56 protein-coding genes (2 of these 56 cut by a window edge) are annotated in these 55757 nt (G+C 66.7%); 27 read left to right on the top strand and 29 right to left on the bottom strand.

The window, feature by feature from the left end:
* Window positions 1-171: the 5' end (the start) of an ABC-F family ATP-binding cassette domain-containing protein gene (locus tag KO490_RS12950; RefSeq protein ID WP_216019832.1), read on the bottom strand. The gene continues 1662 nt to the left of window position 1, outside the view; only the first 171 of its 1833 coding nucleotides appear in the window; it begins with the start codon at window positions 169-171; the stop codon falls past the left edge of the window.
* A 117-nt stretch (window positions 172-288) separates the two neighbouring features.
* Between KO490_RS12950 and KO490_RS12945 the strand changes: the two genes are divergently transcribed.
* Window positions 289-1287 carry a Fe(3+) ABC transporter substrate-binding protein gene (locus tag KO490_RS12945; protein ID WP_216019831.1) on the top strand — a complete coding sequence of 333 codons (999 nt, stop codon included), beginning with the start codon at window positions 289-291 and terminating at the stop codon, window positions 1285-1287.
* Between the two features lie 100 nt (window positions 1288-1387).
* Entirely contained in the window at window positions 1388-2323 is a 936-nt protein-coding gene (locus KO490_RS12940) for a nucleoside hydrolase (RefSeq protein ID WP_216019830.1), read from the top strand.
* Here the strand turns inward: KO490_RS12940 and KO490_RS12935 are convergent.
* The 9 genes from KO490_RS12935 to pyrH form a co-directional block, all read right to left on the bottom strand.
* The gene (locus KO490_RS12935; RefSeq protein WP_216019829.1) at window positions 2282-2986 is read right to left on the bottom strand and encodes an OmpH family outer membrane protein; all 705 of its coding nucleotides are present in this window, start codon (window positions 2984-2986) and stop codon (window positions 2282-2284) included. The genes KO490_RS12940 and KO490_RS12935 overlap by 42 nt on opposite strands.
* Complete coding sequence (gene bamA, locus KO490_RS12930) at window positions 2986-5286, bottom strand: outer membrane protein assembly factor BamA (RefSeq protein WP_216019828.1); 2301 nt, start codon at window positions 5284-5286, stop codon at window positions 2986-2988. The genes KO490_RS12935 and bamA overlap by 1 nt, the downstream gene beginning before the upstream one ends.
* Window positions 5287-5389: 103 nt before the next feature.
* Window positions 5390-6712, bottom strand: coding sequence for an RIP metalloprotease RseP (rseP, locus tag KO490_RS12925; RefSeq protein ID WP_216019827.1), 1323 nt, complete (start codon window positions 6710-6712; stop codon window positions 5390-5392).
* Window positions 6709-7866, bottom strand: coding sequence for a 1-deoxy-D-xylulose-5-phosphate reductoisomerase (dxr, locus tag KO490_RS12920; protein WP_216019826.1), 1158 nt, complete (start codon window positions 7864-7866; stop codon window positions 6709-6711). Before dxr ends, rseP begins: the two co-directional genes overlap by 4 nt.
* Window positions 7867-7869: 3 nt before the next feature.
* Window positions 7870-8709, bottom strand: coding sequence for a phosphatidate cytidylyltransferase (locus tag KO490_RS12915; protein ID WP_216019825.1), 840 nt, complete (start codon window positions 8707-8709; stop codon window positions 7870-7872).
* Window positions 8706-9443, bottom strand: coding sequence for a polyprenyl diphosphate synthase (gene uppS / locus KO490_RS12910; protein WP_216019824.1), 738 nt, complete (start codon window positions 9441-9443; stop codon window positions 8706-8708). Before uppS ends, KO490_RS12915 begins: the two co-directional genes overlap by 4 nt.
* Window positions 9444-9450: 7 nt before the next feature.
* Complete coding sequence (gene frr, locus KO490_RS12905; RefSeq protein WP_216019823.1) at window positions 9451-10014, bottom strand: ribosome recycling factor; 564 nt, start codon at window positions 10012-10014, stop codon at window positions 9451-9453.
* A gap of 93 nt (window positions 10015-10107) precedes the next feature.
* A complete protein-coding gene (locus KO490_RS12900; RefSeq protein WP_216019822.1) occupies window positions 10108-10896 on the bottom strand; it encodes an ion transporter in 789 nt (262 codons plus the stop codon).
* Between the two features lie 10 nt (window positions 10897-10906).
* A complete protein-coding gene (pyrH, locus tag KO490_RS12895) occupies window positions 10907-11632 on the bottom strand; it encodes a UMP kinase (protein ID WP_216019821.1) in 726 nt (241 codons plus the stop codon).
* A gap of 93 nt (window positions 11633-11725) precedes the next feature.
* Here pyrH and miaA point away from each other — a divergent pair, with 93 nt between their 5' ends.
* Both miaA and KO490_RS12885 read left to right on the top strand, forming a co-directional pair.
* Window positions 11726-12622, top strand: a complete 897-nt coding sequence (gene miaA / locus KO490_RS12890; protein WP_216019820.1) for a tRNA (adenosine(37)-N6)-dimethylallyltransferase MiaA — start codon at window positions 11726-11728, stop codon at window positions 12620-12622.
* A 97-nt stretch (window positions 12623-12719) separates the two neighbouring features.
* Window positions 12720-13754: an AraC family transcriptional regulator gene (locus KO490_RS12885; RefSeq protein WP_216019819.1), complete on the top strand. Its 1035-nt coding sequence runs from the start codon at window positions 12720-12722 to the stop codon at window positions 13752-13754.
* Here the strand turns inward: KO490_RS12885 and KO490_RS12880 are convergent.
* On the bottom strand, window positions 13751-14500 hold the full coding sequence (locus KO490_RS12880) for an RlmE family RNA methyltransferase (RefSeq protein WP_216019818.1): 750 nt from the start codon (window positions 14498-14500) through the stop codon (window positions 13751-13753). The genes KO490_RS12885 and KO490_RS12880 overlap by 4 nt on opposite strands.
* On the bottom strand, window positions 14500-15621 hold the full coding sequence (locus KO490_RS12875) for a Ppx/GppA phosphatase family protein (RefSeq protein ID WP_216019817.1): 1122 nt from the start codon (window positions 15619-15621) through the stop codon (window positions 14500-14502). Before KO490_RS12875 ends, KO490_RS12880 begins: the two co-directional genes overlap by 1 nt.
* A 142-nt stretch (window positions 15622-15763) precedes the next feature.
* On the opposite strand from KO490_RS12875, the gene KO490_RS12870 reads away from it, so the two are divergent.
* Entirely contained in the window at window positions 15764-17218 is a 1455-nt protein-coding gene (locus KO490_RS12870; protein WP_216019816.1) for a TrkH family potassium uptake protein, read from the top strand.
* On the opposite strand, the gene KO490_RS12865 is transcribed toward KO490_RS12870, so the two are convergent.
* On the bottom strand, window positions 17219-18475 hold the full coding sequence (locus tag KO490_RS12865; RefSeq protein WP_252727167.1) for a peptidoglycan-binding domain-containing protein: 1257 nt from the start codon (window positions 18473-18475) through the stop codon (window positions 17219-17221). It lies immediately after the preceding gene.
* Window positions 18476-18591: 116 nt separating this feature from the next.
* Here KO490_RS12865 and KO490_RS12860 point away from each other — a divergent pair, with 116 nt between their 5' ends.
* Genes KO490_RS12860 through glyS form a run of 3 tightly spaced genes read left to right on the top strand, consistent with a single transcriptional unit; the run spans window position 18592 to window position 22201 of the window.
* On the top strand, window positions 18592-19512 hold the full coding sequence (locus KO490_RS12860) for a glycine--tRNA ligase subunit alpha (RefSeq protein WP_216019815.1): 921 nt from the start codon (window positions 18592-18594) through the stop codon (window positions 19510-19512).
* Window positions 19509-19976, top strand: a complete 468-nt coding sequence (locus KO490_RS12855) for a DUF6446 family protein (protein WP_216019814.1) — start codon at window positions 19509-19511, stop codon at window positions 19974-19976. Before KO490_RS12860 ends, KO490_RS12855 begins: the two co-directional genes overlap by 4 nt.
* Complete coding sequence (gene glyS, locus KO490_RS12850) at window positions 19976-22201, top strand: glycine--tRNA ligase subunit beta (RefSeq protein WP_216019813.1); 2226 nt, start codon at window positions 19976-19978, stop codon at window positions 22199-22201. Before KO490_RS12855 ends, glyS begins: the two co-directional genes overlap by 1 nt.
* Before the next feature lie 133 nt (window positions 22202-22334).
* Here the strand turns inward: glyS and KO490_RS12845 are convergent, their stop codons facing one another.
* The 12 genes from KO490_RS12845 to KO490_RS12790 all read right to left on the bottom strand — a co-directional run bounded on the left by KO490_RS12845 (window position 22335) and on the right by KO490_RS12790 (window position 30982).
* Window positions 22335-23114 (bottom strand): succinate dehydrogenase iron-sulfur subunit, encoded by a 780-nt coding sequence (locus tag KO490_RS12845; protein ID WP_216019812.1) that lies wholly within the window; start codon window positions 23112-23114, stop codon window positions 22335-22337.
* A gap of 12 nt (window positions 23115-23126) precedes the next feature.
* On the bottom strand, window positions 23127-23945 hold the full coding sequence (locus KO490_RS12840; RefSeq protein WP_216019811.1) for a hypothetical protein: 819 nt from the start codon (window positions 23943-23945) through the stop codon (window positions 23127-23129).
* A 3-nt stretch (window positions 23946-23948) separates the two neighbouring features.
* Window positions 23949-24260: a hypothetical protein gene (locus tag KO490_RS12835; protein WP_216019810.1), complete on the bottom strand. Its 312-nt coding sequence runs from the start codon at window positions 24258-24260 to the stop codon at window positions 23949-23951.
* Between the two features lie 7 nt (window positions 24261-24267).
* Window positions 24268-24639 carry a hypothetical protein gene (locus KO490_RS12830; RefSeq protein WP_252727166.1) on the bottom strand — a complete coding sequence of 124 codons (372 nt, stop codon included), beginning with the start codon at window positions 24637-24639 and terminating at the stop codon, window positions 24268-24270.
* On the bottom strand, window positions 24639-26441 hold the full coding sequence (sdhA, locus tag KO490_RS12825; protein WP_216019809.1) for a succinate dehydrogenase flavoprotein subunit: 1803 nt from the start codon (window positions 26439-26441) through the stop codon (window positions 24639-24641). The genes KO490_RS12830 and sdhA overlap by 1 nt, the downstream gene beginning before the upstream one ends.
* 7 nt (window positions 26442-26448) lie before the next feature.
* Window positions 26449-26835, bottom strand: a complete 387-nt coding sequence (locus KO490_RS12820; RefSeq protein ID WP_216019808.1) for a succinate dehydrogenase, hydrophobic membrane anchor protein — start codon at window positions 26833-26835, stop codon at window positions 26449-26451.
* Window positions 26836-26847: 12 nt separating this feature from the next.
* Window positions 26848-27240: a succinate dehydrogenase, cytochrome b556 subunit gene (gene sdhC, locus KO490_RS12815; protein WP_216019807.1), complete on the bottom strand. Its 393-nt coding sequence runs from the start codon at window positions 27238-27240 to the stop codon at window positions 26848-26850.
* 233 nt (window positions 27241-27473) lie between these two features.
* Entirely contained in the window at window positions 27474-28508 is a 1035-nt protein-coding gene (locus tag KO490_RS12810) for a MaoC family dehydratase (RefSeq protein ID WP_216019806.1), read from the bottom strand.
* Entirely contained in the window at window positions 28505-28711 is a 207-nt protein-coding gene (locus tag KO490_RS12805; protein WP_216019805.1) for a DUF1737 domain-containing protein, read from the bottom strand. The genes KO490_RS12810 and KO490_RS12805 overlap by 4 nt, the downstream gene beginning before the upstream one ends.
* Window position 28712: 1 nt before the next feature.
* Entirely contained in the window at window positions 28713-29264 is a 552-nt protein-coding gene (locus KO490_RS12800; protein WP_216019804.1) for an NnrU family protein, read from the bottom strand.
* 42 nt (window positions 29265-29306) lie between these two features.
* The gene (locus KO490_RS12795) at window positions 29307-30149 is read right to left on the bottom strand and encodes a CoA ester lyase (RefSeq protein ID WP_216019803.1); all 843 of its coding nucleotides are present in this window, start codon (window positions 30147-30149) and stop codon (window positions 29307-29309) included.
* An 83-nt stretch (window positions 30150-30232) separates the two neighbouring features.
* The gene (locus KO490_RS12790; RefSeq protein ID WP_371822353.1) at window positions 30233-30982 is read right to left on the bottom strand and encodes a sulfite exporter TauE/SafE family protein; all 750 of its coding nucleotides are present in this window, start codon (window positions 30980-30982) and stop codon (window positions 30233-30235) included.
* 136 nt (window positions 30983-31118) lie between these two features.
* Between KO490_RS12790 and mdh the strand changes: the two genes are divergently transcribed.
* From mdh to KO490_RS12740, 10 genes are all read left to right on the top strand, one after another.
* Window positions 31119-32081: a malate dehydrogenase gene (mdh, locus tag KO490_RS12785; protein WP_216019802.1), complete on the top strand. Its 963-nt coding sequence runs from the start codon at window positions 31119-31121 to the stop codon at window positions 32079-32081.
* A 243-nt stretch (window positions 32082-32324) separates the two neighbouring features.
* Window positions 32325-33518, top strand: a complete 1194-nt coding sequence (gene sucC / locus KO490_RS12780) for an ADP-forming succinate--CoA ligase subunit beta (protein WP_216019801.1) — start codon at window positions 32325-32327, stop codon at window positions 33516-33518.
* A gap of 80 nt (window positions 33519-33598) precedes the next feature.
* Entirely contained in the window at window positions 33599-34483 is an 885-nt protein-coding gene (gene sucD / locus KO490_RS12775; protein ID WP_216019800.1) for a succinate--CoA ligase subunit alpha, read from the top strand.
* 91 nt (window positions 34484-34574) lie between these two features.
* A complete protein-coding gene (locus KO490_RS12770) occupies window positions 34575-34943 on the top strand; it encodes a hypothetical protein (protein ID WP_216019799.1) in 369 nt (122 codons plus the stop codon).
* Between the two features lie 33 nt (window positions 34944-34976).
* Window positions 34977-37946, top strand: a complete 2970-nt coding sequence (locus KO490_RS12765; protein ID WP_216019798.1) for a 2-oxoglutarate dehydrogenase E1 component — start codon at window positions 34977-34979, stop codon at window positions 37944-37946.
* A 3-nt stretch (window positions 37947-37949) separates the two neighbouring features.
* On the top strand, window positions 37950-39461 hold the full coding sequence (gene odhB, locus KO490_RS12760; protein WP_216019797.1) for a 2-oxoglutarate dehydrogenase complex dihydrolipoyllysine-residue succinyltransferase: 1512 nt from the start codon (window positions 37950-37952) through the stop codon (window positions 39459-39461).
* A gap of 120 nt (window positions 39462-39581) precedes the next feature.
* The gene (locus KO490_RS12755) at window positions 39582-39836 is read left to right on the top strand and encodes a hypothetical protein (RefSeq protein WP_216019796.1); all 255 of its coding nucleotides are present in this window, start codon (window positions 39582-39584) and stop codon (window positions 39834-39836) included.
* A 1-nt stretch (window position 39837) separates the two neighbouring features.
* Window positions 39838-40233, top strand: a complete 396-nt coding sequence (locus KO490_RS12750) for an MAPEG family protein (RefSeq protein ID WP_216019795.1) — start codon at window positions 39838-39840, stop codon at window positions 40231-40233.
* Between the two features lie 53 nt (window positions 40234-40286).
* Window positions 40287-41681, top strand: coding sequence for a dihydrolipoyl dehydrogenase (lpdA, locus tag KO490_RS12745; RefSeq protein WP_216020150.1), 1395 nt, complete (start codon window positions 40287-40289; stop codon window positions 41679-41681).
* A complete protein-coding gene (locus tag KO490_RS12740) occupies window positions 41674-42189 on the top strand; it encodes a lytic transglycosylase domain-containing protein (RefSeq protein ID WP_216019794.1) in 516 nt (171 codons plus the stop codon). The genes lpdA and KO490_RS12740 overlap by 8 nt, the downstream gene beginning before the upstream one ends.
* Before the next feature lie 30 nt (window positions 42190-42219).
* On the opposite strand, the gene KO490_RS12735 is transcribed toward KO490_RS12740, so the two are convergent.
* On the bottom strand, window positions 42220-42837 hold the full coding sequence (locus KO490_RS12735) for a lytic transglycosylase domain-containing protein (protein ID WP_216020149.1): 618 nt from the start codon (window positions 42835-42837) through the stop codon (window positions 42220-42222).
* A gap of 168 nt (window positions 42838-43005) precedes the next feature.
* On the opposite strand from KO490_RS12735, the gene ssb reads away from it, so the two are divergent.
* Both ssb and KO490_RS12725 read left to right on the top strand, forming a co-directional pair.
* Window positions 43006-43515: a single-stranded DNA-binding protein gene (gene ssb / locus KO490_RS12730; protein WP_216019793.1), complete on the top strand. Its 510-nt coding sequence runs from the start codon at window positions 43006-43008 to the stop codon at window positions 43513-43515.
* Between the two features lie 213 nt (window positions 43516-43728).
* Complete coding sequence (locus tag KO490_RS12725) at window positions 43729-44763, top strand: Glu/Leu/Phe/Val dehydrogenase dimerization domain-containing protein (protein WP_216019792.1); 1035 nt, start codon at window positions 43729-43731, stop codon at window positions 44761-44763.
* Here KO490_RS12725 and aroB read toward each other — a convergent pair.
* The gene (aroB, locus tag KO490_RS12720) at window positions 44760-45866 is read right to left on the bottom strand and encodes a 3-dehydroquinate synthase (protein ID WP_216019791.1); all 1107 of its coding nucleotides are present in this window, start codon (window positions 45864-45866) and stop codon (window positions 44760-44762) included. The genes KO490_RS12725 and aroB overlap by 4 nt on opposite strands.
* 2 nt (window positions 45867-45868) lie before the next feature.
* Window positions 45869-46468 (bottom strand): shikimate kinase, encoded by a 600-nt coding sequence (locus KO490_RS12715; protein ID WP_216019790.1) that lies wholly within the window; start codon window positions 46466-46468, stop codon window positions 45869-45871.
* A 73-nt stretch (window positions 46469-46541) separates the two neighbouring features.
* Between KO490_RS12715 and KO490_RS12710 the strand changes: the two genes are divergently transcribed.
* The 7 genes from KO490_RS12710 (at window position 46542) to KO490_RS12680 (ending at window position 54425) form a co-directional block, all read left to right on the top strand.
* The gene (locus tag KO490_RS12710; RefSeq protein WP_216019789.1) at window positions 46542-46688 is read left to right on the top strand and encodes a hypothetical protein; all 147 of its coding nucleotides are present in this window, start codon (window positions 46542-46544) and stop codon (window positions 46686-46688) included.
* Window positions 46681-48174: a hypothetical protein gene (locus KO490_RS12705; protein ID WP_216019788.1), complete on the top strand. Its 1494-nt coding sequence runs from the start codon at window positions 46681-46683 to the stop codon at window positions 48172-48174. Before KO490_RS12710 ends, KO490_RS12705 begins: the two co-directional genes overlap by 8 nt.
* Window positions 48171-49130 carry a site-specific tyrosine recombinase XerD gene (locus KO490_RS12700; protein WP_216019787.1) on the top strand — a complete coding sequence of 320 codons (960 nt, stop codon included), beginning with the start codon at window positions 48171-48173 and terminating at the stop codon, window positions 49128-49130. The genes KO490_RS12705 and KO490_RS12700 overlap by 4 nt, the downstream gene beginning before the upstream one ends.
* Window positions 49131-49154: 24 nt before the next feature.
* Window positions 49155-50483, top strand: coding sequence for an HlyC/CorC family transporter (locus KO490_RS12695; RefSeq protein WP_216019786.1), 1329 nt, complete (start codon window positions 49155-49157; stop codon window positions 50481-50483).
* An 81-nt stretch (window positions 50484-50564) separates the two neighbouring features.
* Window positions 50565-52583, top strand: a complete 2019-nt coding sequence (tkt, locus tag KO490_RS12690) for a transketolase (protein WP_216019785.1) — start codon at window positions 50565-50567, stop codon at window positions 52581-52583.
* Between the two features lie 55 nt (window positions 52584-52638).
* On the top strand, window positions 52639-53556 hold the full coding sequence (locus KO490_RS12685; protein WP_216019784.1) for a DMT family transporter: 918 nt from the start codon (window positions 52639-52641) through the stop codon (window positions 53554-53556).
* Window positions 53556-54425: a lysophospholipid acyltransferase family protein gene (locus KO490_RS12680; RefSeq protein ID WP_216019783.1), complete on the top strand. Its 870-nt coding sequence runs from the start codon at window positions 53556-53558 to the stop codon at window positions 54423-54425. Before KO490_RS12685 ends, KO490_RS12680 begins: the two co-directional genes overlap by 1 nt.
* Before the next feature lie 66 nt (window positions 54426-54491).
* On the opposite strand, the gene KO490_RS12675 is transcribed toward KO490_RS12680, so the two are convergent.
* Window positions 54492-55757 carry the 3' portion of a class II 3-deoxy-7-phosphoheptulonate synthase gene (locus KO490_RS12675; protein WP_216019782.1) on the bottom strand. It continues 144 nt past the right edge of the window, so only the last 1266 of its 1410 coding nucleotides appear in the window; its start codon lies beyond the right edge, outside the window; its stop codon occupies window positions 54492-54494.

Here is a 55757-nt window from a genome sequence, read left to right as displayed (position 1 = left end):
TTCGACAAGGCCGCCCATGACCTTCATCAGCGTGGATTTCCCCGACCCGTTGCGGCCCACCAGGGCCACCCGGTCGCCGGGCTGGACCGTCAGCGACAACCGGTCGAAAACCGGGTCCCCACCGAAGGTCAGCGAGATTTCGTTCAATTGCAGAAGGGGTGCGCGTGCCATGATCGCGCCCTAGCCCCTGCAGGCGCCATGGTCAATCTGTCGCGTGCGCGCGCCGCCCAGATTGACAAGTTCGGTCAGGATTGCGATGGCTGCGTTCGACTGCATCAGGAGGAACCCATGCGCCTTACCGCACTTGCACTGATGGCCGGCAGCGCCGCCCTTCCCGCCATGGCCCAGGAGGTCAACGTCTACAGCCACCGTCAGCCCGAGCTGATCCAGCCGCTGATCGACGCCTTCACCGCCGAGACCGGGATCGACGTGAACCTGGCCTATGTGGACAAGGGCATGGTCGAACGCCTGCAGGCCGAGGGCGACCGTTCGCCCGCCGATCTGGTGATGACCGTGGATGTCGCCCGCCTGGGCGAGCTGAAGGAGGCGGGCGTCCTGCAGCCCGTCGAGGACGAGGCCCTGGCCCGCATTCCCGACAGCCTGCATGACAGCGACAATCGCTGGTTCGCGCTGACCACCCGCGCGCGCATCGTCTATGCCAGCAAGGATCGCGTGGCCGATGGCGATCTGACCACCTACGAGGATCTGGCCGATCCCAAATGGAAGGGCCGCATCTGCACGCGCAGCTTCACCCATGACTACAACGTCGCGCTGACGGCCGCCTATATCGCCCATCACGGCGAAGAGGAGACCCGCGAATGGTTGAACGGCGTCAAGGCGAACCTGGCACGTCCCCCCGAAGGCGGCGACCGCGATCAGGTCAAGGCGATCTGGGCCGGACAGTGCGACATCAGCCTGGGCAACACCTATTACATGGGTGCGATGCTGAAGGATGACGAACAGAAGGAATGGGCCGACAGCGTGCGCATCGTGTTCCCGACCTTCGAGGATGGCGGCACGCATGTGAACGTCTCGGGTGTGGCGATGACCAACGCCTCGCCCAACAGCGACGCCGCGAAGAAGCTGATGGACTTCCTCGTCAGCGATCAGGCCCAGTCGATCTATGCCGAGACCAACAACGAGTTCCCGGTCGTCGAAGGCGTCCCGGCCTCTGATCTGGTCGCAAGCTGGGGCGAGTTCACCGCCGACGACCTGCCCCTGACCGAGATCTCGGAACTGCGCCCCAGGGCGCTGGACCTGATCGAGGAAGTGAATTTCGACGGCTGATCGGGGCCGCATCGGCGAAATCGGGGGGCGCGGGCGGAAGGGCTTGCGCCCCCTTTTCATGCCGCGCAAGACTTTGCGCCGAAGAACAACGGGGGGCGGCATGCCACAGAAGATCATCATCGACACCGATCCGGGGCAGGACGACGCCGTGGCCATCCTGACGGCCCTCGCCTCGCCCGAACTGCAGGTGCTGGGCATCACCGCCGTCGCGGGCAACGTGCCCTTGGCGCTGACGCAGGTGAATGCCCGCAAGGTGGTCGAGCTGTCGGGCGCGGATGTCCCCGTCTTCGCGGGCTGCGACCGTCCGCTCGGGCGGCCCCTGGTCACGGCGGAACATGTCCACGGGTCCACGGGCCTCGACGGGACGGACCTGCCCGAGCCCGGCCTGCCGCTGCAGGACCGCCATGCCGTCGATTTCATCGTCGAGACCCTGCGCGAACATGATGCGGGCAGCGTCACGCTGGTCCCGATCGGCCCCCTGACCAATATCGCCGAGGCGTTCCGCCGCGCGCCCGACATCATCGCCCGCGTGCAGCAGATCGTGCTGATGGGCGGCGCCTATTTCGAAGTGGGCAACATCACCCCCGCGGCCGAGTTCAACATCTTCGTCGATCCCGAGGCCGCGGCCGAGGTCTTCGCCTCAGGCGTGCCGCTGGTCGTGCTGCCGCTGGACGTGACGCACAAGGCGCTGACCAGCGCCGACTGGATCGCGGATCTGCGCGCGCTGCCCAACCGCACCGGCCCCGCGGTGGCGGGCTGGACCGATTTCTTCGAACGCTTCGACACCGAGAAATACGGAAGCAGCGGCGCGCCCCTGCACGACCCCTGCACCATCGCGTGGCTGCTGCAGCCCCAGCTGTTCCAGGGCCGCCGCATCAATGTCGAGATCGAGACCGAGGGCCGCCTGACGACCGGCATGACCGTGGCCGACTGGTGGGGCGTCACCGACCGCGCGCCCAACGCGCTGTTCCTGAAGGATGTGGATCGCGATGGGCTATTCGCCCTGCTGATCGACCGGCTGTCCCGACTGCCCTGAACGGTCGATATCGGGCAGCGGGACCGCGCCTTCACCATCGCCGATCTGATCGTCCATCACGGCGATCAGATCCTCGGTCACGTCGATGGCGTCCAGCGACACGAAGACCGTCCGGCGATCCAGCACGGCCACCGCCCCGCGATCCTGCATGGCCTGCCCCATCGCGGGCAGCGCCGCGCGGAAGAAGGCGACGCGATCCTCCTCGGCCCAGTCGTTCAGGTCCTGGACGATCTGCGCCCGTTCGCGGCGGATCTCGGTCGCGCGCAGGTCGAAATTCTCGGCCAGGCGGCGGAATTCGGCGGGGGGCAGTTCGGCACGACGTTCGGTCAGGTCGGCCTCTTCGGCAGACAGCATCTCGGTCAGACGCTCGTTCTCGGCGGCGACCTTGTCGCCCTCGGCCTCGAGCACGCGCTGCGCGCGCAGACCCCAGGCGGATCCCAGATACAGCGCATCCTGGTCCAGCGTCAGGATCGGCGCCACCGGCAGGGTCGATCCGTCGCCCGTCGCGATGGTGCTGTTGGGCAGATCGGCGGCAGGCGCGGTCTGCCGTTCGGTATCCACCCCCGGCATCTGCGGCGCCAGGGGTTCGGCGTCCTGCGCCGACAGCGCGGCGGGCCACAGGCCCAGCCACGCGATCAGCCCCGCACGCGCCAGTCCCTTCATCAGAAGGTGGTCTGGATGGTCAGGTCGAAGTTCTGCACCTCGTCGTAATCCTCCTTGCGCACGGCGTGCGAGAAGTTGAAGCGCAGCGGCCCGATGGGCGTCGTCCAATAGATCGAGGCACCGATGGCGGCACGGACATACATGTCGTCGTCGATCTCGGTCCCGTCGGTGCCAACCGTGTTGTCCAGCCCCCAGAGCGAGCCGACATCCGCGAACAACCCGCCCTGGATGCCGTATTCCTCGGGCAGGCCGATCGGGAACTGCGCCTCGGCCCGTGCGGCCCAATAGTAGTTGCCGCCAAGCGTGTCCTGGTTGTCGGCGCTGATGTCGCGGGGGCCGTAGCCGCCGGATTCGAAACCGCGCACGCGGCTGCCGGTGCCGAAGCGGTCGATGATCCAGGTGTCGTAATCGTCATAGGCATAGACCGCACCCGCCTCGACCTCGGCGCGCAGGGTCACGTCGTCGCGCCATGCGGTCGACTCGACGCCCGCCAGGACCGAGGTCTCGATCGTCTTGGTATCGCCGCCCGCACCCGCGATGTCCTGCGAGAAGCGCAGGCGATAGGCGTTCAGCGGGTCCAGCCCCGTGCGCCGCGAATCCCAGCTGTAGGTATAGCCGAGCGCCGAGCTGAGACGGGTGCCGGCCTCGTCCTGCAGGATCTGCGAGCTGTCCTCGTCCACGTCGTCCAGCTTGTTCTCGGAGATGGTATAGCGGACTTCGAGGCGGCCATTGTCGGAAACCGGGAATTCCAGCGACGGTTTGAACGACAGGCTGCGGGTGTTGTAATCGCCGTCATCGTCATCCGACGCGGTATAGTTCAGGTTCAGCCCCGCCTTCAGGTCGCGGCCCAGGAAGAAGGGCTCGATGAAGGTGAAATCGCCTTCGCGATCGTCGGAATCGGTCGAGATGGTGACGCCGACCGTCTGCCCCCGCCCGAGGAAGTTCCGCTCGGACAGCGATGCGGTCAGGCCGACGCCGCTGCTGACGCCATAGGAGGCGCCGAAGGACAACGAGCCGGTCGGCTGTTCCTCGACATTGACGCCCACGACGACCTGGCTCGGGTCCGAACCTTCGCGCGTGTTGACCTGCGCATCCGCGAAATAGCCCAGGGCGCGCACGCGTTCGGCCGAATTGCGGATCTCTCGCGCGTTGAAGGGGTCGCCTTCGACGGTGGTGAACTGGCGGCGGATCACCTCGTCCAGGGTGGTGGTGTTGCCCTCGATGTCGATGCGTTCGACAAAGACGCGCTGGCCGCGGGTCAGGGCGAAGGTCAGGTCCAGCAGGCCGGTCTGCGCGTTGCGGGTCACGCGCGGCTCGATATTGACGAAGTTCAGCTGCTGCTGGATGGCGATGGTCTCCATCCGGCGGATCGACACGTCGATGACCGAGGGGTTGTAGACCTCGCCGCGCTTGATGCGGCTCTGGGCGGCGAAGGCCGCGGCATCGACGCCCGGAATCTCCGATACGGTCGTGACATTGCCGAAGCGGTAACGCGGACCTTCCTGGATGTTGAAGGTGATGAAGAACGCATCGCGTTCGCGCGCGATCTCGGATGCCACGCCCTGCACCTTGAAATCGGCATAACCGCGCGAGCGGTAGAAATCGGTCAGCAGCTGTTCATCCAGCGAGATGCGTTCCGGCGCGAAGGTATCGCGGCGGATGAAGGTCCGCAGCAGGCCCGCCTGCTTGGTCTGCAGCACGTTGCGCAGCCTGCGATCCGAGAATGCGCGGTTGCCGGTGAAGCTCAGGCGCTCGATCTCGGTGACATCGCCTTCCTTGATCTCGAAGACCAGGTCCACGTTGTTGTTGCCGCGACGGATGATCTTGGGATCGACGCGCGCCGCCAGGCGCCCCTCCGAGGCATAGACCTCTGCGATGGTGCGCGCATCGGCGATGGCCTGGCTGGGCTGATAGACCCGGCGCGACTGGCTCTTGACGATCTCGGCCAGACGCTCGTCGTTGATGCGGCGATTGCCCTCGAAGTTGATGCGGTTGACGATGGGATATTCGCTGACGCGCACGACCAGCGTGCCGCCCTGCGGGACCAGTTCGACCGTTTCGAACAGCCCGGAATTCTGCAGCCGCTGCAGGCCGGCATTGATGTCGCCCGCCCCCACGTCGCGTCCCTGCGGGATGTCCAGATAGGACAGGACGGCGCCGGTCTCGATCTGGTTGTTCCCCTCGACGCGGATGTCGTTGAAGACGACCGCCTGGGCCGGCGTGGGCATCAGCCCCGCAGGCACAGTCATCGCCAGGGACGCCATCAGCGCGACCGCGCCCTTGCCCAGTTTCCGTTCCATCCCAGCCCCTCTTCGATTCAGCCTGCATCGACCCCTGCGGGGCCTGTTCTTTTGCACAATTCTGTATCCCCAAGCGGGTGCGCCTGTCAAAAGCGCATCGCCGTCAGGGGCACAAAAGATCGTTCGTAAGTCCGAAAATCATCAGCGTCAGCACGATCGCCATGCCCATGGCCGTCAACGCGTTCAGCACCCGGTCCGAGGGCGGACGCCCCGCCACGGCCTCGTAGGCATAGAACATCAGGTGCCCGCCATCGAGGACCGGGATGGGCAGCAGGTTCAGGAAACCGATGGCCGCCGACAGGACCGCGATCCACCACAGGAAGTTCGCACCCCCCGCGCTGGCGGCCTGTCCCGTGCTCTCGGCGATGCTGATCGCGCCGCCCAGGTTGCAGGTGCCGATCTGTCCGGTGATCATCGCCCACATCCCCAGCAGGGACGATGTGATGATCCCCCAGGTCTGGACGACGCCGATGCGCAGCGCCTCGAGCGGGCCGGCGCGGCGGGTCTCGGCGGTGAAGAAGCTTTCGCCGCCGGTCACGCCGATCAGCCAGCGTTGCTCGAAGCCGCCGCCCTCGGCGGGCAGATCCGACAGGCGCGGGGTCAGCGTCAGATCCATGCGGCCCTGACCCTCGCGCCAGACGGTCAGGTCGATGGGTTGGCCGCCTGCGGCCTCGACCGCCTGACGCAGCTGGTCGAAGCGGCTGACGGGCGCGCCGTCGATCGCCACCACGACGTCGCCGCCGCGCAGCCCTGCATCCACGGCGGCGCTGCGCGGCGCCACGCCCGTGATGCGCGCGGGCATCGGATCGGGGCCGGCAACGGTCATGCGCTGCCCGTCGCGTTCCACGGTCCAGTCCTGCACGGGCGCCAGCGGCAGCGCGTTCGATGCGCGGCCCAGATCGCCCCAGGTCTCGACCGGGATGTCGCCCACGGCCAGGATGCGATCGCCCGGCTGCAGCTCGTTCGTGACCGAAGGGGGCGCGGCGGCGATGCTGCCCACACGGGGTTCGGCCTGCGGCAGGCCCTGCACGATGGCAAAGCCGCCGAAGATCAGGATCGACAGGATGAAATTGAAGACCGGCCCGGCCAGCAGCGTCGCGAACCGCGCCCAGAGCGGCGCGCCATGCAGCGTCCGCCGCCGCATCGCGGGATCGACCTGCTGCCCGGTTCCCGCACTGGCGGCGTTGGCATCGCCCAGGAACCTGACATAGCCGCCAAGCGGCAGCGCCGCGACCTGCCACAAGGTGCCGCGCCGGTCCCTGCGCGAGATCAGGCGCGGCCCGAACCCGACCGAGAAGACCTCGGCCCGGATGCCGGACCAGCGGCCGACGATGTAATGGCCGTATTCATGGACCGTGACGATGACTGCCAGGGCGGTCACGAATGCCGCAAGGGTCCAGATGGTGTCGAGAAACGGGGCGATCATGCGCGGGCCTCCTGCCTTGCGGCGCGGTCCCATTGCAGGACGGTATCAAGCGTGTCGGGCGCATGGCCGAAACCGGGCTGGGCGGACAGGGTCGCCAGCGTGGTCTCGACCCGCGGGCCCATGTCGGTGAATCCGATGCGACCGGCGATGAAATCGTCCAGCGCCTGTTCCTTGGCGGCATTGAACACCGCACCTGCCGCGCCGCCGGCCTGCATCACCTCGCGCGCAAGACGCAGGGCGGGCCAGCGAAGCTCGTCGGGTTCGCGGAAGGTCAGCTGCCCGAGCGCGGCCAGATCCAGTGCGGGCACAGGCAGCGGACGGCGTTCCGGCCAGTTCAGCGCGAAGCCGATGGCATGGCGCATGTCGGGCGCGCCCAGATGCGCGATGGAGCCCCCGTCGTGATGGGTGACCATCGCGTGGATGATGCTTTCGGGATGGACCAGGACGCGGATCCGGTCGGGCGACAGGCCGAACAGCTCATGCGCCTCGATCACCTCCATCGCCTTGTTGAACATCGACGCGCTGTCGATGGTGATGCGCTGACCCATCGCCCAGTTGGGATGGGTCGAGGCCTCGGCCACGGTGGCGGCTGCCAGCCGTTCCAGCGGCCAGTCGCGGAAGGCCCCGCCCGATGCGGTGATGACCACCTCCTTGACGGATTCGAGGTTGTCCGACCCAAGCGCCTGAAAAACAGCCGAATGTTCGCTGTCCACCGGAAGTATCTTGGCACCCGAGGCCGCCGCCGTGTCGCGCAGAAGACCGCCTGCGCAGACCAGCGATTCCTTGTTGGCAAGCGCCAACGTGCCGCCCTGAGCCAGCGCCGTCAGCCCCGGTGCCAGCCCTGCCGAACCGACGATCGAGGACAGGACCCAATCGGCAGGCATCGACGCGGCCTCGATCAGCGCATTGCTCCCCGCCGCCGCGCGAACGCCGCTGCCCGCCAGCGCGTCGCGCAGTTCGGGCAGGCAATCCTCATGCGCGGTGACGGCGATCTCGGCCTGCAATTCGCGCGCCATTTCCGCAAGCCGCGCGATATTCCGGCCGCCGGTCAGGGCCACGGTCCGATAGGCTTCGGGGCCGCCCGCATCGCGGATCAGATCCACGCCATTCGCGCCGACCGAGCCGGTCGCGCCGAAAATCGAGATACGTCGCATCGTTCAGTTCACCACGGGAAGACTGGTCACGAATCCGATCAGCATGGTCGCGATGACCGCCCCCGTCACTGCGTCGAAACGATCCATGAAACCGCCATGGCCCGGGATCAGGTTCGAGCTGTCCTTGACCCCCGCCCGCCGCTTCAGCCAGCTTTCGGCGATATCACCCATCTGGCCCGCGAAGCAGACAAGGGGCGACACCCAGATCAGCGCGGCATCGCCCTGCCCCGCCAGCCACAGCAGCGTCCCGAAGATGCAGGCACCGACCCAACCGGCAACGGTCCCCGACCAGGTCTTCTTGGGGCTGAGGCTGGGCCAGAATTTCGGCCCGCCCATGACACGGCCCACGAAATACCCCGCCGTGTCCGAGATGATGATGACCCCCATCAGCCACAGCACGAAGTTCAGACCGAAACTCTCGCGGAAACCCACAAGGCCGAAGGCCACCAGCAGGATGGCGGTGCCGAAGATGGCATAGGTGCCGCGGTCGCGGCTGGATGCACCCGGCAGGCCGATCAGGATCGGCACGGCCAGCGCCAGCCATGCCAGCGGGTGGAACGAGGTCAGCGCAATCGCCTGCGACACGCCCGCGATCGCGGCAAGCGCCACTGGGCGGCTGCGCCCGAACAGCGTCACGTGGCGCGCCGGATGCCGCCAGCCGGTCATCGCCGCCAGTTCCCAGAAGGTGATCGCCGAGATCACCGCCATGCCCAGTCGCAGCCAGATGCCCGTCGCCACGGCCAGCAGAACGCCGATGCCCAGAAGAACCAGGGTCGATGCGACACGGCGGGACAGGTCGCCCCACTTGCCGCCCTTCGACACCTTCCCCGCCGCCGGGGTCATGCGCCCCCGAAGCGACGGTCGCGCATGCCGAACCCGTCGAGGATCGCGGACAGATGCTGCGGCGTGAAATCGGGCCACAGCGTCGGCGTGAATTCATATTCGGAATAGGCCGCCTGCCAGGGCAGGAAATTCGACGTCCGGGTTTCACCCGAGGTGCGGATCACCAGGTCGGGATCGGGCTGACCGGCGGTATCCATGCAATCGGCCAGATCGGCCTCGGTCGGGGTCTCGATCTCTCCGGCGGCGATCTTGCGCGCAAGACGCGTCGAGGCGCGCGTCAGCTCGTCGCGGCCGCCGTAATTGATGGCCACCGTCAGGTTCAGCCGGGTGTTCCCCGCCGTCCGGGCCTCGATCGAGGCCATCAGGTCCTGCAGCTTGCGGTCCAGCCGCTCGCGTCCGCCGATAAAGCGCATCCGGACGCCTTCGCCCGCCATGCCCACGGCCTCGCGTTCGATATAGCGGCGGAAGATCTTCATCAGACCCAGCACCTCTTCGGTCGAACGCTTCCAGTTCTCGGTCGAGAAGGCATAGATGGTCAGCCAGTCCACGCCAAGCTCGGGGCAGGCGCGCACGATCTGCTTGACCCGTTCGGCACCCCGACGATGCCCGACAAGGCGCGGCCAGCCGCGTTCGGTGGCCCAACGGCCGTTGCCATCCATGATGATGGCGACATGGCGGGGGCGCCGGGCACCCCCATCCGTCATCGCCGTCGCTGCCGGGGAAGCCAAGGTCATGGTCGCGTCACACCTGCATGATTTCGGCTTGCTTGTTCTCAAGCGCCTGGTCGACCGCGGCGGTCATCTTGTCGGTCAGCTCCTGCACGGCGGCTTCCCAGAACTTCTGATCGTCCTCGGGCATGCCGTTGGCCTTGCCCTTCTTGATCTTGTCCATGCCGTCGCGGCGCACGTTGCGCATCGAGACGCGGGCATGTTCGGCATATTGGGCCGCGACCTTGGTCAGCTCGCGGCGGCGTTCCTCGTTCAGCTCGGGGATCGGCAGCATGATGATGGTGCCGTTGGTCTGCGGGTTGATGCCCAGACCGCTTTCGCGGATGGCCTTCTCGACCTTGCCGACCATGCCCTTGTCCCAGACGTTGATCGTGACCATGCGCGGTTCGGGCACGTTCACGGTGCCGACCTGGTTGATCGGCGTCATCTGACCGTAAGCCTCGACCTGGACGGGTTCGACCATGGATGCCGATGCCCGGCCCGTCCGCAGCGACGCGAACTCGGCCCGCAGGCTGTCCATGGCGCCCTTCATGCGCCGTTCCAGATCGTCGAGATCGATTTCGATGTCCTCAGCCATGTGGACTGCCTCTGCTTTAATTTCGCTTGCTTGTAACCGTATTGAGCAGGCTTGGCAAAGCCTTTGCCCTGATTTTGGGCGCGTCCGGCGGGTTCAGGCCGCGTCCTTGCCACGCCTTTCGGCCAGCTGCGCCTCGATTGCGCGAAGGCGCACCAGAACCTCGTCGCGATAGGCATCCGTGGCGGCGCTTTCCTCGGCCTGGTGGGCATCCTGCATCGAGTTCACGATGAGGCCCACGACCAGGTTCATCACCGCGAAGGTGGTGACCAGGATGAAGGGCAGGAAGAACAGCCATGCCAGCGGATAGACCTCCATCACGGGGCGCACGATGCCCATCGACCAGCTTTCCAGCGTCATCACCTGGAACAGCGAATAGGCCGATTTCCCGAGCGTGCCGAACCATTCGGGAAATCCCGCCCCGAACAGCTTGGTCGCCATGACCGAGAAGATGTAGAAGATCACGCCCATCAGCAGGAAGACCGAGGCCATGCCCGGCATCGCGGCGAACAGCCCCTCGACCACGCGGCGCAGGCGCGGGGTGACCGACACGAGGCGCAAAAGCCGCAGGATCCGCAGCGCGCGCAGCACCGACAGCCCCTGCCCCGCCGGCATCAGCGCGATCCCCACGACGGCAAAGTCGAAGATGTTCCACCCGTCCGCGAAGAAGCGGGGCCCGCGGGCGATCAGCTTGGCGCCGATTTCGGCCACGAAGATCGCAAGGCAGGCCGCATCCAGCGCAAGGATCAGCGGACCTGCCGCGGCCATGGCGCGGTCGGATGTCTCCAACCCCAGCAGGACCGCGTTGAACAGGATCACCGCCGTGATCACCCCTTGTGCCCGACGCCCATGGACCAGCGCGTCGAGCCGCATCCGCAGGCTCATGGCGTCGACCTTACACGTGAACGCGGGTATAGGTCCCGCGCCCTTCCAGGATCGACTGGAACCCGCCCGGTGCATCCAGCGAGAAGACGATGATCGGCAGCTTGTTGTCGCGGGCCAGCGCGATGGCCGAGGCGTCCATCACGCCCAGATGCTTCTGCAGCACCTCGTCATAGCTGACATCGCCGTAACGCTTGGCATCCGCGAACTTGACCGGATCCTTGTCATAGACGCCATCGACCTTGGTGCCCTTGAAGATCGCCTCGCAGTTCATTTCCGACGCGCGCAGCGTGGCGGCGGTATCGGTGGTGAAATAGGGATTGCCGGTGCCTGCCGCGAAGATCACGATCCGCTTCTTTTCCAGATGGCGGATGGCGCGGCGGCGGATATAGGGCTCGCAGACCTCGTCCATGCGGATCGCGCTGATGACGCGGCAGTGATGGCCAAGCGCCTCGAGCGCGGATTGCACGGCCAGCGCGTTCATCACGGTCGCCAGCATCCCCATGTAGTCGGCGGTCGTCCGTTCCATCCCCTGGGCGCTGCCCTGCAGGCCGCGGAAGATGTTGCCGCCGCCGATCACCATGCAGACCTCGACGCCCATCTTGGCGACGCAGTCGACCTCGTTCGCGATTCGCGCGACGGTGGGCGGATTGAGGCCGAAGCCCTGGTCGCCCATCAGCGCCTCGCCAGAAATCTTGAGCATCACGCGGCCATATTGCTTGGGGGTCTCGCTGGTCATCTGGGGCTCCTTGAGGCCGGCCTGATGCCGGTCGCTTTCATCGCGGCGTTAAATGTCGCAAAAGGCCCGCAGGATCAACTGTCCGGAAGGCCCATGCGCATCCCTGACCTGACATATATCGACGCTTCGCGCCACCTGCTGATTGCAGGACCCACCGCAAGCGGCAAATCCGCACTGGCACTGGCGGTCGCCCGCGCACAGGGCGGGCTGGTGGTCAATGCCGATGCATTGCAGGTCTGGTCGAACTGGCGCGTGCTGACCGCACGGCCATCCCCGGACGACGAGGCGGCGGCGCCGCACGCGCTCTATGGTCATGTGGCGCCGGGGCGGGCCTATTCGGTGGGCGACTGGCTGCGAGAGGTCTCGGGCCTGCTGGACCGGCGGCTGATCGTGGTGGGGGGCACGGGGCTGTATCTGACGGCGCTGACGCGCGGCCTGGCCGAAATCCCCGCGACGCCGCCGCATGTGCGGCAGCTGGCCGATGCGCGGATCGCGGCGGGCGACCTGCCCGCCATGATCGAGGAACTGGACGCCGCCACCCGCGCCGCGATCGACCTGCGAAACCCGGTTCGCGTGCAGCGCGCATGGGAGGTACTGACCGCCACCGGGCGCGGGATCCGCGACTGGCAGGATGCGACGCCGCCGCCGCTGATCGCCCCGCAGGACTGCCAGCGCATCCAGATCGTGTCGGATCGCGACTGGCTGGCCGACCGGATCGCGCGCCGGTTCCACCTGATGCTGGATCAGGGCGCCCTGGACGAGGTTCGGGCCAACCTGCCGATCTGGGACCCCGCGCAGCAATGGGCCAAGGCCATCGGCGCGCCGGAACTGGTGCGCCATCTGCAGGGCGACACCACCCTGCCCGAGGCCGTGCAGCAGGCGATCATCGCCTCGCGGCAATATGCCAAGGGTCAGCGGGCGTGGTTCCGGGGGCGCATGCGCGACTGGGACATGTGGCAAGCCGGCAACGAAGGACTGCATCCGGTCTGATTCGCAGGAAACCAAAGCTTGTTTGTTGTGTTCTGTCAGGGATGGGCGATAATCCGCCTATGTTCCTTCGTAACTCTGGCTTTGGTGGGTATGTTCAATGTCGGTCTGGGATCGCACGGAATGGCAAGGAGGTTTCCCGTTCTCGCCCTCGCGGCTGAGGGTCAAGGGCGGCGCGATGCCGCGGGTCACGCAGCCGGGCATCCCCGATGACGGCATGGCTCCCGAAACGCCCGCCAGGACCGAACGCCCCTGGGCCCTGACGCGTCGTCCGACGGCGCAGATCAACCTGCCCGATGCGCTTGCCATCCGCGCGACGCCTGCGATGCGCCGTTTCGCCCCCCGCCGCGCCAGCCTGCGGCTCGTCCCGCTCGGCGCATTCTCCTGGGGCAGCCGAGAGGTCCCGACCCGCCCGCGCACCCGTCCGGAACATGTTCTGCTGCATGTCACCCATGGTGCGATGCGCGTCGATTTCCCGCGGGATCACCTGATCCTGCAGCCGGGCGGCCTGTGCTTCATCCCGGCTGGAACCGCCTTTGCCGCGCGTCCGCGCAGCGATGCCGAGGGCCAGGTGCTGCTCGTCTCTCCGGAACTCTGCACGGGAATGGACCCGGCCTTTCCTGATCACACCGTATCGGGCTGGCTGGATCACGGTTCGGACGCCCTGCAGATCACGTTGCAGGACATGGCCGAGGATGCGCAGGCCGATCCCGACCCCAAGGCGCTGAACTGCCACCTGAACCTGCTGGCGATGCGGTTGTCGCGGCTGGATCCCGCGCGTGATGCGGGCGAGGATCAGCACCCGGCCCCTGCGGACCGTCCGCTGGTGGACCGCTTCATCGGAATGGCCTCGGCCGATCTGGGGGCATGCCTGACGCTGGCCGACATGGCGCAGGATCTGGGCACGACGCTGACGCAGCTGGACCGCGCCTGCATCGAGGCCCGGGGCCGTCGCGCGATCGAACTGATCAACGAATTGCGACTGGAGCGCGCGGCCGAAATGCTGCGCCATACGGATCGTGCGCCCGCCTGGATCGCGAAGGATCTGGGCTATGCCACCCAGACCCACATGACCCGCGCCTTCGTGGCGGCCACGGGGCGCACCCCCGAGACCTATCGCGCCCAGATGCGTTAATCCTCGGGCGCGTCCTCGTCCGGGCGGCCCTTGAAGCCGAGCGCCACGACGAATTTCTCGGAGGAATCGCTGCGGCTTGCGGGGGGCTTCACGTTCGCGACCTTCTCGAAGTTGCGCTTCAGCAGCGCCTGCATCTCGGTCTCGGCCCCGCCTGCCAGCACCTTGGCGACGAAGGTCCCGCCGGGTTCCAGCACGTCGAATGCCAGCTGGGCCGCGGCCTCGACCAACGCCACGATGCGCAGGTGGTCGGTGTTCTTGTGCCCGGACGACGACGCGGCCATGTCCGACATCACGACATCTGCGGGCCCGCCCAGCCATTCCTTGACCTGATCGTCCGCACCGTCCGACAGGAAGTCCAGCTGATGGATCTCGGCACCGGCGATGGGATCGACCTCTTGCAGGTCCAGCCCCAGCACGCGCCCGATCTTCTTGCCGGATTTTTCGCCCAGGGCATTCACGCGGGCCACGGCGACCTGGCACCAGCCGCCCGGCGCACAGCCCAGATCGACCACGCGCGCACCCGGCACAAGGAAGCGATACTTGTCGTCCAGTTCCAGGATCTTGTAGGCGGCGCGTCCGCGATAACCCTCGCGCTTGGCGCGCACCACGTAAGGGTCGTTCAGCTGGCGTTCCAGCCACAGCTTGCTGGACAGCTTGCGTCCCTTGGCGGTCTTCACCCGCACGCGCAGATCGCGCTGCCCGCGTCCGCTGGTCTTGCCTTCCCGGCTGCCAGGTGCCTTCGTCATCATGCCACTCCGTTCAGTCCTTCGGGCCTCAGCACCCCATCGCGCACCATCTGGGCATAAAGCAACCCCTCTCGCAGTCCGCGATCCGCGACCGAGAGGCGATTCGTCGGCCAGACCCGCATCAGCGTCTGCAGGATCGCGGCCCCCGACATGATCAGCGCATGACGTTCGCGGCCGATCCGCGGGTCGGTGCGACGCCCGTCCGGCCCCAGTGCCAGATAGCTGTGGATCACCTTGTCGATCTGGTCGCTGTTCATCTGCAACCCGTCCACCTTGGTCCGGTCGTAACGCCGAAGCCCAAGGAAGCTGGCCGCCACGGTGGTCACCGTCCCCGAGGTGCCGATGATCTGGAACCCCTCGTCCGGGGCGCCGTCGGCATAGGGGCCGAAATTCGCCAACGCCTCCTCGAAGAACCAGCTCATCAGGGCAAAGCGGCCCTGGTCGTCCTCGACATCCGCGAACTGGTCGCGCAGGGTCGCGACCCCCAGGGGAACGCTGATCCAGTCGACCACGCGCGCGCCGCCCGGCTGCGGATTCCCGAAGCCGTCCGACAGGCGCATGATCGCACGGGGCCGTTCCTTGGGTTCGACATCCTCCAGGTCGATCCAGACCAGCTCGGTCGAGCCGCCGCCGATATCGACGACCATCAGCGTTTCCGTCTTGTGGCTGACCAGCGGCGCACAGGAGATGACGGCAAGCCGTGCCTCTTCCTCGGCCCCGATGACCTCGATCGGCAGGCCGGTCTCACGGCGGATGGTGCGCAGGAAATCGCGGCTGTTCTTGGCACGACGACAGGCCTCGGTCGCGACCAGGCGCATGCTGCGCACGCGGTGCTGGTCCAGCTTGCGCCGGCAGACCTGCAATGCGTGAACGGTACGCGCCATCGAGCTGCGGGACAAACGCCCCGAAGCTTCCAGCCCCTGCCCAAGCTGAACCGGCTTGGAGAAGCTGTCGACGACCTGGAACTGACTGCCCGTCGGACGGGCGATCAGCATCCGGCACGAATTTGTTCCCAGATCCAGGGCAGCATAAAGCCCCCCAGACTCGGGTTGTCGGGTGCCCGACGGCTCGACCGATTTTCTCGGGATCGCGTCCGCACCCGCAGGACGCTTGGGCGCCATGACACACGCCCTCCGATGACAAGTTATCCCCAGAGTAATCGCGCTTAACGCGACGTTCAAGGGGCGGCAGCGATGCCGCAGGTCGCGGCGGTCGTGTCCGGGCGCGCTTGACGCCCGCCAGAGCGCGCGGCAATCAGGGTGGATGATCGACATGCGCCCGGTTGCCCACCCGATTGGAAAGATCGTTTTTGCCTTGGGCGCCTTCATGCTGGCCCCGATGACGGTCGATCTGTGGCATGGCGATCCGCATTGGATGGTCTTCCTCGAATGCGCGTCGATCACGATCGTGACAGGGCTGCTGCTGGTCATCGCCAATCGCGACGAACGCAAGCGCGCGCTGACGATCCAGCAGGCGTTCCTGCTGACCTCCGGGCTGTGGATCGCGCTGCCCATCTTCGGGGCGCTGCCCTTCATCCTGGGCGCGCCGCATGTCTCCGTGACCGATGCCTTCTTCGAGGCGATGTCGGGCGTGACGACCACGGGCACCACGGCATTCCCCGCGCTGGACGACCTGCCCAAGGGCACGCATCTGTGGCGGGCGCTGCTGCAATGGATGGGGGGCCTCGGGATCGTCGTGGTCGCGATGGTCTTTTTGCCCGTCATGAAGGTCGGCGGCATGCAGTTCTTCCGGTCCGAGGGTTTCGACACCCTGGGCAAGATCCTGCCCCGCGCCGGAGAGATCGCGGCCGAGATGACCATCATCTATGTCGTGATGACCGTCGCCTGCACGATCACCTACATGGTGCTGGGCATGTCGGGCTTCGATGCGGTGGTCCATGCGCTGACGACATGTTCGACGGGGGGCTTCTCGAATTACGATGCCAGCTTCGGGGCCTATCTGGGGGCGCCGGAATGGGCGGCCTCGGTCTTCATGGTGCTTGCATCGGTGCCCTTCATCCGGCTTGTGCAGGCGATGCGCGGGAATGGCGGGCCGCTGATCCACGACCGGCAGGTGCATACCTATCTGAAGCTGATCTTCTCGGTCTGCGGGATCATCCTGATTTACCGGCTGATCTGGCTGGAACAGGATGTCGTCTTTTCCGAGGCCGTCCGGGAAACGGTGTTCAACACCATCTCGACCTTCTCGGGGACGGGCTTCGCATCGACCGACATGACGACCTGGGGGCATCTGCCCTTCGCGCTGCTGATCATCGTGGGGCTGATCGGGGGCTGCACGGGATCGACGGGCTGTTCGGTCAAGGTCTTCCGCTACGAGGTGCTGTTCCAGGCCGTGCGCGCCCAGATCCGCCGGATGCATTCGCCGCACAGGCTCTATCCGCTGCGCTATGCGGGGCATCCGCTGGACAAGGGCGTCGTCGATTCGGTGATGGCCTTCTTCACGCTGTTCATGCTGACCTTCGGCCTGCTGATCGTGGGGCTGGCGCTGACGGGGCTGCACCCTCGCACCGCGCTGACCGCCGCATGGACGGCCATCGCGAATGTCGGCCCCGCCTGGGGCCCGGAGATCACGCCCAACGGATCCATCGTCGAATTTCCGACGGCGGCGAAATGGCTGATGATCACCGGCATGTATCTGGGCCGGCTCGAGCTGGTCTCGGTCCTCGTGCTGCTGCTGCCGCGCTTCTGGCGGCCCTGATCAGGGCAGCGTCGCGCCGGGCGCGTCGTTCCGGGCGGGCGCATGACGCGTCAGGCTGCCGGACATCTCGGCCTCGATCCGCGCCTGGCCCTGGGCGTCCGATGCGGGCCAGATCAGCACCCAGCCCTCTGCACGGCCATCCTGCACGCGGCCCTCGGCCACGCCGATATGGGCATCGTTCGCGCCCTTCAGGCGGACCGAGCCGCTGGCCACCTCGCGTTCGGGGTTCGGCACCCAGCCAAGCGCGGTCACGAGGCCCGCGAGGTCCAGAAGCTCCTGCTGGCCGCCCTTCTGACTGAACAGGATCAGCGCCGCGCCCGACCCGTCCTTCGGCCCCCAGATCGACAGCGCGCGTTCCGCCCGGTCGAATTGCAGCGCGGATTGCGGCGCGATCACCGACAGGCCCGTCACCTCGTCGCGCAGTTCCGACAGGCCCAGTTCGTCGCGCCATGCCTGACGCCGTTCGGCCAGCGCGCCGATCGCGGTGCCGGGATCGGTCGAGGCGCGGTTGCCGGCGATCTCGGCCCGGATGGCGGCCTGCGTGCGCGGGCCGTCCTGCCCGTCGATCGCGCCGTCGTAATGGCCCGCCCATGCCAAAAGCTGCTGCACCTCGGCCAGGGGCGGCAACGGCCTGGGGGTGCCCGGCGCGGGCAGATCGGGCGCGTCGCCCGCCTCGACCGCCTCGGCCAGTGCATCCTGCGGGATGATCGCGGCGGATGCGGGCCAGATCTCGGCGCGGGTCAGGACCGACAGCCAAGCCTCGGCCGCGGCGGGCGCCACCGGCCCGAGCGTCACGGCAAAGCCGCCCTCGGCCAGCGCATGAATGCCCGCGCCGGGGAATTCGTCGCGAAACTGCGCCAGCGCTTCACGCGCGGCGGCTTCGTCATCGCTGCGGGCAAGGGTCACGAAGACATCGGGCGGCGGCGCGATCCGGGTGGGTTCGGCATCGCCCACCGGCACCAGGACCATCCCCGGCGAAGGCACGCTGACGAAGCTGTCGCCCGGGATTGCGCCCGCGGCCTTCAGTTCGGCCAGCCGCGCATCGGCATCCGCGCGATCCAGCGGGCCGATGCCGATGCCTGTCCAGCCATTGCCCAGATCCAGCGTGACGACGTCCTCCAGCGTCTCGGCCCATGCACCGGCGGCGATGCCTGCCTCCTCGGCGCCGCGCTTGGCCTCGATGCGGATCACGGCCTCTTCGGCCGCCGCCGCAAGGGGCATCAGGGTCGCCAGTAGGATCGTTGCCATTTGCCGCATGTGCCGCCTCCTTCGTCGCCGCGTCTGCGCGGTCGTTGCCGGGCCTTTATTGACCCTGTTCCGTCACGCGCCTAGAAGGCGCCAAGCACTGCCGATCTATGCAAAAGGATGGCCCGATGACCAGCCCCAACCGACCCCGCAGTTTTCAGGAGATCATCCTGCGCTTGCAGAATTACTGGGCGGGCCAGGGCTGCGCCGTCCTGCAGCCCTATGACATGGAGGTGGGCGCGGGCACCTTCCACCCGGCGACCACGCTTCGTGCCTTGGGCAGCCGGTCCTGGGCCGCGGCCTATGTCCAGCCGTCGCGCCGTCCGACCGACGGGCGCTACGGGGAAAACCCGAACCGCCTGCAGCATTACTATCAGTATCAGGTCATCATCAAACCCAGCCCCCCGAACCTGCAAGAGCTGTATCTGGGCAGCCTGCGCGCGATCGGCCTGGACCCGATGGTCCACGATGTCCGCTTCGTGGAAGACGACTGGGAATCCCCCACCCTGGGTGCCTGGGGCCTTGGATGGGAAGTCTGGTGCGACGGCATGGAGGTCAGCCAGTTCACCTATTTCCAGCAGGTCGGCGGGCATGACTGCAAGCCCGTCTCGGGCGAGCTGACCTATGGGCTGGAGCGTCTGGCCATGTATGTGCTGGGCGTCGAACATGTCATGGACATGCCCTTTAACGACCCGGACAGCCCCACGCCCCTGTCCTATGGCGACATCTTCCGCCAGACCGAGCAGGAATATTCGCGCTGGAACTTCGACCAGGCCGATACCGAGATGCTGTTCCAGCACTTCAAGGATGCCGAGGCCGAATGCGCCCGCATCCTGGCCGCCGCCGAAACGGACGGCGCGGGTCGTCGCATCCCGATGGCGCATCCCGCCTATGACCAGGCGATCAAGGCCAGCCACCTGTTCAACCTGCTGGATGCGCGCGGCGTGATCTCGGTCACGGAACGCCAGGCCTATATCGGTCGGGTGCGCGCGCTGTCCAAGGGCTGTGCCGACCTGTTCCTGACCACCGAGGCCGCGGGGGCCGCATGAACGGCAAGCCCGTCGTCCTGACCCTGGTGCTGGCCACGGCGATTGCCGGTGGCGGCATGTGGTATGCGCAGGAATACGGATATTACGACCGCATCGACCCCTCTGCCGGGTCGATCGCGGTGGACACGCCGCAGGGCAGTGTCGATCTGGACCTGATCGGGTTCGAGGGGATCGACGCCGACAGTTCCCCCCTGCGCTGGCGTGCCTGCGCCCGGGCCGAGAACCTGCCCGCCGATGCTGCCCCTTATCCCGACGCGACGCCCCTGATCGGGCCGCGCTGGTTCGACTGCTTCGACGCCCGGGAAATCGGGCGCGACCTTGAACGCGGCGCCGCGCGCGCCATCCTTGCCAAGGCCGAGATCCACAGCGACGTGGACCGCGTGCTGGCCGTCTATCCCGACGGGCGCGTGTTCGGCTGGCACCAATACAACGACAAGACCCCGGAACGCGGAGTGATGGACTGATGCCCGACCTGCTGATCGAGCTTTTCTCGGAAGAAATCCCCGCACGGATGCAGACCCGCGCGCGCGAGGACCTCAAGCGTCTCGTGACCGACGGGCTGGTCGAGGCGGGCCTGACCTATGCCAGCGCGGGTGCCTTCAGCACGCCGCGCCGCCTGGTCCTGACCATCGAGGGCCTGACCGCCCACAGCCCCACCACGCGCGAGGAACGCAAGGGCCCCCGCACCGACGCCCCCGAAAAGGCGCTGGAAGGCTTCCTACGTTCGACCGGCCTGACCCGCGACCAGCTGGAGGCCCGCGACGACAAGAAGGGCCAGGTCTGGTTCGCGACCATCACCCATGAGGGCCGCCCCGCCGCCGATATCGTGGCCGAGGTGCTCGATGCCGCGATCCGCAACTTCCCCTGGCCGAAATCCATGCGTTGGGGCGCGGGATCGCTGCGTTGGGTGCGCCCGCTGCATTCGATCCTGTGCATCCTGTCCGACGAATCCGGCGCGTCCGTCGTGGATCTGGACGTGGACGGCATCAAGGCCGGCGACACGACACGCGGCCACCGCTTCATGGCCCCCGACGCATTCACCGTTACCGGCTTCGAGGATTACGCCGCCAAGCTGCGCCGCGCCTTCGTCATGCTGGACACCGATGAACGCGCATCCGAGATCCGCCAGCAGGCCGACAACCTGGCCTTCGCGCGCGGCTGGGAAATCGTCGCCGACGAGGGGCTTCTGGCCGAGGTCGCGGGCCTTGTCGAATGGCCCGTGCCGCTGATGGGCGTAATCGAGGATCGCTTCCTCGACCTGCCGCCCGAAGTGCTGCAGACCTCGATGAAGGAACACCAGAAGTTCTTCTCGGCCCGCAACCCCAAGACCGGCCGGATCGAGGGCTTCGTGACCGTGGCCAACATCGTGACGCCCGATGACGGGGCAACGATCCTTGCGGGCAACCAGCGCGTTCTGGCCGCCCGCCTGTCTGATGCCGCCTTCTTCTGGGAAAACGACCTGCGAGAGGCGAAATCCGGCATGGAGACCTGGGCCGAGGGCCTGAAATCCGTGACCTTCCAGAGCAAGCTGGGCAGCCAGGCCGACCGCATCGCCCGCATCGCCGCCCTGTCGCGCGAAATCGCGCCGCTGGTCGGTGCCGACCCCGATCAGGCGGAACTTGCCGCCCGTCTGGCCAAGCTGGACCTGCGTTCGGCCATGGTGGGCGAATTCCCCGAGCTTCAGGGCACGATGGGCCGCTACTATGCGCTGCAGGCGGGCCATGACGCCGCCGTCGCGGATGCGGCGCGCGACCACTACTCGCCCCTCGGGCCATCCGACGCGGTGCCGACCGCGCCCGTCTCGGTCGCCGTCGCGCTGGCCGACAAGCTGGACACGCTGACCGGCTTCTGGGCCATCGACGAGAAGCCGACGGGTTCCAAGGACCCCTTCGCGCTCCGCCGTGCGGCCTTGGGGGTGATCCGGTTGGCAACTTCAACAACCGTGAGAATGTCGCTCGCGACAATCACTCCGAAGCATTTTTCTAGACTGTTTTCGCAACTCCAAGAGCTTGGCTTCGCTCAAATAGTAAAGGGCACCGAGGATCTACCCGAGGATATTGCCGCCGAGGCCAAAACACGCCTTGAGGCAAGAATGGTGCCTGAAGACCCCGATACCGGAGCCCAAGGGCTAGGGAAGCATGAGGCTCGGGCGGCCCAAATTACCTCCGACCTGATCTCCTTCCTCCACGACCGCCTGAAGGTCTACCTGCGCGACCAGGGCATCCGCCACGACATCATCGACGCCGTTCTCGCGCAGGACGGCAATGACGACCTGGTGCAGGTCGTGAACCGTGCCACCGCGCTGAACGACATGATGGCGACCGAGAACGGCCAGAACCTGACCCAGGGCCTCAAACGTGCGGGCAACATCCTGGCCCAGGCCGAGGAGAAGGACGGCGTCGAATACAGCTTCGGCGCCGACCCGAAATTCGCGGATACCGACGCCGAACGCTCGCTGTTCGCAGCACTGGACACTGCCGATCCCGCGATCCGCAAGGCGATGGCCTCCGAGGATTTCCCTGCCGCCATGCAGGCCATCGCGGGCCTTCGCGCCCCGATCGACGCCTTCTTCGAGGCCGTGCAGGTCAATACCGACAACCAGATCCTGCGGCGCAACCGCCTGAACCTGCTGTCACGCATCCGCGACGCCGGGCGGCAAATCGCCGACTTCACGCGGATCGAGGGCTGAGAAACAGCCGCCTGCACCCAAGCGAAAGGGGCCGGAGAAATCTCCGGCCCCTTCTTCATTTTCGCAATCGCAGCCTTCCCGCACCGGTCAGGGGGGTCCGGGGGGCCAGCCCCCCGGCCGCCGCGGGACGCAATCAGACCGAGCGTTCGACCATCATGTGCTTGATCGAGGCGATCGCCTTCGCGGGGTTCAGACCCTTCGGGCAGGTATTCGTGCAGTTCATGATCGTGTGGCAGCGATACAGCTTGAAGGGATCCTCCAGCTCGTCCAGACGCTCGCCCGTGGCCTCGTCGCGGCTGTCGATGATCCAGCGATACGCGTGCAGCAGCGCAGCCGGCCCCAGATAGCGATCGCCGTTCCACCAGTAGGACGGGCACGCGGTCGAACAGGACGCGCACATGATGCATTCATACAGGCCGTCCAGCTTCTTGCGATCCTCGATGGACTGCTTCCATTCTTTCGCGGGCGTCGGCGATTTCGTCTGCAGATACGGGTTCACCGAGGCGTGCTGGGCATAGAAATGCGTCAGGTCGGGGATCAGGTCCTTGACCACCGGCATGTGCGGCAGCGGATAGATGTTGATGTCGCCCTTCACCTCGTCGATGCCGAAGATGCAGGCCAGCTTGTTGCCGCCATCGATGGTCATGGCGCAGGACCCGCAGATCCCCTCGCGGCAGGACCGGCGGAAGGACAGGGTCGGGTCGATCTCGTTCTTGATCTTGATCAGGGCGTCCAGCATCATCGGACCGCATTTGTCGACATCGACGAAATAGGTGTCCAGACGCGGGTTCTCGCCCGTATTCGGGTCCCAACGATAAATCTTGAACTTGCGGATATTGGTCGCGCCCTCGGGCTTGGGCCAGGTCTTGCCGACCGTGATTTTGCTGTTCTTTGGCAGGGTGAACTGGACCATTGGGTGCTCCTTTCAGAGAGTGCCTTCGGACGGCGCATCGGCCGTGAATAGATGTTGCTTGCGCGCGACGAGTTCTGCGACACGGTCGCGGGCATGGGGGTTCAGATCCAGCCGGTTCAGCTGGCGCAGGAATTCCGTGGCATTGGGGTTCAGCCGCTCCATCGCGCGAACCTCCAGGTCGGGAAGGGCATCGACGACATGCTGCGGCAGCCCCGCGATCGTCAGCAGGCGCCGTGCGATGTCGGGGCATTCCTCGACCTGCAGTCGGGTCACGCGATCCTCGCCCACGGCATTGGCGATCCGGCGCTGCAGGTTGGGCCAATCCGGCAGATCGGCGGTCGCGGCGCGGAAATCGTCCCAGCTGCCGTCGTAACCGTCGGTCCGAACCGCCTGCGCCCAGACCGAGGGCAGCCAGTCGTCCATCGCCCGCGATGAAAAGACGTAGCAAGGCCGAAAGCCCCTGCCCTGCGCGACCTTGTCCAACTGTTTCAGAAGGCGCGGCAGCACCGGATAGAGCCCGGTCTCACCGCCATTGCCGGGCATTGCACCGGCAAGGTTCTCGTGGCTGATCAGCACCGGCTGATGGCCTTCGGGGATCGTGTCCAGAACGTCGTCCAGCGCCGCGACCAGCGCCTCGCGCAGGTCCTTGCCGGGGGCCAGGCTGTATGCCACGGCCGCACGGCCCAAAGGGCGCATCGGCGTGCCCTCTTCGGGGGTGCGGATGATCACGCGATCCGCAATCCGCGGCGCAGCCTGTTCCAGGAAGCGCTGCACCGAAGTGGTGCCCGTCTTCTGGACGCCGATATGGAATATGAGGGGGCGGTCGGTCATGCCCTAGCCCCGCCAACCCGGCTGATCCTGCAGCGCGCGTTCGGGCATCTGCCCGGAACGGCGGCGGACGCAGCGGTCGAAGACCGCGGACGGGTCGCGCCCCATCAGGTAATCGCTGCCGATCTCCAGCTCGACCCGGCCGAAGCCGTGGGTCCCGCCGGAACCGGACGCCGCACCGACGGCCACGCTGCCACGCGGCCGTTGGGCAAGTTCTGCATCACGCAGGCACACCCGTTCGGCCTGATCCACCGGGATCGGACCGCAAGAGGCCAGCACCGCGAAGGGTGCCAGCCACAGGGCGTTGCGCTGCGCCATGACCATGTCAGGCCGAGCGCGCCACGGAGGCGATGCACTGCGTCGTCGCCGGACGCGACACGATCGCGGCCACGCTGTCGGCGGTGCTGCTGCCCGCGCTCGACATCTGGGCGATGTCGATCAGTTCGGCGGTGGTGGCGTTCTGCATCACGCAATTGGTGTAGGGCGTGGTGTCCGAACCGGCCAGGCGCGACTGCATTTCCGTGTTCACGGCATTGCGGGCCAGCTGGCGCGAAGCCTCGTCCAGCTGCGTGGGCGTGGTCGGCGCAGTCGTGGTGGGTGCCGACGGCACCGTGGGCCCGGCAGTCGGCACGGGGGCCACACAACCGGCCAGCGCGACCGCGGAAACTGCCAAGGCGGCGTAAATCTTCATGCGCATCAGTAAACCCTTTTCTTCGGAGCGATCTTTTGCAGGTCGATCCCGCCCTCTTGCTGAGTGGTCAGCGGATCCATGTGGACAGGCCGATAGTCGAGTTTAACCTTGTTCCCCTCGACCCATGCAAGCGAGTGCTTGCGCCAGGTGGCGTCATCCCGCTCGGGCCAATCCTCGTGCGCATGGGCGCCGCGGCTTTCCTTGCGGGCCTCGGCGGCGACGATGGTGGCCATCGCGTTCGGCATGAGGTTGGTCAGCTCCAGCGTTTCCATCAGGTCGGTGTTCCAGATCAGACCGCGATCGGTGACCTTGATGTCGTCCATCGCCCCGGCGATCTCGGTCATCTTCTCGACGCCCTCGGCCAGGGTCTTGTCGGTGCGGAACACGGCCGCGTCGGCCTGCATGGTGCGCTGCATCTTGTCGCGCAGCTCGGCGGTCGAGGTGCCGCCCGTGGCGTTGCGCAGCGTGTCGAAGCGGTCCAGCGCCCGGTCCACCTCGGCCTGGTTAGTCGAGGGGATGGCCCCTTCGCGGTCGATGACCTGACCGGCGCGGATGGCGGCCGCACGGCCGAAGACCACAAGGTCGATCAGGCTGTTCGAACCCAGGCGGTTCGCGCCATGGACCGATGCGCAACCGGCCTCGCCCACGGCCATCAGGCCCGGGAAGACGGCGTCCGGCGTATCGGCGGTCGGTGCCAGCACCTCGCCCCAGTAGTTCGTCGGAATGCCGCCCATGTTGTAGTGAACGGTCGGCAGGACCGGGATCGGTTCGCGCGTGACATCCACGCCCGCAAAGATCTTGGCCGATTCCGAGATGCCCGGCAGACGCTCGTGCAGGGTTTCCGGCGGCAGGTGCATCAGGTTGAGGAAGATGTGATCCTTGTCGTCGCCGACGCCGCGACCCTCGCGGATCTCCATGGTCATGCAGCGGCTGACGACGTCGCGGCTGGCCAGGTCCTTGTAGGTCGGTGCGTAACGCTCCATGAAGCGCTCGCCTTCGGAGTTGGTCAGGTATCCACCCTCGCCGCGCGCGCCTTCGGTGATCAGGCAGCCCGAGCCGTAGATGCCGGTCGGGTGGAACTGCACGAATTCCATGTCCTGCAGCGGCAGGCCCGCACGCGCCACCATCCCGCCGCCGTCGCCGGTGCAGGTATGGGCGCTGGTCGCGCTGAAATAGGCACGGCCGTAACCGCCGGTCGCCAGAACCACCATCTTCGCGTTGAAGACGTGCATGGTGCCGTCATCCAGCTTCCAGCACACCACGCCGGTGCAGCGACCGTCGGTGATGATCAGGTCCAGCGCGAAATACTCGATGAAGAATTCGGCGTTGTTCTTCAGCGACTGACCATACAGCGTGTGCAGGATGGCGTGGCCGGTGCGGTCGGCGGCGGCGCAGGTGCGCTGCACCGGGGGGCCTTCGCCGAATTCGGTGGTATGGCCGCCGAAGGGGCGCTGATAGATGCGGCCGTCCTCGGTCCGGCTGAAGGGCACGCCGTAATGTTCCAGCTCGTAGACGGCCTTGGGCGCCTCGCGCGCAAGGTATTCCATCGCGTCGGTATCGCCCAGCCAGTCCGACCCCTTGACGGTGTCGTACATGTGCCACTGCCAGTGGTCGGGGCCCATGTTCGACAGCGATGCGGCGATGCCGCCCTGGGCTGCCACGGTATGCGAGCGGGTCGGGAAGACCTTGCTCACGCAGGCCGTGCGCAGGCCCTGTTCGGCCATGCCGAGCGTGGCGCGAAGACCCGCGCCGCCCGCGCCCACCACGACGACATCGTAATCATGCGTATGCGTTTCGTAGGAAGCCATGTCGTCCTCAGATCGCGGGGGTGGTGAAGGCCATCTTCGCCAGCGCGAAGACGGCGGCGGCGATGACGCCCCACCCGAAGATGTTCGCGGCAACGATCGCAAGCTTGTTCACGTTGCCATAGAGATAGTCGTCCAGCATGATCCGGGTGCCCTTGATGAAGTGCACCATGCCGACGATGATGAAGAGCGCGGTGATGACGCCCGGGAACGGACGGCCGAAATGGACCATCAGTTCCTCGCGCGGCAGGCCGATGCCCGCGCCCACGGCGATCAGGAACAGCGGCGTCAGGATGATCAGCGCATAGCTGCTGACCGTCATCTGCCAGTGGTGATGCGTGCCGGACCGTGCCGAGCCCAGGCCCTGGGCCGCCTTGCGGGGGGTGATGTAGCGCATGAAACCCTCGCCTCAGCTGATGAAGAAGATGATGAGGCTCAGCAGCGTCAGCGCGACCGAACCGATGATGATGGCCCAGGACGCCTTCTCGGCCTCGTGGATCTCGAGGCCCATGCCGGCGTCGTAGAACAGGTGCCGGATGCCCGCCAGCGCGTGGAACCACAGCGCCCAGGTCGAGGCCGTCAGGATCAGGAAGCCCAGCCAGGACCGCACGACCCAGTCCGCGGCGGCGAAGGCGCCCGGCCCGCTGACGGCGGCGACCAGCCACCATGCCAGCAGCACGACGCCCGCGACAAGCGCATGGCCGGTGATCCGCGTCAGGATCGAGGTGACGGCCGCGATGGGCAGCCTGTAGACCTGAAGATGGGGGGAAAGCGGCCGGTTACCCCGGTTCACGTCGGCCATGGCGGCCCTCCTTTGTCGGTTCAGCATGTCCCGCAAGGTCGTCCCGGTAAGGCAGGGGCTGGCCGGGCGGGCTGGCATTTGCCGTATCTCTATGGGGAACTTATTCCACCTGTCACCGGAAGTTTCCAGCCCGCGCGCCGAAATGCCGCGGAAAAGTTGGTTTGTGATCACGCGAAACCACCGCGTGATCACAGATTTCCCGGCCATTGCCGGAGGTTAGCGCAAACCCCGCATCATTCGGGCATCAGCGCCCAGTAATCGAGGTCCAGAAGGATCTCGGGCAGGTACCTGCCCGCCTGGTCCCGCATCCGGAACCCGTCCACGGCCCCCTTGGTCGCCACCAGCCGCAGCCGGATCGCGCCGACGCCCGGCACATCCGTCTGCGCCTTGTCCAGCACCTCGGACCAGGCGCGGATGGTGTCGCCCGCAAAGCAGGGGTTCGCATGGGCACCCGCATTCAGCGCCACGATCATCTGCGCATTGGCCAGCCCGTTGAAGGACAGCGCGCGCGCCATGCTGATGACATGGCCGCCATAGACCAGCCGCTTGCCGTCCTCGCGATGGGTCGCGTCGAAATGCACCTTGGCGGTGTTCTGCCACAGACGCGTCGCCAGCATGTGCTCGGCCTCATCGACGGTGACGCCATCGACATGTTCGATCAGCTCACCCACCGAATAATCGGCCAGGCGGTGCGTTTCGCCGGACAGATCGGTGTTGTAGGCGTCGAAGCTCAGACCCTCCGGGACCACCAGATCCTGCGGGGCGACCGTTCCCGACAGGGTCGGCAGCATGGTCTCGGGGGCGGGGCTGTCCTCGTCGCGTTTGCGGACCATGACCCACCGGACATATTCCAGCACCGTCTGATCCTGCTGGTTCAACCCGCGCGTCCTGACCCAGACCACGCCGGATTTCCCGTTCGAGTTCTGCTTGAGGCCGATCACCTCGGATTCGGCGCGCAGCGTGTCGCCGGGCCAGACCGGCAGCAGCCAGCGCCCCTCGGCATAGCCCAGATTGGCGACCGCGTTCAGGCTGACATCCGGCACCGTCTTGCCAAAGACCGTGTGAAAGGCCAGCAGATCGTCCATCGGGCTGCCGTCCAACCCGCAAGAGATCGCGAATTCATCCGAGGAATAGATCGCATGCCGCGCCGGATAGAGCGCGTGGTAAAGCGCCCGCTCTCCCTCGGCCAGCGTGCGCGGCACGGTATGGCGGATCAGCTGGCCGATGGTGTAATCCTCGAAGAAGCGGCCGGGATTGGTCTTGGTCATTGCCGGCCCAGCTTCATGTCGGGGTGATATTCGTCCTCGATCTGCTTGGTGACGGCCTGTGCGCAGCGCATCACGCCACGGGCGCTGTCGAAGGCCATGCTGGGGCTGCCTTCCAGCACCCACCCCTTGGACAGCGCCTCGCTGACCTTGTGGCAGAAGGCCGAGGTGTCGTCATCGGTCAGCAGGCGATAGATCTTGGGCATGTCAGGACACTCCGAATGGCGAGGGGCCGACCAGCGCGTGGATCGTGCCGACGACCAGCATGACGATCACGGCACCGGCGGCGGCCATGATCTCTTTCTTGACGGGGAAGGGTCCGGTCGGCGGAACGTGATCGGACACGCGGTTGATCACCTGCATCTCGACCAGGGCCCAGATCAGCAGGCCGCCGAACAGGATGAACGAGGGGGTGTCGCCATTCACCAGCAGATGCGCGAGGGCCCACAGCACGAAGCCCCACAGCATCGGATGGCGCGTGTATTTCGTCACCCGCGTCTTCATCCCCGAAGCCGCGAACATGTAGAAGGCCAGCAGGACAAGCAGGTTGTTGATGCCCACGGTCGCCGGGGCCGGTCCCCAGAAGAACGCGCCGACCGCCATCTTGTAGCCGATCGTCATCAGCACGATCGACAGGACCAGCGCGATCGCGACGCCCCCCTTGCCGGGATCGCCCAGTTTCGCACGGGTCTCGGGTGCCGCCCGCTTGAACAGATGCGCGGCCCACCACAGGGCCACGCCGAGGATCAGGATCAGCATCTGGCTTCCTTTCGCTGAATGCGTTCGCGCTGCAGACTGCCCCTATTCCGCCATCGCCGCAATCGCCTGCGCCCGATCCAGCGTCCTGCGCGCGGTCTCGACATGCAGGTTCTCAACAATGCGGCCATCGACGACCGCGACCCCCTGCCCGGCGGCCTGCGCCTGGTCGAATGCCTCGATCTGGCGGCGGGCCAGGTCGATCTCGGGCTGGGTCGGGGCAAAGACCTCGTTCGCGACGGCCAGCTGGGCGGGGTGGATCAACGTCTTGCCGTCAAAGCCCATGTCGCGGCCCTGCTCGCATTCGACGCGCAGGCCGTCCTCGTCCCTGAAGGCGTTGAACACCCCGTCCACGATCACCCGGTCATGCGCGCGGGCCGCCAGCAGGCACAGGCCCAGCCCCGCCATCATCGGCAGGCGGTCGGGCCGGAACCGGCTGCCGATATCCTTGGCCAGATCGTTGGTGCCCATCACCATTCCCTGCAACCGGGGATGGGCGGCGATGGCCTGCGCGTTCAGCATCCCCGCCGGGGTTTCCATCATCGCCCAGAGAGGCGTTTCGGGCAGCAGTTCGGCCACGGCGTCCAGATCGGCAGGCCCGTCCACCTTGGGGATCAGCACCGCATCCACGACCATCCCCGCACAGGCCATCGCATCCGCCCTGCCCCATTCGGTCGTCAACGCATTGATGCGCAGGATCCGGGCGCGCGGGCCGTAATCCTGGCTCAGCGCCTGTGCCAGCCCGTCGCGCGCGGGCTGCTTCTGATCGGGGGCGACCGCATCCTCGAGGTCGAAGATGATCGCATCGGCGGCAAGCCCCCGCGCCTTTTCCATCGCCCGTGCATTGGCCGCGGGAATATAAAGAACCGACCGATAGGGACGCGCCATGAATTCCTCCTCGCAACAATATTGCCGAAATCTGCATGCTTAGGTCATGTTTGGCAAGCGTGGAATTGCCGCAACGCAGAAATTCAGGCCAGCCCCTGCCAGATCAGCCGCAGCGATATCAGCAGCAGCCCCCATGTGATCAGCTTGTAGAACAGCGCCTGCGGGATGATGCGAACGATGCGCAGCCCGACCCAGACCGCGACTAGCGAGGCGGGCATGAGCACCGCCGCGGTCCCCAGATTCGGCGCCGAAAGCTGGCCCAGCATCGCGTAGGGCAAGAGCTTGATCCAGTTGCCGATGGCGAAGAACCAGGTCGAGGTGCCGGCGAAGATCAGCGGCGGCATCCGCAGCGGCTGCGCATAGACCTGCCACAGCGGCGCGCCCGAATGGCTGAGGAAACTGGTATAGCCCGCAAGCCCGCCCCAGAACGTCCCCTTGGACAGGCGCGGCCGCTGCGGCTGTGCGTCCAGCTGCGGACGCAGCAGCGCGTTCAGCGCGAAGCACAGCCCGATCAGCCCGACGATCAGCGTGACGCCCCAGACCGGCACGATGCTCGAGGTGGCCCAGCCGAACGCGATCCCCCCGATCGCGCCGGGCAGCGCCTTCTTCAGCACCTCGGTATCGAAACTGCCGCGAAAGGCGATCAGCCCGCCGATATCCGACACGACATAGACCGGCAGCATGACCCCCGCCGCCTGGATGGGCGACATGACCAGCGACAGCAGCGGGACCGAGATGATTCCCACCATCGACAGCCCGCCCTTGGCCAATCCGACCGCCGATGCGGCGATCACCGCCAGGATCCAGCCCCCCGTTCCCAGATCCAGAAGCATGCAATTCCCCCTTGCAGATGCTGCAATGGATGGCGCGGACGCCCCCCGAAGGCAAGCCGGACGAGCCGAGACTTGCGATTTCCCCTGCAACGGCTTAACCCGACTGCGACCAAGACCCATGTATCGGAGGTTACACATGGCCCGACCCAAGATCGCACTCATCGGTGCAGGGCAGATCGGCGGCACGCTCGCGCATCTGGCCGCGATGAAGGAACTGGGCGACGTCGTCCTGTTCGACATCGCCGAAGGCACCCCGCAGGGCAAGGCTCTCGACATCGCGGAATCCGGCCCCTCCGAAGGGTTCGACGCCGCGCTGAAGGGCACCAACGACTATGCCGACATCGCAGGTGCCGATGTCTGCATCGTGACCGCCGGCGTCCCGCGCAAGCCGGGCATGAGCCGCGACGACCTGCTGGGCATCAACCTCAAGGTCATGAAATCGGTCGGCGAAGGCATCGCCACCCACGCCCCGAACGCCTTCGTGATCTGCATCACGAACCCGCTGGACGCGATGGTCTGGGCCCTGCAGAAGTTCAGCGGCCTGCCCGCGAACAAGGTCTGCGGCATGGCCGGCGTGCTGGATTCGGCCCGCTTCCGTCACTTCCTGTCGCTGGAATTCGGCGTCTCGATGAAGGACGTCACCGCCTTCGTGCTGGGCGGCCACGGCGACACCATGGTTCCGCTGACCCGCTATTCGACCGTCGGTGGCATCCCGCTGCCCGACCTGGTCAAGATGGGCTGGACCACGCAGGAGAAGCTGGACGCCATCGTGCAGCGCACCCGTGACGGCGGCGCCGAGATCGTCGGCCTGCTGAAGACCGGCAGCGCCTTCTATGCCCCCGCGACCAGCGCGATCGAGATGGCCGAGGCCTATCTCAAGGACCAGAAGCGCGTCCTGCCCTGCGCGGCGAACGTGGACGGCGCCTACGGCCTCAAGGGCATGTATGTCGGCGTGCCGACCGTCATCGGTGCCAACGGCATCGAGCGCGTCATCGACATCAAGCTGGACAAGGACGAACAGGCGATGTTCGACAAATCCGTTGATGCGGTGAAGGGCCTTGTCGAGGCCTGCAAGGGCATCGATCAGTCGCTGGCATAAGCCCCGACCGACCGGAACGGGAAGACGGCGCGCCACCGGGCGCGCCGTTTTTCATTTGCGAACCACCCCGAGTCGGGCTGTTATCGCCATCGCCCCGGGTGTTCGTGATCACAGTATTTCCGGGTGTGATCACATTAAGCGACTTACTGCCGGTTTTACGGATTTTGCAGGGAAATCGTTTCATCTGTCCGTCACGATATGCGACAAGGCCCCAAATCTGTCGAACCGAATGAGGGGGTCGAGATGAACATCCACGAATATCAGGCCAAGGCGCTGCTGCGTCAGTACGGCGCGCCGGTCAGTGATGGCCGCATCGTCATGAAGGCCGACGAGGCCAAGACGGCTGCGGGCGAAATGGACGGCCCGCTCTGGGTGGTGAAGGCCCAGATCCACGCGGGCGGCCGCGGCAAGGGCAGCTTCAAGGAAGCGGAAGCCGGCGAAAAGGGCGGTGTCCGCCTGGCGAAATCGGTCGAGGAAGCTGAAGAGCTGACCCGCCAGATGCTGGGCCGCACGCTGGTCACGCATCAGACCGGCCCCGCGGGCAAGCAGGTCAACCGCATCTATATCGAAGACGGTTCGGACATCGAGACCGAGCTGTACCTGGCCCTGCTGGTCGACCGCGTCACCAGCCGCGTCAGCTTCGTCGCCTCGACCGAGGGCGGCATGGACATCGAGGAAGTCGCAGCCTCGACCCCGGAAAAGATCGTCAGCTTCAGCGTCGATCCGGCCTCGGGCCTGTCGGACTTCCACGGTCGCCGCGTGGCCTTCGCCCTGGGCCTGAAGGGCCAGCAGGTGAAGCAGTGCGTCGCGCTGGTCCGCAACCTGTATCGCATGTTCATCGAGAAGGACATGGAGATGCTGGAGATCAACCCGCTGATCGTCACGACCGAGGGCAACCTCAAGTGCCTGGACGCGAAGATGGGCTTCGACAACAACGCGCTCTATCGCCAGGCCGACATCCTCGCCCTGCGCGACGAGACCGAGGAGGACAGCAAGGAGCTGGCCGCCTCTAAGTTCGACCTGAACTACATCGCGCTGGACGGCGAGATCGGCTGCATGGTGAACGGCGCGGGCCTGGCCATGGCGACCATGGACATCATCAAGCTGTTCGGCGCCGAGCCGGCCAACTTCCTGGATGTCGGCGGCGGCGCGACCAAGGAGAAGGTCACCGAGGCCTTCAAGATCATCACCAGCGACCAGAACGTAAAAGGCATCCTGGTCAACATCTTCGGCGGCATCATGCGCTGCGACATCATCGCGGAAGGCATCATCGCCGCCGTGAAGGAAGTCGGCCTGCAGGTTCCGCTGGTCGTCCGTCTGGAAGGCACCAATGTCGATCTGGGCAAGGAGATCATCGCGGGCAGCGGCCTGAACGTGATCGCCGCCGACAACCTGTCAGATGCTGCCGAGAAGATCGTGAAGGCCGTCAAGGGCTGAGCAGCAGGCTGCGCCCCGGTGGCGCAGCTTCCTCTGGAACATTCGGTGCGCATCCGCGCATCTCACGTAAGGAGGCCATGATGGCCGTTCTCGTTGACAAGAATACCAAAGTCATCTGCCAGGGCCTGACCGGCTCGCAGGGCACCTTCCACACCGAACAGGCGATCGCCTATGGCACGCAGATGGTCGGCGGCGTCACGCCGGGCAAGGGCGGGTCCGAGCACCTGAACCTGCCCGTGTTCGATTCCGTCCACGAGGCCGTGGCGAAGACCGGTGCGAACGCATCCGCGATCTATGTCCCGCCCCCGTTCGCCGCGGATTCGATCCTGGAAGCCATCGACGCAGAGGTCCCGCTGATCGTCTGCATCACCGAAGGCATCCCGGTCCTGGACATGATGCGCGTCAAGCGCGCCCTGATCAATTCGAAGTCGCGCCTGATCGGGCCGAACTGCCCGGGCATCATGACGCCCGACGAATGCAAGATCGGCATCATGCCGGGCTCGATCTTCAAGCGCGGCAGCGTCGGCGTCGTGTCGCGTTCGGGCACCCTGACCTATGAGGCCGTCAAGCAGACGACCGATGTGGGCCTGGGCCAGTCCAGCGCCGTGGGCATCGGTGGCGACCCGATCAAGGGCATGGAGCATATCGACGTGCTGCAGATGTTCCTGGACGACCCCGAGACCGAGTCGATCATCATGATCGGCGAGATCGGCGGTTCGGCCGAGGAGGAAGCGGCAGAGTTCTTGGCCGAGCAGAAGCGCAAGGGCAACTGGAAGCCGACCGCCGGCTTCATCGCGGGCCGCACGGCACCTCCGGGTCGCCGCATGGGTCACGCCGGTGCCATCGTTTCGGGCGGCAAGGGCGACGCGGAATCGAAGATCGAGGCCATGAAGAAGGCCGGTGTCGTCGTTGCCGACAGCCCCGCAGGTCTGGGCGAAGCCGTTCTGAAGGCCATCAAGGGCTGATGATTTGACAGCCCGTCCCCCCGAACTAAGTTGGGGGGACGGTTCACTTCCCGAAGGACGCATCGTGCAACCACAGGACCACCAGCCGGCAATGCCGCAGCCAGCCAGGGCACGCGCCCTGCCCGGTCGTGCCACGCCCTGGTCCCTTCTGGCGATGCTGACGCTGGCCGCCTGCGGCGAGCGCATGACCACCGACATCCTGCCCGGCGGCATTCCCGCGCGGACCAACCTGCACGAGGCCAGCGGACTTCCCGCGGAATCGGTCAGGACCGTGTCGCGTCGCGATTACGGCTGGCGGGTGATCTACCAGCCCTCGGCGGCACCCGCGGATGCGGAAAGCCGTGCGGCCATGGCGCTTTGCGGGCTTGAACGCCGTTCACCCATGCGCATCGTCCAGCAGCCCCGGCTCGACCCCACTGCCGATCCCGGCGCACGTATCTTCGACATCCACTGCGCCTGACCCTTTTTTTCGCCCTGACATGGGGACCAACCGATGACCGACCAGCCAAAGAACTCCGATTTCCATGACTCCTCGTTCCTGCAGGGCGCAAATGCCGCCTATGTGGAACAGCTCTATGGCCAGTGGGCCAAGGACCCGGCGGCGGTCGATCAGGCATGGGATGCCTTCTTCCGCGATCTGGGCGATGCCCAATCCGACGCCACCCGCGAGGCCGAGGGTGCAAGCTGGGCGCGCGCCGACTGGCCGCCCATGCCGATGGACGAACTGACCTCGGCGCTGACGGGCGAATGGCCCGCCGCGACCGCCAAGGCGGAAGCCGGCGCCGCTGCCAAGAAGATCGCCCAGAAGGCCGAGGAAAAGGGCGTGACCCTGTCCGAGGCGCAGGTCCGCCAGGCCGTTCTGGACAGCATCCGCGCGCTGATGCTGATCCGCGCCTATCGGATCCGCGGCCACCTGCATGCCGATCTGGACCCGCTCGGGCTGCGCCAGGCCCCCGATCACGGCGAACTGAAGCCCGAGACCTATGGCTTCGGCCCCGGCGACATGGATCGCCCGATCTTCATCGACAACGTGCTGGGTCTCGAGGTCGCGTCGATCCGTCAGATCAACGACCTGATGCAGCGCACCTATTGCGGCACCTTCGCGCTGCAATACATGCACATCTCGAACCCCGAGGAAGCCGCTTGGCTGAAAGAGCGGATCGAGGGCTACGGCAAGGAGATCCAGTTCACCCAGAACGGTCGCCGCGCCATCCTGAACAAGCTGGTCGAGGCCGAGGGCTTCGAGAAGTTCCTGCATGTGAAATACATGGGCACCAAGCGCTTCGGCCTTGACGGCGGCGAGGCGCTGATCCCCGCGATGGAGCAGATCATCAAGCGCGGCGGTGCGCTTGGCGTGAAGGAGATCGTGTTCGGCATGCCGCATCGCGGTCGCCTGTCGGTGCTTGCCAACGTGCTCTCCAAACCCTATCGCGCGATCTTCAACGAATTCCAGGGCGGCAGCTTCAAGCCCGAGGACGTGGACGGTTCGGGCGACGTGAAGTACCACCTCGGCGCCAGCTCGGACCGCGAGTTCGACGGCAACACGGTGCACCTGTCGCTGACCGCGAACCCCAGCCACCTCGAGGCCGTGAACCCGGTCGTGCTGGGCAAGGCCCGCGCGAAAAGCGACCAGCTGGGCGACCGCAAGGACCGCACCTCGGTCCTGCCGATCCTGCTGCATGGCGACGCGGCATTCGCGGGCCAAGGTGTCGTTGCCGAATGCCTGCAGCTGTCGGGCATCCGCGGCCACCGCACCGGCGGGACGATCCACATCGTGGTGAACAACCAGATCGGTTTCACCACCGCGCCGCATTTCAGCCGCACCTCGCCCTATCCGACCGATATCGCGCTGATGGTCGAGGCGCCGATCTTCCACGTGAACGGCGACGATCCCGAAGCCGTGGTCCATGCCGCCAAGGTCGCGACCGAGTTCCGCCAGAAGTTCCGCAAGGACGTGGTCATCGACATCTTCTGCTATCGCCGCTTCGGTCACAACGAAGGCGACGAGCCGATGTTCACCAACCCGGCGATGTATCACAGCATCAAGGGCCACAAGACCACGCTGCAGCTCTATACCGAGCGGCTGGTCAAGGACGGCCTGATCCCGGAAGGCGAGATCGAGGACATGAAGGCCTCGTTCCAGAACCACCTCTCGGACGAGTTCGAGGCCGGCAAGACCTTCAAGCCGAACAAGGCCGACTGGCTTGACGGCAAGTGGTCGGGCATGGCCCGCGAGGGGACCGAATACGTCCCCGGCGAGACCGGCATCGCCCCCGAGGTGATGAGCCGCGTGGGCACCGCGCTGACCACTGCGCCCGACACGCACAGCATGCACAAGACCGTCTCGCGCCTGCTGGAAGCCAAGAAGAAGATGTTCGAGACCGGCGAGGGCTTCGACTGGGCCACCGGCGAGGCCCTGGCGTTCGGTTCGCTGCTGACCGAAGGTCACGGCGTCCGCCTGGCAGGTCAGGACAGCACCCGCGGCACGTTCAGCCAGCGTCATTCGGCCTTCGTCGATCAGAAGACCGAGGAACGCTACTATCCGCTGAACAACATCGAGGACGGTCAGGCCCGCTACGAGGTCATCGACTCGATGCTGTCGGAATATGCGGTGCTGGGCTTCGAATACGGCTATTCGCTGGCCGAGCCCAACAGCCTGGTGATGTGGGAAGCCCAGTTCGGCGATTTCGCCAACGGCGCGCAGATCATGTTCGACCAGTTCATCTCCTCGGGCGAGAAGAAGTGGCTGCGCATGTCCGGTCTGGTCATGCTGCTGCCCCATGGCTTCGAGGGTCAGGGCCCCGAGCACAGCTCGGCCCGCCTGGAGCGCTTCCTGCAGGGTTGCGCCGAGGATAACTGGATCGTCGCGAACTGCACCACGCCCGCGAACTATTTCCACATCCTGCGCCGCCAGATCCATCGCGGCTTCCGCAAGCCGCTGGTCCTGATGACGCCGAAATCGCTGCTGCGTCATCCCATGGCCGTCAGCAAGGCCGAGGATTTCCAGTCGGGCAGCACCTTCCACCGCGTGCTGTGGGACGATGCCGAACGCGGCACCTCGCCCACGCAGCTGGTCGCGGACGACAAGATCAAGCGCGTCGTGGTCTGCTCGGGCAAGGTCTATTACGACCTGCTGAAGGCCCGCGACGAGGCTGGCATCACCGATGTCTATCTGCTGCGCCTGGAACAGTTCTATCCCTTCCCCGCCCAGGCGATGGTCAAGGAACTGGGTCGCTTCAAGCAGGCCGAGGTCGTCTGGTGCCAGGAAGAGCCCAAGAACCAGGGCGGCTGGACCTTCGTCGAGCCCTATCTGGAATGGGTTCTGGAACGCCTGGGATCGAAGCATGGCCGCGCGCGTTATGCCGGTCGCAATGCCGCCGCATCCGTCGCGACGGGTCTGGCCTCGCGCCACAAGGCTGAACAAGAGGCGCTGGTCGCCGAAGCCCTGAATCTGGAAGGATAACCGATGACCACCGAAGTCCGCGTGCCCGCCCTGGGCGAGTCCGTCACCGAGGCCACCATCGCCACCTGGTTCAAGAAGCCGGGTGACCGCGTCGAGGTCGACGAGATGCTGTGCGAGCTGGAGACCGACAAGGTCACCGTCGAGGTTCCCAGCCCCGCAGCAGGCACCCTGGCCGAAATCGTCGCCGCCGAAGGCGAGACGGTCGGCCCCGATGCCCTTCTGGCGCAGATCGACGAAGCGGGTGCGGGCGCAAGCCCCGCCCCCAAGGACAAGCCGGCCCAGCCCAAGGCCGATACCAAACCCGAGGAAGAAGAGAAGATGAGCGGCAAATCCGTTGACGTGATGGTCCCCTCGCTTGGCGAAAGCGTCAGCGAAGCCACCGTGGCAACCTGGTTCAAGAAGCCCGGCGACCGCGTCGAGGCCGACGAGATGCTGTGCGAGCTGGAGACCGACAAGGTCTCGGTCGAGGTTCCGAGCCCCGCCGCCGGCGTCCTGGCCGAGATCGTGGCCGAGGAAGGCGCGACCGTCGATGCCAAGGCCAAGCTTGCCGTCATCACCGAAGGCGGCAGCGGCGCGGCCCCGGCCAAGCAGTCGGACGCGCAGGAGACCGTGCTGGAAAACGCAGGCCCCGAGGAAATGAAGCCCCGCGATCCCGAGGATGCCCCTTCCGCCAAGAAGGCGATGGCCGAAAAGGGCATCGACCGCGACCAGGTGCAGGGTTCGGGCCGCGACGGCCGCGTGATGAAGGAAGACGTGGCCAAGGCCGGCAGCGCGCCGAAGGCCGCCCCCGCCGCGCCGAAATCCGTCGATGACAGCGCCCGCGAGGAACGCGTGAAGATGACGCGCCTGCGTCAGACCATCGCGCGCCGCCTGAAGGATGCGCAGAACACCGCCGCCATGCTGACGACCTACAACGAGGTCGACATGTCGGGCATCATGGGCCTGCGCAGCGAATACAAGGACGCCTTCGAGAAGAAGCACGGCGTCAAGCTGGGCTTCATGTCCTTCTTCGTGAAGGCCTGCTGCCACGCGCTGAAGGAAGTCCCCGAGGTCAATGCCGAGATCGACGGCACTGACGTGGTCTACAAGAACTATGTCAACATGGGCGTCGCCGTCGGCACGCCTTCGGGCCTGGTCGTTCCGGTCCTGCGCGATGCCGAGCAGAAGGGCTTTGCCGCGATCGAGAAAGAGATCGCCGAACTGGGCAAGAAGGGCCGCGACGGCAAGCTGTCCATGGCCGAGATGCAGGGCGGCACCTTCACCATCTCGAACGGCGGCGTCTACGGCTCGCTGATGTCCTCGCCCATCCTGAACCCCCCGCAGTCGGGCATCCTGGGCATGCACAAGATCCAGGAACGTCCGATGGTCGTCGGCGGTCAGATCGTCATCCGTCCGATGATGTATCTGGCGCTGTCCTACGACCACCGCATCGTCGACGGCAAGGGCGCCGTGACCTTCCTCGTGCGCGTCAAGGAAGCGCTGGAAGATCCCCGTCGCCTGCTGATGGATCTGTGATCCGGGATTGCCGCGCTTGACACGGGCGCGGCGATGACCCAGCCAAAGGAACGGGGCGTCCGCGCCCGGTTCCACCCCTGTCGGCCCCGACAACCGGGTCGCCACATGCGAGGCAGTGCCATGCAGCTTATCGTCCGTTACAGCATCCAGGATTACACCGGTTTCCGGACCGCCTTCGACGCGGATACCGAGGATCGGGGAAATGCGGGCCTGTCCCTGCTGCAATTGTGGACCGAGGATGCGGGCCATGCCTGGGCGCTGTTCGAGGTGAACGACGCCAAGGCCGCCCGCGACTGGCTGTCCGGCGCCGCCGCGGTCTTCGCGTCCCAGGCGGGCGTGACCGCGACCGATGCCCATTTCCTGGAGACCGCGTGACATGACGCCTGAACTGACGGTGCTGGCCCTGGCCGGGCTGCTTCAATTCGGCCAGTTCGTGGCCTTTTCCATCGAGGCGCAGAAGACCGTCGGCCGCCGCGTCGCCTTCAGCCCGCGCGACGAGGTGGCGGGCCAGCCCCTGCCCGGTCGCGCCGGACGCCTGCAGCGCGCGATGAACAACCATTTCGAGGGGCTGATCATATTCACCCTTGCCGTGGTGGTCGTCACGATGGGTCAGCAGGGCAGCTTCTTCACCGCGCTCATGGCGTGGATCTATCTTGGTGCGCGCATTCTCTATGTGCCCGCCTATGTCCGGGGCTGGGTCCCTGGACGCTCGATCATCTGGGTGGTCGGAATGGCGGCGACGGTTCTGATGATCCTCGCCGCGCTGATCTGACCGGCCATTGAAATATGCCCGCGGGCGGTGCCACGCGGATCCGAAGGAAAGGAATTCTCATGTATGATCTGATCGTGATCGGTGCCGGTCCCGGCGGCTATGTCTGCGCCATCCGTGCGGCCCAGCTGGGCCTGAAGGTTGCCTGTGTCGAAGGCCGCGAAACGCTTGGCGGCACCTGCCTGAACGTGGGCTGCATCCCGTCCAAGGCGCTGCTTCATGCCAGCCACATGCTGCACGAGACCCATGAGAACTTCGAGAAGATGGGCCTGATGGGCGCGCATGTCGAAGTCGACTGGTCCAAGATGCAGGACTACAAGCAGGACACCGTGAATTCCAACACCGGCGGGATCGAGTTCCTGTTCAAGAAGAACAAGGTCGACTGGATCAAGGGCTGGGCCAGCATCGAGGCCCCCGGCAAGGTCAAGGTCGGCGACACCGTCCACGAGGCGAAGAACATCGTCGTGGCCTCGGGCTCGGTCCCCTCGGCGCTGAAGGGGCTGGAAATCGACAACGAAAAGGGCGTGATCGTCGATTCCACCGGCGCATTGGCGCTTCCCAAGATCCCGAAATCCATGGTCGTCATCGGCGCGGGCGTGATCGGGCTGGAACTGGGCTCGGTCTATCGTCGCCTGGGCGCCGAGGTGACGGTGGTCGAATATCTGGACGTCATCACCCCCGGCATGGATGCCGAGGTGCAAAAGCAGCTGCAGAAGACGCTGACCAAGCAGGGCCTGAAATTCGTGCTGGGCGCGGCTGTCCAGGGTGCGACCGCATCCGATGACGGCGCGACCGTCAGCTACCAGCTGAAGAAGGACGGTTCGGAACAGCAGATCGAGGCCGAAGTGGTGCTGGTTTCGACCGGTCGCCGCCCCTATGCCGACGGGCTGGGCCTCGATGCCCTGGGCGTCGAGATGACCGATCGCGGTTACATCAAGGTGGACGGTCACTGGGCCACCAGCGTCAAGGGCGTCTATGCCATCGGCGACGCGGTCCCCGGTCCGATGCTGGCCCACAAGGCCGAGGACGAGGGCATGGCCGTCGCCGAGGTGATCGCGGGCAAGCATGGTCACGTGAACTACGATGTCATCCCGAGCGTGATCTACACCACCCCCGAGGTCGCCTCGGTCGGTCTGACCGAAGCCGCCGCCAAGGAAGGCGGCCGCAAGGTCAAGGTTGGCAAGTTCCCCTTCATGGGCAATGCCCGCGCCAAGGCGCAATTCCTGGGCGAAGGCTTCGTCAAGCTGATCGCGGATGCCGAAACCGACCGCATCCTGGGCTGCCACATCATCGGCCCGTCGGCGGGCGACCTGATCCACGAGGTCTGCGTGGCGATGGAATTCGGTGCCTCGGCCGAGGATCTGGCCCTGACCTGCCATGCGCATCCGACCGTGTCGGAAGCCGTGCGCGAGGCGGCACTGGCCTGCGGCAGCGGCGCCATCCATGCGTGATCGCGCATTGCGCGGATGGGGGGCACTGCCCCCCGTCACCCCCAGGCTGGGCCGCCGCGGTCTGATCCTCTCGGCATTGGCGCTGGCCGCCTGCGGAGGATCGCCCGATCGCGACCCGGCCGCCCTTCGGGGCAGCGGTCTCTATCCGAACGAGACGCCATTCATCCGCCAGCGCATCAATTTCTGGGCGCGGCATTACGGCATTCCGTCATCCATCGTGCAGCGCATCGTCATCCGCGAATCCAAGCACCGGCCGGGGGTTCGCAACGGTCCCTATTACGGGCTGATGCAGATCCATCCGCAGACGGCACGGACCATGGGCTATCGCGGGGCACCCTCGGGGTTGCTGGATGCGGATACGAACCTGCGATACGGCGTGAAATACCTGCGCGGCGCGTGGCTGGTGGCCGAAGGCGACCCGGACGCCACCGTCAAATGGTATTCGCAGGGCTATTATTACGAAGCCAAGCGCAAGGGCCTGCTGAAAAGGACGGGCCTGAAGTCATGAGGAAGGGGCCCCGCGGGGCCCCTGTTCGCATCAACCGCCCGCGATGATGCGGACATAGTTCCGCGTCTCGCGATAGGGCGGGATGCCGTTGTATTTCTGGACCGCGCCCGGCCCCGCGTTATAGGCCGCAAGCGCCAGGTTCCAGTTCCCGAACTGATTGTACATCATCCGCAGGTAACGCGCACCGCCGTTCAGGTTCTGGACCGGATCGTTGGGGTTCACGCCCAGCTTGGCCGCCGTTCCGGGCATCAGCTGCGCAAGGCCCATCGCGCCCTTGTGGGATTTCGCGTTCGGGTTCCAGTTCGATTCCTGCTGGACCAGCCGCAGGAACAGATCCTCGGGGATGCCGTTGCGCTGCGCGGCCGCGCGGGCATGCGGCAGGTATTCGGTCCGGCGCCCGGTATAGCGCGGGATGCTGGGGGTCAGCGCGGCGGCGACGGCCTGGTCGGCGGCGCTTGGTTGCAGACGGCGCGAGCCCTGGTACTGCGTGGCCAGGCGGTTGTCCATCAGGCGGGTCTGCCGGGCGAACTGTTCCGCCCGCGACTTGGATGAACTTCCCGAAAGACGCAGCCCCTCGGCCGCGACAGGGGTCGCCGCCACAAGGAGCACGCACATCGCCGCCTTCACGGAATGGCCGATCTTGATCATCTTGCCCTCGTTCTCTCGACTTTGTCCGTTGCCGGATCTGTATCGCACTATACATCATTTGGCCGCCCAGACCAGACGGGCGAAGGATCCCGCGCGGCGTTTCGCTTGCAGCCCCCGGTGGCCCTGCGTTAGACGGTCTGTCAAACACATCACCCGAGGAATTCAGCCATGGCAGGCAGCGTCAACAAGGTCATCCTGATCGGCAATCTGGGCCGCGACCCCGAAATCCGCAGCTTCCAGAACGGGGGCAAGGTCGCCAATCTGCGCATCGCCACCTCGGAACAGTGGAAGGACCGCAATACCGGCGAACGCCGCGAGAAGACCGAATGGCACACCGTCGCCATCTTCTCGGAGGGGCTGGTGAACGTGGTCGAACGCTTCCTGCGCAAGGGCAGCAAGGTCTATGTCGAAGGCTCGCTGGAAACGCGCAAATGGCAAGACCAGTCGGGTCAGGACCGCTACAGCACCGAAATCGTGCTGCGCGGCCTGAACGGAACGTTGACCATGCTGGACGGCCGCGGCGAAGGCGGCGGCAGCGGTGGCGGCGGCATGGGCGGCGGCAGCCAGGGTGGCGGCTATGGCGGCGGCTACGACGACTACAATTCGGGTCCGTCCTCGTCGGGCGGATCGCAGGGCGGCGGCGGCCGTGCCGAATACGACGACGAGATCCCGTTCTGAGATACCCTGCCACCGCGAATCACACAAGGGCGGCCCCGCATCGGGCCGCCCTTTCCCGTTTGCGCCCGACACGCGCGATGTTGCCGGACGTCGCGACGCCCCTTGCCGAAAGTTTCACGTCGGCCCCCTGCCCTTTGCGAATGATCCTGCGCTTGACGCAAGCGCCCGGCGGCGCTTTCTGCCCGGAAACCAGACCGCAGACAGGACCATCCCATGGCGCTTTCCCTGACCGAACTCGACCGCCCCGAGGGCTTCGAACGCCTCGTTCTGGCCGAAGATGCCGATGCGGGCCTGCGCGCGCTGATCTGCCTGCATTCGACGGTTCTGGGCCCGGCGGCGGGCGGCTGCCGGATGTGGCCCTATGGCTCGGACGCGGATGCGATCCACGACGTGACGCGGCTGGCCCGCGGGATGACCTACAAGAACGCGATGGCGGGGCTGGATCTGGGTGGTGGCAAGTCGGTCATCATCGGCGATGCGCGCCGCGACAAGACGCCCGCGATGATGCGCGCCTTCGGTCGTGCGGTGCAATCGCTTGGCGGGCGCTACTGGACGGCCGAGGATGTGGGCATCTCGACCGAGGACATGGCCCACGCAGCCGAGGAGACGCGTTTTGCCGTGGGCCTGTCGGGCGCGTCGGGCGATCCGTCGCCCTGGACCGCCGAGGGCGTGTTCCGCTGCCTGAAGGTCGGGGCGGCCCATGTCTTCGGGCTGCACGACCTCCAGGGCTGCAGCGTGCTGGTGCAGGGGCTGGGCCATGTCGGCATGTCGCTGGCCGACAAGCTGCACGGCGCGGGCGCGAAGCTGATCGTGACCGACATCCATGCCGACGCCCTGTCCGAGGCCGAGGCCCGTTTCGGCGCCACCGTCATCGCGCCCGATCAGGTCTTCGACCAGACGATGGACATCTTCGCGCCCTGCGCGCTTGGCGGCGTGCTGGACGCGGACAGCGTGGGTCGCATGCAGGCGCGGCTGGTCTGCGGGGCGGCGAACAACCAGCTGGCGACCGACGACATCGCCGATCTGCTGGTCGAACGCGGCATCACCTATCTGCCCGATTACGTCGTGAACGCGGGCGGCATCATCAGCGTCGCGTCGGAGATCCACGGCAAGCCCGACGGCTGGCGCCTGGAACGCCTGACCGCCATCGCGGGCCGCGTGGACGAGATGCTGACCCGGGCCCGGGCCGAAGGGCAGACCACCACGCGCATCGCCGACCAGATGGTCGAGGCGATGCTGCGCGCCTAACGCGCGTCGGCCAGCACCGCGCGCAGCAGTTCGGGAACGGCATCGTCGCAGACGAAGGCCTCTCCGATGCCGCGGGCCAGGACGAAGCGCAGCTGGCCGTCCACGACCTTCTTGTCCTGCCCCATCAGCGCGATCAGGTCGTCATCGCCCGGCAGATCGCCCGGGATGTCCGACAGGCGCGCGGGCATGCCCATGCGGTGCAGATGCTCCAGCACGCGGCTTGGCGCCTCTTGCGAACACAGCCCCATCCGCGCGGACAGGTCGAAGGCCAGCGCGCAGCCGATGGCCACCCCCTCGCCATGCAGCAGCCGGTCGGAATAGCCGGTGGCCTTTTCCAGCGCGTGACCGAAGGTGTGGCCCAGGTTCAGCAGCGCGCGCTCGCCCTGCTCGGTCTCGTCGCGCGTGACGATCCCCGCCTTCATGCCGACGGAATGCGCGATGGCATGCTGGCGCGCGGTCAGATCGTCCTGCAACAGGGGGGCGTTCACCTCGAGCCATTCGAAGAAGTCCAGATCGCCCAGCAGCCCGTATTTCGCGACCTCGCCGTAACCAGCCAGGAAGTCGCGGGGCCGAAGCGTGTCCAGAACCCCGATATCGGCCAGCACCAGCGACGGCTGGTGGAACGCGCCGACCAGGTTCTTGCCATGGGTCGAATTGATGCCGGTCTTGCCGCCGACGCTGCTGTCCACCTGCGCCAGAAGCGTGGTCGGGATCTGCACGAAGCGGACGCCCCGCCGCAGGATGGATGCCGCAAAGCCCACCAGGTCACCGATGACCCCGCCGCCAAGCGCGATCACCACGTCGCGGCGTTCGACCTTCTGTTCCAGCAGCCAATCCGCGCAGCGCGTCAGATGCGGCCAGCTCTTGGTGCCCTCGCCCGCGGGCAGGGCCAGCGACACGCTGTCGATGCCTGCCGCATCCAGCGCGTCGGTCAGGCGGCCCAGATGCAGGGGGGCGACGGTCTCGTCGGTGACGATGGCCACGCGGGGGCGTGCCAGAAGCGGCGCGATGCGGGCACCGGCATCCGCGATCAGCCCCTCGCCGATGACCACGTCATAGGCGCGGTCGCCAAGGGGCACATGGACGGTGACGGGCTGGGGCATGATCAATCCTCGAACAGGGTGGCATCGGCTTCGCGCAACGCGGCCGACAGGCGGGTGGCGGTGGCATCGATGCTGTCGCCGCCCTGCGAATGAAAGCGCAGATCGGCCTGCGCATAGACGGGCCTGCGTTCGGCCAGAAGGCCCAGAAGCGTGCCCTTCGGGTCGGCCGTCTGCAGCAGCGGACGCGTCGGGCGCTGCCGCACGCGGTTCCACAGCACCTCGGGGTCGCAATCCAGCCAGACCGAGAAGCCGCTGCGCGCGACGATCGCCCGGTTCTCGGGGCGCATCCAGGCGCCGCCGCCGGTCGAGACGATGCCCGCGGGCCTTGCCAGCAGGCGGCCCAGAACCTCGGTTTCGCGGGCACGGAAGAAATCCTCTCCGTCGCGGGCGAATATTTCCGAGATGGACATGGCGGCCGCGGCCTCGATCTCGGCGTCGGAATCGGTGAAGGGCACGCGCAGGCGCCGGGCCAGTTCGGTCCCGATGGCGGTCTTGCCCGCCCCCATCATGCCGATCAGCACGATATGCCGCTGAAGTCGCTTCATCGCCGACGCCTTTCTTGACCGGGCCACTGAATGACGTGATCTTTCGGAAATTGCCATATATATTCGGCGCGGGTCGGCAACAGACCGACCATTCACGATACGATTCCCGGCGCGAGCAAAGGCGATTTCAATGCGGAAACTGAAGATTCTGGTGGTGCTGATTCTGGCTGCTCTGGCGGGGCTGGCCGGGTATGCCTATTTCGGCGACATGGCCCCCACCCGCAGCGAAGTGCGCATGCCGCTGGCACTGGACGGGGACACGGCCGAGGGTGAGTGATCGCAGACCCGCATTGCGCAGAGGCCTGGCCGCGGCGATCCTGCTGACGGCCCTGCCCCTGCAGGCCGGCGCGCAGGATCAGCCGCTATCGGCCAGCGACTGGCTGTCGGGCAGCGTGCGCGGCCCCGTGCGCGAAAGCTCGGCCTGGCGTCCGGGCGATGCGCGACCCCCGGTCCGCAAGGGCCCGCGACCCAGCCCCGTCGCCGAAAGCGGCACGGTCGGCGCGGTATCGGTCACCCGGCTGGATCACGGCAATCCCGACGCGACCGGCACCCAGAGCCCGCGCCGCGCGGGCCTGCCCTTCGATCTGTGGTCCGGCAGCGATTCCGCGACCCTGGCCCGGATGGTTCTGGAAACCCCCGCACGCCTGCAATCCATGCAGGGGCTGCTGTCGCGCGTGCTGACGGCGCAGCTGGCCGCCCCCGACCAACCGGCGGACGACGCGCAGGGGCAGCTGTTCCTGGCCCGTGCCGACCGGCTGCTGGACATGGGCGCGCTGGACGATGCGCAGGGCCTTCTGCTGGCCGCAGGACCCGGAGAGCCCGAGATCTTTCGCCGCATGTTCGACATCGCCCTGCTGGAGGGCGACGAAAGCCGCGCCTGCGCGATCATGAACGGCACCCCGGGCATCGCCCCCAGCTTCGCGGCGCGGATCTTCTGTCTTGCGCAGACCGGCGACTGGTCCGCCGCCGCCGTCAGCCTGCACGGCGCCGAGATGCTGGGCCTGATCGAGGAACGAGAGGCGGTGCTGCTGACGCATTTCCTCGACGATGCCTATGTGGACAGCCCCGACACGCTGGCCCCGCCGCAGAACCTGTCGCCGCTGGAGTTTCGGATCTTCGAGGCGATCGGCCAGCCATTGCCCACGACGCCCCTGCCCGTGGCCTTCGCGCAATCGGACCTGCGCCTGAACAGCGGTTTCAAGGCCCGGCTGGAGGCCGCCGAACGGCTGGCGCGCGCCGGTGCGCTGTCGCCCGCGCGCCTGCGCCATATCTATGGCGAACAGCCGCCCGCGGCCTCGGGCGGGGTCTGGGACCGGGCCGAGGCGCTGGCCGATCTGGACGCCGCGCTGGCTGCGGGCGATCACGGGGCGGCGCTGATCCGCTGCGCCGAGGTGTTCCGCGCCGCGGGCATGGCCGACATCCTTGCCGGCATGATCGCGGCGGATCTGCCCGAACCGCCCGCCCATGCCATGGACGAGGCATCCGAGACCGCGCGCCTGCTGCGCCAGTGGCAGGGCCTGTCCGAGGCACCGCTGCCCGCCCCGCCCGCCGATCTGACCGCCCAGATCCCGCCCGCCCCAGCCGCACGCAAGGGCGAGGAGCTGCTGACCGCGATGGCCGATATCGACGCCGCGATCGAAGGCGACATGGCCCGCGCGGCCAAGGGCATCGCGATGCTGATCGCGCTTGGCCTGCCCGAGGATGCCGCCCGCGCAAGGCGTCAGATCATCCTGCTGGACAGTATCGGGACGGAACGACCATGAGCCGGGATTACTCTGCCATATCGTCATTCCTGGATGCCCAGGCGGCCGAGGCCGGGGCTGCGCGGAACACGCTGCTGGCCTATGGCCGCGACCTTCGCGACTTTGCCGACTGGCTGAACCGTCGCGGTCGTTCGCTGTCCGACCTGACCCGCGACATCATCGAGGATTACCTGACCCATTGCGATGCGCAGGGCCTGTCGCGGGCCACGCGCGCAAGGCGGCTGTCCTCGATCCGGCAGTTCACCCGCTTCGCATTGGAGGAAGGCTGGCGCGAGGACGATCCCGCCATCCGCATCAGCGGCCCGCGCCGCGCCCGCAGCCTGCCCAAGACCCTGACCAAGGACGAGATCGCGGCCCTGCTCGAGGCCGCGCCGACGATCGCGCGCAACCCGGCCGATGCCGTTCGCAACACCTGCCTGCTGGAGCTGCTCTATTCCACCGGGATGCGCGTCAGCGAACTGGTGGGCCTGCCGGTGCAAGGCTGCCGCGGCAACCCCGAGGTCCTGGTCATCCGGGGCAAGGGCAACAAGGATCGCCTGCTTCCCCTGGGCGGTCCGGCCCGCCGGGCGCTGGCCGACTGGCTGGAACGGCGCGACAACGCCCCCGAGAAATCGCCCCTGGGGCGGCTGGTCGCGGGGCCGGCCGGGCGCTGGCTGTTCCCGGCCGCCGGGGCCGAGGGGCATATCCCGCGCCAGAGCTTCGGGCGCATGCTGAACCAGATCGCGGTCGCGGCGGGGATCGACCCTGCCCGCGTCACGCCCCATGTGCTGCGCCACGCCTTCGCCACGCATCTGCTGGAGGGCGGCGCCGATCTGCGCAGCATCCAGATGCTGCTGGGCCATGCCGATCTGGGCACGACCGAGATCTATACCCATGTGATGGACGAACGCATGAAGGACCTCGTGCTGAACCACCACCCGCTGGCCCGCGTTGGCGGGCCTGACCCCGACTACTAACCCTCTCTCAGATGAACGGACCCCATGGACGACCCTTCGAGTAGTTTCGACGCCGCGATCTGGATCACCGGCGCAGCCATCGTGATCCTTCTGGCCATGTCTGCCTTCTTCTCCGGTTCGGAGACGGCGCTTACCGCCTCCAGCCGCGCGAAGCTGAGGGCGAAGGCCGACAAGGGCGATGGTGGCGCGGCGGCGGCACTGGCCCTGTCCGAGGACAGCGAACGCCTGATCGGCGCGATCCTTCTGGGCAACAACGTCGTCAACATCCTGTCCGCCAGCCTTGCGACGGCGCTGTTCACGCGGCTTCTGGGCAGCAGCGGCGTCGCCATCGCGACATTGGTGATGACCATCCTGGTGCTGATCTTCTCCGAGGTGATGCCCAAGAGCTATGCCATCTCGGCCCCCGAGAAGGTCGCAAGCCTCGTCGCCCGCCCGATCCGGGTCCTGACCATCCTGCTGTCGCCCATCGTGACCGTCGTGCGCGCCATCGTCCGCGGCATCCTGCGCATCTTCGGGCTGCGCACCGATCCCGGCACGCACATGTTCTCGATCGAGGAGGAGATCGCGGGTGCGCTCTCCATCGGCCATGCCCAGGGCTCGGTCCACAAGGAGGATCGCGACCGCCTGCTGGGCGCGCTGGATCTGGGCAACCGCACCGTCGAGGAGATCATGCGCCATCGCAGCGAGATCCAGATGATCGACGCCGAAATGCCCCCCGAGAAGATCCTGGATACCGTGCTGGCCAGCCCCCATACCCGCCTGCCCGTCTTCCGCGACGAACGCGAGAACATCGTGGGCGTCGTCCATGCCAAGGACCTGCTGCGCGCCGTGAACCGGGCCATGCGCGAGGCGGGCGACAGCACCGCCGCGCAGCGCTTCGACATCATGTCGGTCGCGATGCCGCCCTATTTCGTGCCGGAAACCAGCGCGCTGGACGAACAGATGCGCGAATTCCTGAAGCGCCGGACGCATTTCGCACTGGTCGTGGACGAATATGGCAGCCTGCGCGGCCTGCTGACGCTGGAGGACATCCTGGAGGAGATCGTGGGCGAGATCGCCGACGAACACGACACCGAGGCCGACCAGACGCTGAAGCCCAATGCGCAGGGCGATTACCTGGTCGACGGGGGCATGACGATCCGCGACCTCAACCGTCAGCTGGACTGGACCCTGCCCGACGACGAGGCCAATACCGTCGCGGGCCTGGTGATCCACATGGCGCAGTCCATCCCCGAACAGGGGCAGGTCTTCAGCTTCCACGGCTATCGCTTCGAGGTGGTGACCCGGCGCGAGAACCGCATCACCCGCCTGCGTGTCCGCCCGCTGGCACCGACCCGTCCCCAGGACGAGTGACAAGTTATTCGGCGCGCCGCTTGCAACGGCGGGCCGTGACGCCTAACAAATCCGCAAACACATCTGCTGCAAGGATCGCCAATGGATATCGCCGCACGCCGCTCTGCCAACCCCGACCACTGGAAACTGGCCAGCGCGATCCGCGTGCTGTCCATGGACGCCGTCGAGGCCGCGAATTCCGGCCACCCCGGCATGCCGATGGGCATGGCCGATGTCGCGACCGTCCTGTTCCGCAACCACCTGAAATTCGACGCGCGTGCGCCGCACTGGTTCGACCGCGACCGCTTCATCCTGTCGGCGGGCCACGGCTCGATGCTGATCTATTCGCTGCTGCACCTGACCGGCTACGAACAGATGACGCTGGACCAGATCCGCAACTTCCGCCAGCTGGACGCGATCACCGCGGGCCACCCGGAATACGAGCATGTCGAGGGCGTCGAGACGACGACCGGTCCCTTGGGCCAGGGCATCGCCACCTCGGTCGGTTTCGCCATCGCCGAGGAAGCCATGCGCGCCGAATACGGCGAGGGTCTGTGCGATCACCGCACCTGGGTCATCGCCGGCGACGGCTGCCTGATGGAGGGCATCAGCCAAGAGGCCATCGCCATGGCCGGCGCCCAGCAGCTGGGTCGCCTGATCGTGCTGTGGGACAATAACGACATCACCATCGACGGCCGCGTCAGCCTGTCGGACAAGACCGACCAGCATGCGCGCTTTGCCGCCTCGGGCTGGCGCGTGCTGTCCTGCGACGGTCACGACCCCGCCGATATCGACCGCGCCCTGACCGAGGCCGCCAACAGCGACGGCCGCCCGACCATGGTCGACTGCAAGACGATCATCGGCTTCGGCGCGCCGAACAAGGCCGACACGAACAAGGCCCACGGCTCGCCCCTGGGCAAGGACGAGATCGCGGCCACGCGCGAGGCTTACGGCTGGACGGACGAACCCTTCGCCATCCCCGACGAGATCATGACCGCATGGCGCGAGATCGGCACCCGCGGTGCCGCCGCCCATGACGAATGGCGTGCCCGCGTCGATGCGCTGTCGACCGATCACCGCGACGAGTTCAGCCGCCGCATCGGCAATGGCGTGAACCCCAAGCTGGACACGCTGATCGACGAGTTCAAGTCGAAGACCCGCGACGAGAAGCCGAAGGTCGCGACCCGCAAGGCGTCCGAGAACGTGCTGGCCGCGCTGAACCCCAGCATGCCCGAGAATTTCGGCGGCTCGGCCGACCTGACCGGGTCGAACAACACCAAGACCGGCGAGATGGGCGTGTTCAACGCCGAGGATCGCATGGGCCGCTACATGCATTACGGCATCCGCGAACACGGCATGGCCGCCGCGATGAACGGCATCTGGCTGCATGGCGGCTTCCGCCCCTATGGCGGCACGTTCCTGACCTTCACCGACTATGCGCGCGGGTCGATGCGCCTGTCGGCGCTGATGGGGCTGCCGGTCGTCTATGTCATGACCCATGACAGCATCGGCCTTGGCGAAGACGGCCCGACCCACCAGCCGGTCGAGCATCTGGCCATCTGCCGTGCGACGCCGAACACGCTGACCTTCCGCCCCGCCGACCAGATCGAGACCGCCGAGGCCTGGCAGATCGCCCTGTCGCATGACAGCGCGCCTTCGGTGCTGGCCCTGTCGCGTCAGAACCTGCCGCTGCTGCGCGAGGATATCCGCCAGAACCTGACCGCCAAGGGTGCCTATGTCCTGCGCGAGGCCAGCGACACGCCCAAGGTCGTGCTGATGGCCACCGGCTCCGAGGTCGAACTGGCCGTGACCGCGCGCGACGCGCTGGAGGCCGACAGCATCCCGACCCGCGTCGTCTCGGTCCCCTCGATGGAGCTGTTCCGCGCCCAGCCCGCCGCCTATCGCGAAGAGGTCCTGCCTGCGGGCACCGTCCGCATCGCGATCGAGGCCGCCGTGCGTCAGCCTTGGGACTGGCTGCTGCTGGGCGAGCGTGGAACCGAGGCGAAATCGGACTTCATCGGCATGACCGGCTTTGGCGCATCGGGTCCGGCACCCGAGCTGTACAAGCATTTCGGGATCACCGCCGAGGCTGCGGTCGAACGCGCCAAGGCGCTTCTGTGATCCCAGTGCGATCGGGACCGTCGGGGCGTTCGCGCCCCGGCAGCCCCCTGCCCGCATGAGAGTGCTTGCACGCGGCTTCGCCCTGATGGGCCGCGACGGGGGGCGTTTCCGTCCCCGGTCGGAACAGGCCATGGGGATCGCCCTGATCCTGGGTGCGATCCTTGGCTTCACGCTGATGGATGCGACGGCAAAATACCTGACGCAGACCTATCACCCGATGCAGGTCATCTGGTGGCGCTTTACCGGCAACCTTCTGATCCTGCTGGCGATATTCCGCGGCGGCGTCCTGCCTGCCATGCGCAGCAGGCATCCTTCGATGCAATTCGCGCGCGCGCTGACCCAGATGGGGTCGGTCGGGCTGTTCTTCACCGCGATCCAGTATATCGGGCTGGCCGAGGCCACGGCGATCATGGATCTGAACCCGGTGCTGATCACACTGGGCGCCGCGCTGTTCCTTGGCGAAAAGGTCGGGCCGCGCAGGATCGCGGGCATCGTCGCTGCATTGATCGGCGCGATGATCATCATCCGTCCCGGTGCGGGGGTGTTCCAGCCCGCGGCGCTGCTGCCGCTGGCGGGGGCCTTCACCTTTGCCGCAGGTGCGCTTCTGACGCGGATGACCCGCGCGGATACGCCCACCACCTCGGTCATGTGGTCGGCGGTGATCGGCACGATCCTGTTCAGCGCGATCCTGCCTTTCGTCTGGGAACCCGTCGCGCCGTCGGATTTCTGGGCCTTCGGGCTGCTGGCGATCTTCGGCACCGCAAGCCAGTACCTGCTTGTCCGCGCCTTCAGCACCGCCGAGGCGGGCGTGCTGGCCCCCTTCGGTTATACCGGGCTGATCTGGGCGGGCGTCTGGGGTTGGATGTTCTTCGGGCAGATCCCCGATCTCTGGACCATCGGGGGGGCTGCGATTATCGTGATCGCCGGACTTTACGTTTGGTCGCGCGAGGCGCGTGCCGCAAGGAAGGGCTGATGCGCGAAGACGGACCGACGCTGATCGACAGGCTGGCCAACCGGGTGTTCCTGACGGTGGTCGGCGCCACGGGGCTTCTGCCCTACGAGAAACGCATCCCGGTGACGGGGTGGATATTCTCGCGCGTGATCGCCCCGGTCGCGGGCTGGCGGCGGCGGATCAGGGACAACCTGTCCCTGGCCCGGCCCGACCTGTCCGAACCCGAGATCGAGGAGATCGTCCGGGCCGTGCCCGACAATGCGGGCCGATCCATCGCCGAGATATATTCGGGCGACGAGTTCACCGCCCGCATTCACGACGCCGACCCGCTGGAAGGCCCGGGCCTGCCCGCCCTTCTTGCCGCGCAAGAGGAAAACCGCCCGGTCATTCTGGCCTGCGCGCATTTCGGCAATTACGATGCCATGCGCGCGGCGCTGGCCGGTCGCGGCTATCCCGTCGGCGCGTTGTTCCGTCCGATGAACAACGAAGCGTTCAACATGCATTACGTCCCGGCGATCAAGGCGATCTCCGAGCCGCTCTTTCCGCGCGGTCGGGCCGGGCTGGCGGCGATGCTGCGCTTTCTGCGCGGTGGCGGGTGGCTTGCCCTGGGCTTCGATCAGCATGACGGCAGCGGTGCCGAGCTGCGCTTCTTCGATCTGCCGACCAAGACCGTGCTGACCCCGGCCGAGCTTGCAAACCGCTATGACGCGCTGCTGGTCCCGATCGCGGGCATCCGGCAGCCCGACGGCATCGGGTTTCGCGTCCATGTCGGCGCCCCGATCGCCAAGGACGAGCCCCGCGTGATGATGCAGGCGCTGAACGACGATCTGGAACAGCTGGTGCGGCGGCACATGGGCCAGTGGTTCTGGATCCATCGACGCTGGAAGTGATCGCAGCGACCAAATGAAAAGGCCCGGACGGATCGCCCGGGCCTTTCTTGTGGCAATGACCTGAAATCAGACCGCGCGGGCGATGTCCGCGGTCTCGGCCCCTTCGCGACGCGCGCGAAGCTCCTCGGCCACCAGGAAGGCCAGCTCCAGCGACTGGCTGGCATTCAGGCGCGGGTCGCAGGCGGTGTGATACCGATCCGACAGGTTCTCGTCGGTGACGGCACGGACGCCGCCGGTGCATTCGGTCACGTCCTGGCCCGTCATCTCGAAATGGACGCCGCCCGGGATCGTGCCTTCCGCCGCGTGGACGCCGAAGAACTCGCGAACCTCGCGCAGGATCGAATCGAAGGCCCGCGTCTTGTAGCCGGTCGAGGACTTGATGACGTTGCCGTGCATCGGGTCGCAGGACCAGACGACATTCGCGCCCTCTTCCTTGACGGCCTTGACCAGGCGCGGCAGGTGATCGCCCACCTGACCGGCACCGAAGCGCGCGATCAGCGTCAGGCGACCGGCCTCGTTTTCCGGGTTCAGCTTGGCCATCAGCACCTTCAGATCCTCGGCCGAGGTCGAGGGGCCGCATTTCAGGCCGATCGGGTTCTGCACGCCGCGCGCGAATTCGACATGCGCGCCGTCGGGCTGACGGGTGCGATCGCCGATCCAGATCATGTGGCCCGACCCCGCGACCGGCATTCCGGTCGTGGTGTCGATGCGGGCCAGCGCCTCTTCGTATTCCAGCAGCAGCGCCTCGTGGCTGGTGTAGAAATCGACCTTGGACAGCTGATGCGCGGTGTCCGAATTCACGCCGGCGGCCTGCATGAAGGCCATCGCGTCGCTGATCCGGCCCGCGATGTCGCGATACTTCGCGGCCTCGGGGCCGCCCACGAAATCGGCGATCCAGCTTTGGACGCGGTGCATGTCGGCGAACCCGCCGGTCGAGAATGCCCGGAGCAGATTGAGCGACGCGGCCGCCTGGGTATAGGCCGACAGCATCCGCTGCGGATCGGGGATGCGGGCCTCGGGGGTGAAGTCGAAGCCGTTGATGATGTCACCGCGATAGCTGGGCAGCTCGACCCCGTTCACGGTTTCGGTCGCCGCGCTGCGCGGCTTGGCGAACTGGCCCGCCATGCGGCCGACCTTGACGACGGGCATCTGCGCGCCCCAGGTCAGCACGACCGCCATCTGCAGGATCACCTTGAAGGTGTCGCGGATGTTGTCGGCGCTGAATTCCTGGAAGCTTTCGGCGCAATCGCCGCCCTGCAGCAGGAAGCCGCGACCCGCGCCCACTTCGGCCAGTTGCGCCTTCAGGCGGCGTGCCTCGCCCGCGAAGACCAG

This window comes from Paracoccus sp. C2R09, assembly GCF_018860625.1.
Classification (GTDB): Bacteria; Pseudomonadota; Alphaproteobacteria; order Rhodobacterales; family Rhodobacteraceae; genus Paracoccus.
The sequence above is the reverse complement of the archived record's forward strand: the minus strand, read 5'-3'. Positions and strand labels throughout refer to the sequence as shown.

What these genes read in the sequence shown, in the direction of transcription:
- KO490_RS12695 (WP_216019786.1), top strand. Translation starts at nt 49,155, where the DNA reads ATGGACGACCCTTCGAGTAGTTTCGACGCCGCGATCTGGATCACCGGC.
- KO490_RS12805 (WP_216019805.1), bottom strand. Translation starts at nt 28,711, where the DNA reads ATGCCCAAGATCTATCGCCTGCTGACCGATGACGACACCTCGGCCTTC.
- KO490_RS12880 (WP_216019818.1), bottom strand. Translation starts at nt 14,500, where the DNA reads ATGACGAAGGCACCTGGCAGCCGGGAAGGCAAGACCAGCGGACGCGGG.
- KO490_RS12740 (WP_216019794.1), top strand. Translation starts at nt 41,674, where the DNA reads ATGCGTGATCGCGCATTGCGCGGATGGGGGGCACTGCCCCCCGTCACC.
- uppS (WP_216019824.1), bottom strand. Translation starts at nt 9,443, where the DNA reads ATGACCTTGGCTTCCCCGGCAGCGACGGCGATGACGGATGGGGGTGCC.
- pyrH (WP_216019821.1), bottom strand. Translation starts at nt 11,632, where the DNA reads ATGACCAGCGAGACCCCCAAGCAATATGGCCGCGTGATGCTCAAGATT.
- KO490_RS12855 (WP_216019814.1), top strand. Translation starts at nt 19,509, where the DNA reads ATGAACGGCAAGCCCGTCGTCCTGACCCTGGTGCTGGCCACGGCGATT.
- KO490_RS12795 (WP_216019803.1), bottom strand. Translation starts at nt 30,149, where the DNA reads ATGGCGCGTCCCTATCGGTCGGTTCTTTATATTCCCGCGGCCAATGCA.
- KO490_RS12735 (WP_216020149.1), bottom strand. Translation starts at nt 42,837, where the DNA reads ATGATCAAGATCGGCCATTCCGTGAAGGCGGCGATGTGCGTGCTCCTT.
- sdhC (WP_216019807.1), bottom strand. Translation starts at nt 27,240, where the DNA reads ATGGCCGACGTGAACCGGGGTAACCGGCCGCTTTCCCCCCATCTTCAG.
- frr (WP_216019823.1), bottom strand. Translation starts at nt 10,014, where the DNA reads ATGGCTGAGGACATCGAAATCGATCTCGACGATCTGGAACGGCGCATG.
- aroB (WP_216019791.1), bottom strand. Translation starts at nt 45,866, where the DNA reads ATGCCCCAGCCCGTCACCGTCCATGTGCCCCTTGGCGACCGCGCCTAT.
- KO490_RS12885 (WP_216019819.1), top strand. Translation starts at nt 12,720, where the DNA reads ATGTCGGTCTGGGATCGCACGGAATGGCAAGGAGGTTTCCCGTTCTCG.
- KO490_RS12945 (WP_216019831.1), top strand. Translation starts at nt 289, where the DNA reads ATGCGCCTTACCGCACTTGCACTGATGGCCGGCAGCGCCGCCCTTCCC.
- KO490_RS12840 (WP_216019811.1), bottom strand. Translation starts at nt 23,945, where the DNA reads ATGACCGACCGCCCCCTCATATTCCATATCGGCGTCCAGAAGACGGGC.
- sdhA (WP_216019809.1), bottom strand. Translation starts at nt 26,441, where the DNA reads ATGGCTTCCTACGAAACGCATACGCATGATTACGATGTCGTCGTGGTG.
- KO490_RS12710 (WP_216019789.1), top strand. Translation starts at nt 46,542, where the DNA reads ATGCGGAAACTGAAGATTCTGGTGGTGCTGATTCTGGCTGCTCTGGCG.
- KO490_RS12800 (WP_216019804.1), bottom strand. Translation starts at nt 29,264, where the DNA reads ATGCTGATCCTGATCCTCGGCGTGGCCCTGTGGTGGGCCGCGCATCTG.
- KO490_RS12935 (WP_216019829.1), bottom strand. Translation starts at nt 2,986, where the DNA reads ATGAAGGGACTGGCGCGTGCGGGGCTGATCGCGTGGCTGGGCCTGTGG.
- KO490_RS12725 (WP_216019792.1), top strand. Translation starts at nt 43,729, where the DNA reads ATGGCGCTTTCCCTGACCGAACTCGACCGCCCCGAGGGCTTCGAACGC.
- KO490_RS12770 (WP_216019799.1), top strand. Translation starts at nt 34,575, where the DNA reads ATGCCGCAGCCAGCCAGGGCACGCGCCCTGCCCGGTCGTGCCACGCCC.
- KO490_RS12700 (WP_216019787.1), top strand. Translation starts at nt 48,171, where the DNA reads ATGAGCCGGGATTACTCTGCCATATCGTCATTCCTGGATGCCCAGGCG.
- ssb (WP_216019793.1), top strand. Translation starts at nt 43,006, where the DNA reads ATGGCAGGCAGCGTCAACAAGGTCATCCTGATCGGCAATCTGGGCCGC.
- KO490_RS12835 (WP_216019810.1), bottom strand. Translation starts at nt 24,260, where the DNA reads ATGGCGCAGCGCAACGCCCTGTGGCTGGCACCCTTCGCGGTGCTGGCC.
- rseP (WP_216019827.1), bottom strand. Translation starts at nt 6,712, where the DNA reads ATGATCGCCCCGTTTCTCGACACCATCTGGACCCTTGCGGCATTCGTG.
- KO490_RS12715 (WP_216019790.1), bottom strand. Translation starts at nt 46,468, where the DNA reads ATGGCAATTTCCGAAAGATCACGTCATTCAGTGGCCCGGTCAAGAAAG.
- miaA (WP_216019820.1), top strand. Translation starts at nt 11,726, where the DNA reads ATGCGCATCCCTGACCTGACATATATCGACGCTTCGCGCCACCTGCTG.
- KO490_RS12680 (WP_216019783.1), top strand. Translation starts at nt 53,556, where the DNA reads ATGCGCGAAGACGGACCGACGCTGATCGACAGGCTGGCCAACCGGGTG.
- KO490_RS12685 (WP_216019784.1), top strand. Translation starts at nt 52,639, where the DNA reads ATGAGAGTGCTTGCACGCGGCTTCGCCCTGATGGGCCGCGACGGGGGG.
- KO490_RS12865 (WP_252727167.1), bottom strand. Translation starts at nt 18,475, where the DNA reads ATGCGGCAAATGGCAACGATCCTACTGGCGACCCTGATGCCCCTTGCG.
- KO490_RS12870 (WP_216019816.1), top strand. Translation starts at nt 15,764, where the DNA reads ATGATCGACATGCGCCCGGTTGCCCACCCGATTGGAAAGATCGTTTTT.
- dxr (WP_216019826.1), bottom strand. Translation starts at nt 7,866, where the DNA reads ATGCGACGTATCTCGATTTTCGGCGCGACCGGCTCGGTCGGCGCGAAT.
- KO490_RS12915 (WP_216019825.1), bottom strand. Translation starts at nt 8,709, where the DNA reads ATGACCCCGGCGGCGGGGAAGGTGTCGAAGGGCGGCAAGTGGGGCGAC.
- KO490_RS12860 (WP_216019815.1), top strand. Translation starts at nt 18,592, where the DNA reads ATGACCAGCCCCAACCGACCCCGCAGTTTTCAGGAGATCATCCTGCGC.
- KO490_RS12940 (WP_216019830.1), top strand. Translation starts at nt 1,388, where the DNA reads ATGCCACAGAAGATCATCATCGACACCGATCCGGGGCAGGACGACGCC.
- mdh (WP_216019802.1), top strand. Translation starts at nt 31,119, where the DNA reads ATGGCCCGACCCAAGATCGCACTCATCGGTGCAGGGCAGATCGGCGGC.
- KO490_RS12750 (WP_216019795.1), top strand. Translation starts at nt 39,838, where the DNA reads ATGACGCCTGAACTGACGGTGCTGGCCCTGGCCGGGCTGCTTCAATTC.
- KO490_RS12820 (WP_216019808.1), bottom strand. Translation starts at nt 26,835, where the DNA reads ATGCGCTACATCACCCCCCGCAAGGCGGCCCAGGGCCTGGGCTCGGCA.
- KO490_RS12765 (WP_216019798.1), top strand. Translation starts at nt 34,977, where the DNA reads ATGACCGACCAGCCAAAGAACTCCGATTTCCATGACTCCTCGTTCCTG.
- KO490_RS12790 (WP_371822353.1), bottom strand. Translation starts at nt 30,982, where the DNA reads ATGCTTCTGGATCTGGGAACGGGGGGCTGGATCCTGGCGGTGATCGCC.
- bamA (WP_216019828.1), bottom strand. Translation starts at nt 5,286, where the DNA reads ATGGAACGGAAACTGGGCAAGGGCGCGGTCGCGCTGATGGCGTCCCTG.
- KO490_RS12810 (WP_216019806.1), bottom strand. Translation starts at nt 28,508, where the DNA reads ATGACCAAGACCAATCCCGGCCGCTTCTTCGAGGATTACACCATCGGC.
- odhB (WP_216019797.1), top strand. Translation starts at nt 37,950, where the DNA reads ATGACCACCGAAGTCCGCGTGCCCGCCCTGGGCGAGTCCGTCACCGAG.
- KO490_RS12900 (WP_216019822.1), bottom strand. Translation starts at nt 10,896, where the DNA reads ATGAGCCTGCGGATGCGGCTCGACGCGCTGGTCCATGGGCGTCGGGCA.
- sucC (WP_216019801.1), top strand. Translation starts at nt 32,325, where the DNA reads ATGAACATCCACGAATATCAGGCCAAGGCGCTGCTGCGTCAGTACGGC.
- tkt (WP_216019785.1), top strand. Translation starts at nt 50,565, where the DNA reads ATGGATATCGCCGCACGCCGCTCTGCCAACCCCGACCACTGGAAACTG.
- KO490_RS12875 (WP_216019817.1), bottom strand. Translation starts at nt 15,621, where the DNA reads ATGGCGCCCAAGCGTCCTGCGGGTGCGGACGCGATCCCGAGAAAATCG.
- glyS (WP_216019813.1), top strand. Translation starts at nt 19,976, where the DNA reads ATGCCCGACCTGCTGATCGAGCTTTTCTCGGAAGAAATCCCCGCACGG.
- KO490_RS12845 (WP_216019812.1), bottom strand. Translation starts at nt 23,114, where the DNA reads ATGGTCCAGTTCACCCTGCCAAAGAACAGCAAAATCACGGTCGGCAAG.
- sucD (WP_216019800.1), top strand. Translation starts at nt 33,599, where the DNA reads ATGGCCGTTCTCGTTGACAAGAATACCAAAGTCATCTGCCAGGGCCTG.
- KO490_RS12830 (WP_252727166.1), bottom strand. Translation starts at nt 24,639, where the DNA reads ATGCGCATGAAGATTTACGCCGCCTTGGCAGTTTCCGCGGTCGCGCTG.
- KO490_RS12755 (WP_216019796.1), top strand. Translation starts at nt 39,582, where the DNA reads ATGCAGCTTATCGTCCGTTACAGCATCCAGGATTACACCGGTTTCCGG.